Annotated in this window: 52 protein-coding genes (1 of these 52 only partly in view); 30 read left to right on the top strand and 22 right to left on the bottom strand. The window is 46.8% G+C overall.

What is annotated here, in order from left to right; genetic code table 11:
* Positions 1-84: 84 nt before the first annotated feature.
* From ACMA1I_RS16045 to ACMA1I_RS16030, 4 genes are all read left to right on the top strand, one after another.
* Positions 85-1,014 (top strand): ribose-phosphate pyrophosphokinase, encoded by a 930-nt coding sequence (locus tag ACMA1I_RS16045; RefSeq protein WP_337069423.1) that lies wholly within the window; start codon positions 85-87, stop codon positions 1,012-1,014.
* A gap of 123 nt (positions 1,015-1,137) precedes the next feature.
* On the top strand, positions 1,138-1,722 hold the full coding sequence (locus ACMA1I_RS16040; protein WP_337069422.1) for a 50S ribosomal protein L25/general stress protein Ctc: 585 nt from the start codon (positions 1,138-1,140) through the stop codon (positions 1,720-1,722).
* 263 nt (positions 1,723-1,985) lie between these two features.
* The gene (gene pth / locus ACMA1I_RS16035) at positions 1,986-2,549 is read left to right on the top strand and encodes an aminoacyl-tRNA hydrolase (protein ID WP_337069449.1); all 564 of its coding nucleotides are present in this window, start codon (positions 1,986-1,988) and stop codon (positions 2,547-2,549) included.
* A 180-nt stretch (positions 2,550-2,729) separates the two neighbouring features.
* Entirely contained in the window at positions 2,730-4,001 is a 1,272-nt protein-coding gene (locus tag ACMA1I_RS16030; protein WP_337069421.1) for an MFS transporter, read from the top strand.
* Between the two features lie 92 nt (positions 4,002-4,093).
* On the opposite strand, the gene metG is transcribed toward ACMA1I_RS16030, so the two are convergent.
* Positions 4,094-6,133: a methionine--tRNA ligase gene (gene metG / locus ACMA1I_RS16025; protein WP_337069420.1), complete on the bottom strand. Its 2,040-nt coding sequence runs from the start codon at positions 6,131-6,133 to the stop codon at positions 4,094-4,096.
* Positions 6,134-6,271: 138 nt separating this feature from the next.
* Here metG and ACMA1I_RS16020 point away from each other — a divergent pair, with 138 nt between their 5' ends.
* Positions 6,272-6,487 (top strand): hypothetical protein, encoded by a 216-nt coding sequence (locus tag ACMA1I_RS16020; protein ID WP_337069419.1) that lies wholly within the window; start codon positions 6,272-6,274, stop codon positions 6,485-6,487.
* 124 nt (positions 6,488-6,611) lie between these two features.
* Here the strand turns inward: ACMA1I_RS16020 and ACMA1I_RS16015 are convergent, their stop codons facing one another.
* Positions 6,612-6,956, bottom strand: a complete 345-nt coding sequence (locus ACMA1I_RS16015; protein WP_337069418.1) for a hypothetical protein — start codon at positions 6,954-6,956, stop codon at positions 6,612-6,614.
* A 681-nt stretch (positions 6,957-7,637) separates the two neighbouring features.
* Here ACMA1I_RS16015 and ACMA1I_RS16010 point away from each other — a divergent pair.
* The 3 genes from ACMA1I_RS16010 to ACMA1I_RS16000 all read left to right on the top strand — a co-directional run bounded on the left by ACMA1I_RS16010 (position 7,638) and on the right by ACMA1I_RS16000 (position 11,544).
* The gene (locus ACMA1I_RS16010; RefSeq protein ID WP_337069417.1) at positions 7,638-9,458 is read left to right on the top strand and encodes an ABC transporter ATP-binding protein; all 1,821 of its coding nucleotides are present in this window, start codon (positions 7,638-7,640) and stop codon (positions 9,456-9,458) included.
* A 163-nt stretch (positions 9,459-9,621) separates the two neighbouring features.
* Positions 9,622-10,488: a DUF2911 domain-containing protein gene (locus ACMA1I_RS16005; RefSeq protein ID WP_337069416.1), complete on the top strand. Its 867-nt coding sequence runs from the start codon at positions 9,622-9,624 to the stop codon at positions 10,486-10,488.
* A 120-nt stretch (positions 10,489-10,608) separates the two neighbouring features.
* The gene (locus ACMA1I_RS16000; protein ID WP_337069415.1) at positions 10,609-11,544 is read left to right on the top strand and encodes a class I SAM-dependent methyltransferase; all 936 of its coding nucleotides are present in this window, start codon (positions 10,609-10,611) and stop codon (positions 11,542-11,544) included.
* A 796-nt stretch (positions 11,545-12,340) separates the two neighbouring features.
* On the opposite strand, the gene ACMA1I_RS15995 is transcribed toward ACMA1I_RS16000, so the two are convergent.
* The 3 genes from ACMA1I_RS15995 to ACMA1I_RS15985 are packed head-to-tail and all read right to left on the bottom strand — an operon-like array spanning position 12,341 to position 16,643.
* A complete protein-coding gene (locus ACMA1I_RS15995; RefSeq protein WP_337069414.1) occupies positions 12,341-14,032 on the bottom strand; it encodes a sodium:solute symporter in 1,692 nt (563 codons plus the stop codon).
* Entirely contained in the window at positions 14,029-14,169 is a 141-nt protein-coding gene (locus ACMA1I_RS15990; RefSeq protein WP_337069413.1) for a hypothetical protein, read from the bottom strand. The genes ACMA1I_RS15995 and ACMA1I_RS15990 overlap by 4 nt, the downstream gene beginning before the upstream one ends.
* 26 nt (positions 14,170-14,195) lie before the next feature.
* Positions 14,196-16,643 carry a PIG-L family deacetylase gene (locus ACMA1I_RS15985; protein ID WP_337069412.1) on the bottom strand — a complete coding sequence of 816 codons (2,448 nt, stop codon included), beginning with the start codon at positions 16,641-16,643 and terminating at the stop codon, positions 14,196-14,198.
* Between the two features lie 548 nt (positions 16,644-17,191).
* Here ACMA1I_RS15985 and ACMA1I_RS15980 point away from each other — a divergent pair.
* The 5 genes from ACMA1I_RS15980 to ACMA1I_RS15960 all read left to right on the top strand — a co-directional run bounded on the left by ACMA1I_RS15980 (position 17,192) and on the right by ACMA1I_RS15960 (position 20,201).
* Positions 17,192-17,902 (top strand): hypothetical protein, encoded by a 711-nt coding sequence (locus tag ACMA1I_RS15980; RefSeq protein WP_337069411.1) that lies wholly within the window; start codon positions 17,192-17,194, stop codon positions 17,900-17,902.
* Between the two features lie 285 nt (positions 17,903-18,187).
* Entirely contained in the window at positions 18,188-18,562 is a 375-nt protein-coding gene (locus tag ACMA1I_RS15975; protein ID WP_337069410.1) for a DUF3221 domain-containing protein, read from the top strand.
* Between the two features lie 295 nt (positions 18,563-18,857).
* Positions 18,858-19,199: a Rieske (2Fe-2S) protein gene (locus ACMA1I_RS15970; protein WP_337069409.1), complete on the top strand. Its 342-nt coding sequence runs from the start codon at positions 18,858-18,860 to the stop codon at positions 19,197-19,199.
* Between the two features lie 73 nt (positions 19,200-19,272).
* Positions 19,273-19,953 carry an alpha/beta hydrolase gene (locus tag ACMA1I_RS15965; protein ID WP_337069408.1) on the top strand — a complete coding sequence of 227 codons (681 nt, stop codon included), beginning with the start codon at positions 19,273-19,275 and terminating at the stop codon, positions 19,951-19,953.
* Entirely contained in the window at positions 19,950-20,201 is a 252-nt protein-coding gene (locus tag ACMA1I_RS15960; RefSeq protein WP_337069407.1) for a hypothetical protein, read from the top strand. The genes ACMA1I_RS15965 and ACMA1I_RS15960 overlap by 4 nt, the downstream gene beginning before the upstream one ends.
* A gap of 308 nt (positions 20,202-20,509) precedes the next feature.
* Here the strand turns inward: ACMA1I_RS15960 and ACMA1I_RS15955 are convergent, their stop codons facing one another.
* From ACMA1I_RS15955 to ACMA1I_RS15940, 4 genes are all read right to left on the bottom strand, one after another.
* Positions 20,510-20,719 carry a hypothetical protein gene (locus ACMA1I_RS15955; RefSeq protein ID WP_337069406.1) on the bottom strand — a complete coding sequence of 70 codons (210 nt, stop codon included), beginning with the start codon at positions 20,717-20,719 and terminating at the stop codon, positions 20,510-20,512.
* A gap of 402 nt (positions 20,720-21,121) precedes the next feature.
* Positions 21,122-22,786 (bottom strand): dipeptidyl-peptidase 3 family protein, encoded by a 1,665-nt coding sequence (locus ACMA1I_RS15950; protein WP_337069405.1) that lies wholly within the window; start codon positions 22,784-22,786, stop codon positions 21,122-21,124.
* Between the two features lie 448 nt (positions 22,787-23,234).
* Entirely contained in the window at positions 23,235-23,570 is a 336-nt protein-coding gene (locus tag ACMA1I_RS15945) for an L-rhamnose mutarotase (RefSeq protein ID WP_337069404.1), read from the bottom strand.
* A gap of 163 nt (positions 23,571-23,733) precedes the next feature.
* Positions 23,734-25,119, bottom strand: a complete 1,386-nt coding sequence (locus ACMA1I_RS15940) for a hypothetical protein (protein ID WP_337069403.1) — start codon at positions 25,117-25,119, stop codon at positions 23,734-23,736.
* Positions 25,120-25,531: 412 nt separating this feature from the next.
* Here ACMA1I_RS15940 and ACMA1I_RS15935 point away from each other — a divergent pair, with 412 nt between their 5' ends.
* Positions 25,532-26,293, top strand: coding sequence for an SGNH/GDSL hydrolase family protein (locus ACMA1I_RS15935; protein ID WP_337069402.1), 762 nt, complete (start codon positions 25,532-25,534; stop codon positions 26,291-26,293).
* 32 nt (positions 26,294-26,325) lie between these two features.
* Here the strand turns inward: ACMA1I_RS15935 and ACMA1I_RS15930 are convergent, their stop codons facing one another.
* The 4 genes from ACMA1I_RS15930 to ACMA1I_RS15915 form a co-directional block, all read right to left on the bottom strand.
* Complete coding sequence (locus ACMA1I_RS15930; protein ID WP_337069401.1) at positions 26,326-27,795, bottom strand: sialate O-acetylesterase; 1,470 nt, start codon at positions 27,793-27,795, stop codon at positions 26,326-26,328.
* A 363-nt stretch (positions 27,796-28,158) separates the two neighbouring features.
* The gene (locus ACMA1I_RS15925) at positions 28,159-29,205 is read right to left on the bottom strand and encodes an arabinan endo-1,5-alpha-L-arabinosidase (RefSeq protein WP_337069400.1); all 1,047 of its coding nucleotides are present in this window, start codon (positions 29,203-29,205) and stop codon (positions 28,159-28,161) included.
* Positions 29,206-29,251: 46 nt separating this feature from the next.
* Positions 29,252-31,666: a glycoside hydrolase family 95 protein gene (locus ACMA1I_RS15920; protein WP_337069399.1), complete on the bottom strand. Its 2,415-nt coding sequence runs from the start codon at positions 31,664-31,666 to the stop codon at positions 29,252-29,254.
* A 702-nt stretch (positions 31,667-32,368) separates the two neighbouring features.
* Positions 32,369-32,983, bottom strand: a complete 615-nt coding sequence (locus tag ACMA1I_RS15915; protein WP_337069398.1) for a deoxynucleoside kinase — start codon at positions 32,981-32,983, stop codon at positions 32,369-32,371.
* A 180-nt stretch (positions 32,984-33,163) separates the two neighbouring features.
* Here ACMA1I_RS15915 and ACMA1I_RS15910 point away from each other — a divergent pair, with 180 nt between their 5' ends.
* Positions 33,164-33,343 carry a hypothetical protein gene (locus ACMA1I_RS15910; protein ID WP_337069397.1) on the top strand — a complete coding sequence of 60 codons (180 nt, stop codon included), beginning with the start codon at positions 33,164-33,166 and terminating at the stop codon, positions 33,341-33,343.
* A 169-nt stretch (positions 33,344-33,512) separates the two neighbouring features.
* Here the strand turns inward: ACMA1I_RS15910 and ACMA1I_RS15905 are convergent, their stop codons facing one another.
* Positions 33,513-34,148 (bottom strand): hypothetical protein, encoded by a 636-nt coding sequence (locus ACMA1I_RS15905; protein WP_337069396.1) that lies wholly within the window; start codon positions 34,146-34,148, stop codon positions 33,513-33,515.
* 268 nt (positions 34,149-34,416) lie between these two features.
* Here ACMA1I_RS15905 and ACMA1I_RS15900 point away from each other — a divergent pair, with 268 nt between their 5' ends.
* The 4 genes from ACMA1I_RS15900 to ACMA1I_RS15885 all read left to right on the top strand — a co-directional run bounded on the left by ACMA1I_RS15900 (position 34,417) and on the right by ACMA1I_RS15885 (position 38,843).
* Complete coding sequence (locus ACMA1I_RS15900) at positions 34,417-36,855, top strand: GAF domain-containing protein (protein WP_337069395.1); 2,439 nt, start codon at positions 34,417-34,419, stop codon at positions 36,853-36,855.
* Positions 36,856-37,137: 282 nt separating this feature from the next.
* Entirely contained in the window at positions 37,138-37,944 is an 807-nt protein-coding gene (locus ACMA1I_RS15895; protein ID WP_337069394.1) for a hypothetical protein, read from the top strand.
* Positions 37,945-38,126: 182 nt separating this feature from the next.
* Positions 38,127-38,348: a CDGSH iron-sulfur domain-containing protein gene (locus ACMA1I_RS15890; RefSeq protein WP_337069393.1), complete on the top strand. Its 222-nt coding sequence runs from the start codon at positions 38,127-38,129 to the stop codon at positions 38,346-38,348.
* Between the two features lie 48 nt (positions 38,349-38,396).
* Positions 38,397-38,843, top strand: coding sequence for a DUF2007 domain-containing protein (locus ACMA1I_RS15885; RefSeq protein WP_337069392.1), 447 nt, complete (start codon positions 38,397-38,399; stop codon positions 38,841-38,843).
* Between the two features lie 55 nt (positions 38,844-38,898).
* Here the strand turns inward: ACMA1I_RS15885 and ACMA1I_RS15880 are convergent, their stop codons facing one another.
* Positions 38,899-39,156 (bottom strand): acyl-CoA-binding protein, encoded by a 258-nt coding sequence (locus ACMA1I_RS15880; RefSeq protein WP_337069391.1) that lies wholly within the window; start codon positions 39,154-39,156, stop codon positions 38,899-38,901.
* 319 nt (positions 39,157-39,475) lie between these two features.
* Here ACMA1I_RS15880 and ACMA1I_RS15875 point away from each other — a divergent pair, with 319 nt between their 5' ends.
* Positions 39,476-40,003 carry a DUF4385 domain-containing protein gene (locus ACMA1I_RS15875; protein WP_337069390.1) on the top strand — a complete coding sequence of 176 codons (528 nt, stop codon included), beginning with the start codon at positions 39,476-39,478 and terminating at the stop codon, positions 40,001-40,003.
* A gap of 116 nt (positions 40,004-40,119) precedes the next feature.
* Here ACMA1I_RS15875 and ACMA1I_RS15870 read toward each other — a convergent pair whose 3' ends face one another.
* The gene (locus ACMA1I_RS15870; protein ID WP_337069389.1) at positions 40,120-41,121 is read right to left on the bottom strand and encodes a zinc-binding dehydrogenase; all 1,002 of its coding nucleotides are present in this window, start codon (positions 41,119-41,121) and stop codon (positions 40,120-40,122) included.
* A 126-nt stretch (positions 41,122-41,247) separates the two neighbouring features.
* On the opposite strand from ACMA1I_RS15870, the gene ACMA1I_RS15865 reads away from it, so the two are divergent.
* Positions 41,248-41,751, top strand: coding sequence for a GNAT family N-acetyltransferase (locus ACMA1I_RS15865; RefSeq protein WP_337069388.1), 504 nt, complete (start codon positions 41,248-41,250; stop codon positions 41,749-41,751).
* 703 nt (positions 41,752-42,454) lie between these two features.
* Here ACMA1I_RS15865 and ACMA1I_RS15860 read toward each other — a convergent pair.
* A complete protein-coding gene (locus tag ACMA1I_RS15860; RefSeq protein ID WP_337069387.1) occupies positions 42,455-43,675 on the bottom strand; it encodes a S8 family serine peptidase in 1,221 nt (406 codons plus the stop codon).
* Positions 43,676-44,039: 364 nt separating this feature from the next.
* Between ACMA1I_RS15860 and ACMA1I_RS15855 the strand changes: the two genes are divergently transcribed.
* Together ACMA1I_RS15855 and ACMA1I_RS15850 are read left to right on the top strand one after the other, a co-directional pair.
* A complete protein-coding gene (locus ACMA1I_RS15855; RefSeq protein ID WP_337069386.1) occupies positions 44,040-44,801 on the top strand; it encodes a peptidylprolyl isomerase in 762 nt (253 codons plus the stop codon).
* Between the two features lie 147 nt (positions 44,802-44,948).
* A complete protein-coding gene (locus ACMA1I_RS15850) occupies positions 44,949-45,230 on the top strand; it encodes a (2Fe-2S) ferredoxin domain-containing protein (protein WP_414703929.1) in 282 nt (93 codons plus the stop codon).
* A 53-nt stretch (positions 45,231-45,283) separates the two neighbouring features.
* Here ACMA1I_RS15850 and ACMA1I_RS15845 read toward each other — a convergent pair whose 3' ends face one another.
* The 3 genes from ACMA1I_RS15845 to ACMA1I_RS15835 all read right to left on the bottom strand — a co-directional run bounded on the left by ACMA1I_RS15845 (position 45,284) and on the right by ACMA1I_RS15835 (position 47,729).
* Positions 45,284-45,820, bottom strand: a complete 537-nt coding sequence (locus tag ACMA1I_RS15845; RefSeq protein ID WP_337069384.1) for a ferritin — start codon at positions 45,818-45,820, stop codon at positions 45,284-45,286.
* A 192-nt stretch (positions 45,821-46,012) separates the two neighbouring features.
* Positions 46,013-46,366, bottom strand: coding sequence for a hypothetical protein (locus ACMA1I_RS15840; protein WP_337069383.1), 354 nt, complete (start codon positions 46,364-46,366; stop codon positions 46,013-46,015).
* A gap of 301 nt (positions 46,367-46,667) precedes the next feature.
* Positions 46,668-47,729, bottom strand: a complete 1,062-nt coding sequence (locus ACMA1I_RS15835) for a hypothetical protein (protein ID WP_337069382.1) — start codon at positions 47,727-47,729, stop codon at positions 46,668-46,670.
* Positions 47,730-48,170: 441 nt separating this feature from the next.
* Between ACMA1I_RS15835 and ACMA1I_RS15830 the strand changes: the two genes are divergently transcribed.
* Positions 48,171-48,755 carry a DUF1579 family protein gene (locus ACMA1I_RS15830; RefSeq protein ID WP_337069381.1) on the top strand — a complete coding sequence of 195 codons (585 nt, stop codon included), beginning with the start codon at positions 48,171-48,173 and terminating at the stop codon, positions 48,753-48,755.
* Between the two features lie 284 nt (positions 48,756-49,039).
* Here ACMA1I_RS15830 and ACMA1I_RS15825 read toward each other — a convergent pair whose 3' ends face one another.
* Positions 49,040-49,249, bottom strand: coding sequence for a hypothetical protein (locus ACMA1I_RS15825; RefSeq protein WP_337069380.1), 210 nt, complete (start codon positions 49,247-49,249; stop codon positions 49,040-49,042).
* A 29-nt stretch (positions 49,250-49,278) separates the two neighbouring features.
* Here ACMA1I_RS15825 and ACMA1I_RS15820 point away from each other — a divergent pair, with 29 nt between their 5' ends.
* The 3 genes from ACMA1I_RS15820 (at position 49,279) to ACMA1I_RS15810 (ending at position 50,878) form a co-directional block, all read left to right on the top strand.
* Positions 49,279-49,860 (top strand): hypothetical protein, encoded by a 582-nt coding sequence (locus tag ACMA1I_RS15820; protein WP_337069379.1) that lies wholly within the window; start codon positions 49,279-49,281, stop codon positions 49,858-49,860.
* A gap of 153 nt (positions 49,861-50,013) precedes the next feature.
* Positions 50,014-50,598, top strand: a complete 585-nt coding sequence (locus ACMA1I_RS15815; RefSeq protein ID WP_337069378.1) for a hypothetical protein — start codon at positions 50,014-50,016, stop codon at positions 50,596-50,598.
* A gap of 139 nt (positions 50,599-50,737) precedes the next feature.
* The gene (locus ACMA1I_RS15810) at positions 50,738-50,878 is read left to right on the top strand and encodes a hypothetical protein (RefSeq protein ID WP_337069377.1); all 141 of its coding nucleotides are present in this window, start codon (positions 50,738-50,740) and stop codon (positions 50,876-50,878) included.
* A 98-nt stretch (positions 50,879-50,976) separates the two neighbouring features.
* Here the strand turns inward: ACMA1I_RS15810 and ACMA1I_RS15805 are convergent, their stop codons facing one another.
* The gene (locus tag ACMA1I_RS15805; RefSeq protein WP_337069376.1) at positions 50,977-51,312 is read right to left on the bottom strand and encodes an MGMT family protein; all 336 of its coding nucleotides are present in this window, start codon (positions 51,310-51,312) and stop codon (positions 50,977-50,979) included.
* A gap of 279 nt (positions 51,313-51,591) precedes the next feature.
* On the opposite strand from ACMA1I_RS15805, the gene ACMA1I_RS15800 reads away from it, so the two are divergent.
* From ACMA1I_RS15800 to ACMA1I_RS15790, 3 genes are all read left to right on the top strand, one after another.
* Positions 51,592-52,677 (top strand): efflux RND transporter periplasmic adaptor subunit, encoded by a 1,086-nt coding sequence (locus ACMA1I_RS15800; protein WP_337069375.1) that lies wholly within the window; start codon positions 51,592-51,594, stop codon positions 52,675-52,677.
* Positions 52,678-52,912: 235 nt separating this feature from the next.
* Positions 52,913-56,014 carry an efflux RND transporter permease subunit gene (locus ACMA1I_RS15795; protein ID WP_337069374.1) on the top strand — a complete coding sequence of 1,034 codons (3,102 nt, stop codon included), beginning with the start codon at positions 52,913-52,915 and terminating at the stop codon, positions 56,012-56,014.
* A gap of 173 nt (positions 56,015-56,187) precedes the next feature.
* On the top strand, positions 56,188-56,570 hold the start of the coding sequence (locus tag ACMA1I_RS15790) for a TolC family protein (RefSeq protein WP_337069373.1). Its footprint extends 961 nt past the window's final position; the window shows 383 of its 1,344 coding nt (coding positions 1-383); it begins with the start codon at positions 56,188-56,190; the stop codon falls past the right edge of the window.

Raw genomic sequence — 56,570 nt, 5'->3', positions numbered from 1 at the left:
TTTAAAGAACGGGTGCCAGTTATTAACTATATTTGCAGGCATATCCACCTAAAACTTACTTACACCTCAGCGTTTAGTAGTATTATGCCACAAGTCAAAATATTCTCAGCAACTGCCACCACTTATCTGGCTGAAAAAATAGCCACAGCATATGGCCTACCCCTCGGAGACCTTTCTGTCTCACGTTTCAGCGACGGAGAAATAGGAGTTCACTTTAATGAATCTGTGCGTGGCGCAGAGGTTTTTATTGTGCAATCTACCATCCCTCCTGCCGATAACCTGATGGAGCTGATGTTGATGATCGATGCAGCCAAAAGAGCATCGGCGCATAAAGTGATTGTGGTAATGCCTTATTTTGGCTATGCCCGCCAAGACCGTAAAGACCGGCCACGTGTATCTATCGGTGCCAAAGTGGTGGCCAATGCCATACAATCTGTTGGAGCCGACCGCCTCATGACCTGCGACCTGCATGCCGGCCAGATTCAGGGCTTTTTTGATATTCCGGTTGATCACCTCGATGGTTCGGCCATATTTGTGCCTTACCTGCGAAGCCTTAACCTGGGCAACGACCTTATTTTTGCATCGCCGGATGTAGGTGGCGTGGTGCGTACCCGCTCGTTTGCCAAGAACTTTGGAGCAGAAATGGTAGTGTGCGACAAGCACCGCAAACGTGCTAACGAAATTGCCTCTATGCAGGTAATTGGCGATGTGGAAGGCATGGATGTAGTATTGGTAGACGACATGGTAGACACAGCCGGCACCATGACTAAGGCCGCTGAGCTACTGAAAGAAAAAGGTGCTAAAACAGTGCGTGCCGTGGCAACTCACCCGCTGCTGTCTGGCCCAGCCTATGAGCGTATAGAAAACTCTGTTCTTGAAGAACTGGTTGTGTCGGACACCATTAAACTAAAGCAGCCTTGCTCTAAAATAAAGGTACTTTCGTTTGCCGAGCTGTTCGCAAGAGCTATCAACAATGTGGTAACGCACGAGTCTATCAGCTCACTGTTTATTTAATTGATGGTTGTCGTATTGTTAAGTTACTGATCTTCAGAAATAAAAAACAATTTAACAATTCATCAATTTATCAATTAAATTAATACCTTTGCACCCACAAAACATTTACCTAAAAATATTATCATGCAAAAGTTAGAGATTATAGGGTTTAAAAGAGCAAATCTCGGCAAGCAGACTACGAAAGAGCTGCGAAACGAGTCTTATGTGCCAGGTGTATTATATGGCGGTGGCGAGCAAGTGCACTTCTATGCCCCAGCTATCCTGTTCAGAGACTTGGTTTACGCTCCAGAAGTATATGAAGTAGACCTTAACATTGAAGGAACGCATTACAGAGCTATCCTTCAGGATTTACAGTTCCACCCGGTAAACGAAATGCTCCTGCACGTAGATTTCCTGGAACTGCAAGACGACAAGCCAGTTAAAATAGACGTTCCGGTAAGGTTCGTTGGAAACTCTCCAGGTGTTCTTCTTGGTGGTAAACTGGTTACTAAACTGCGTAAGCTCAGAATCAAAGCGCTTCCGGCTAACCTGCCAGATGCAATTGATGTTGATATCTCCGATTTGGAGCTTGGTAAGTCTATCAAAGTAAGCAAAGTGGTTGCTAACAACTTTGAAATACTTTCTAACCCTAGCGCCCCAATCGCAACTGTTACCATTCCGCGTGCTCTTAAGAGTGCACAGATGGAAGAAGCTCGTGGCAAAAAATAAGCTTCCTCTTTCTGACGGAAAAAAAATCCTGTCCTGCCACTTCGCAGGGCAGGATTTTTTTTTGAGTCAAACTTTTGTTCCGTAAACCCTAGCTCACCAAATCGCTTTTTGCCTCTGGAAGGGCTTTTTGATTAGAATAATTTAAAAATAGAAGTGCCAGCGCATGGGTTGCCACTTTAAAAGAAGCAGCCACTATGTTTAAATCAATAAAAGAAATGCTTAGGTTTGGGGCTCTCACCCCACCCCCGGCAGAAGACACAACCATGAAATACCTGATTGTAGGATTGGGCAACATTGGCCCCGAATATGCTGAAACGCGCCACAACATTGGCTTTATGGTACTCGACTACCTTGCCAAAAAGCACGAAGCCAGTTTTGAGCTGAGCCGGCACTCTTTCGTAACCGAGATAAAGACCAAAGGCCGGCCCTTTGTGCTCGTAAAGCCCACCACCTACATGAACCTGAGCGGAAAAGCGGTTAGCCATTACCTGAACACCTTAAAACTCCCGGTGGAGCAGATGCTGGTGATTACCGACGACATTGCCATTCCGTTTGGCAAGATCAGGATGCGGCTGAAAGGCAGTGCTGGCGGGCACAACGGTCTGAAGCATATTGAGCAGACACTGGGGCACAACAACTACCCGCGTCTCCGCTTTGGAGTGGGCGATGCTTTTTCCAAGGGCAAACAGGTAGATTATGTGCTTAGCAATTTCAGCTCCGACGAGCAGCCAGAACTGCAAACCTTAATCGAGAAAGCGGCAGAAGCGGTTATTTCTTTCGGCACCATTGGCCTGGAGCGTACCATGAACGTGTATAATACAAAGTAGACACAGATAACTGAGCTATATCAAAACCTCACTTGTCTGGCTGGCAGGTGAGGTTTTTTTATGCCAGCAGGTCAAGCCGCTTTTCGCCTGAAAAGACCTCCGGAAGGCTGTTTTTATTTGAATAATTGAGGGATTCGGGTATCCCACCACTAATCCAAATTCCTATATATACCTACTACTATGAAAAGAATTATTCTCCTTTACCGCAATGCATTCGGAGGCCTCTCCCGCCCTGCCTGGATGATGTCGCTAGTGATGTTTATTAACCGGAGCGGCGCTATGGTTACGCCTTTTCTGGGAGTTTACCTGATCGGAGAGCTGGACTACAGCCTGCAAGAAGCAGGTGCCATACTTAGTTTTTATGGACTGGGCTCTGTTTGCGGCTCTTTTCTGGGTGGTTGGCTCACCGACAGAATAGGTCATTTTAAGGTGCAGTTCGTGAGCCTGACGCTGGGAGGCAGCCTGTATTTTATACTCCTGCACCTGCACCAGTTTGAATACTTGGCGGCCGGGGTGTTTATACTGAGCCTGGTAAATGACTGCCTGCGCCCGGCTAACTCTGCTTCCATTGCGCATTATGCCAAACCCGAAAACATGACACGTGCCTTTTCACTAAACCGTATGGCCATTAATCTGGGCTTTTCCATTGGTCCGGCGCTGGGAGGTTTGCTGGCAGCCCTGTCGTACCGGTGGTTATTTATTGCGGACGGCATTACCTGTATGGTCGCGGGGCTTTTTTTTTACCTGTACTTCCGACAAAAGAAAGGTAACCAGCCACTACAGGCACAGCAGGAAACTATAGTTGAGGCAGCTCCTGTAACCAACAAGTCGCCTTACACCGATCTGTTGTTTTTGCTGTTTGTGTTGCTCTGCTGCACCTTTGCCACTGTTTTTTTCCAGCTTATTTCTACACTGCCTATCTATTACAAACAGGTGTACAAGCTTTCCGAAGGAAACATAGGCATGCTTATGGGCATGAATGGCCTTATGGTATTTATGCTGGAAATGATTTTGGTGTACCTGCTTGGGGAGCGCTTTCCCAGAAAAATGGTGGTGGCAGGAGGTGTGCTGCTGCTCGGCCTGTCGTTCATCAGCCTCAACCTGATGGCGCATGTGAGTATACTTTTTGTAGCCATGCTGCTTTTGAGTATAGCCGAAATTCTGGCCATGCCTTATATGACTACCATTACCGTAGAACGCTCCAACGCATCTAACCGGGGCGCTTACATGGGCTTATACACTATTTCTTATTCGGCTGCTCACGTAGTTGCTCCCTTGCTCGGCACCAGTATTATAAGTGCTTTTGGTTTTGGAACCTTGTGGTGGTCTATGGGAGGCATGGCAGTTATAGCGGCTATTGGCTTGTACCTGGTAGTACAGGCCATCGAAAAGCAAAAAGCTAATAACCGGAATCTTACAATAGCCAGTAGCAAAGAGTTACTCGCAGGTTAGTTTCAGCAGCAACCTTTGCAGCGTAACAGCTGCGGGCATAAAAAAAGCTGCACCATTTCTGGTGCAGCTTTTTTTATAGAATATTCCTGAGCTTACGAAACCGTTCCGCCGTTTTTAACAGCTTTACCAGGCTGTACAAAGGCTAGAGATCCATCGGCATTTTCAGCCATAAGGATCATACCCTGGCTTGTAATGCCTTTAATATCGCGTGGAGCCAGGTTCACCAGTATGCTTACCTGCTGCCCAATGATCTCCTCTGGGTTGAAGAACTCGGCAATACCGCTTACTACAGTGCGCTGATCCAGCCCCGTGTCGATCTTCAGTTTCAAAAGTTTTTTGGTTTTTGCTACTTTTTTGGCTTCTATAATGGTGCCAATCCTGATGTCCATTTTACTGAACTCATCGAAGGTTACGTCGTCTTTGGCTGGTGCCACTACGGCATTTTCGGCTTGGTTTGCCTTTTTAGTGTCGAGCAGCTTTTGCACCTGGGCTTCTACGGCCGCATCCTCAATTTTTTCGAACAGCAATTCGGGTTTGCCTATAACGTGCCCAACTTCCAGTAAATCAGCAGCACCGGCCTCCGCCCACTTACCCACTGGCTTGTTGAGCATATCCGATAGCTTCTGAGCAGAGGTTGGCAGGAAAGGCTCCATCAGAATGTTCAGGCTGGCAGAAATTTGCAGCGCAATGTTCATAATGGTTTTTACGCGCTCCGCATCTGTTTTAATCAGTTTCCAGGGCTCTGTATCGGCAAGGTACTTGTTGCCGAGGCGCGCCAGGTTCATGAGTTCGCTCAGCGCCTCTCTGAAACGGTAACGCTCTACCAGGTCGGCTATAGTAGCCGGGAATGCCTGCAGCTGTGCCAGCACCTCGGTATCGTGGTCGGTGAGTTCGCCAGGTTCCGGTACTGCTCCATCGTAGTATTTCTGCGTAAGCACCACCGCTCGGTTTATAAAGTTGCCGAGTATGGCTAGCAGCTCGTTGTTGTTGCGGGCCTGAAAATCTTTCCAGGTAAAGTCGTTGTCTTTGGTTTCGGGGGCGTTGGCGCAGAGCACGTAACGTAGCACATCGCTTTTGCCCTCAAAATCCTGCAGGTACTCGTGCAGCCACACCGCCCAGTTACGGGAAGTGGATATTTTGTCGCCCTCCAGGTTCAGGAACTCGTTGGCCGGTACATTGGCTGGCAGCACATAATCGCCGTGCGCTTTGAGCATAGCCGGGAAAATAATGCAGTGGAACACAATATTGTCTTTGCCAATAAAGTGCACCAGCTTCGTTTCCTGGTCTTTCCAGTAAAGTTCCCAGTCAGGAGTCAGGTCTTTGGTAGCCGAAATGTAACCAATCGGTGCATCAAACCACACGTACAGCACCTTACCTTCTGCACCGGGAGCTGGCACAGGAACTCCCCAATCGAGGTCGCGGGTAACGGCGCGGGGCTGCAGGCCCTGGTCTATCCAGCTTTTACACTGGCCGTACACGTTTGGTTTCCAGTCTTGCTTGTGGCCCTCTACTATCCATTCTCGTAGCCAGGGCTCGTACTCGTTGAGCGGCAGGTACCAGTGCTTTGTTTCGCGCAGCACCGGCTTTAACCCGCTCAAGGTACTTTTAGGATTTATCAGGTCGGTGGCGTTGAGGGAAGTGCCGCAGCTTTCGCACTGGTCGCCGTAAGCGTTCTCGTTGCCGCACTTAGGGCAGGTGCCCACAATATAACGATCGGCCAGGAATTGCTGCGCCTTCTCATCAAAGTATTGCTGCGTGGTCTGCTCTATAAACTTACCTTCTTCATACAGTTTCTTAAAAAAGCCAGAGGCAGTTTCGGCATGCGTTTTAGAAGAGGTGCGGCTATAAATATCAAAGGAAATGTTAAAGTTCCGGAACGAGTCGCGGATAATTTCGTGGTACTTATCTACAGCCTGTTGTGGGGTAATACCTTCTTTTTTTGCCCTGATGGTAATGGGCACACCGTGCTCATCGGAGCCGCAAACAAATTTAACGTCGCGCTCCTGCGACCGCAGGTAGCGCGCATAAATATCGGCAGGAATATAAACCCCCGCCAAGTGACCAATATGTACCGGCCCGTTGGCATAAGGCAACGCCGCCGTAATCGTGTATCGTTTATAATTTTCAGCCATATCTCTCTTAAAAAAGCAAATATACAAATACAGTCCGAAAGCACGGCGTCTGAGGCAACGGAGTATAAAAACAAGCTTACGGCGCTGCCATGTCTATGCTTTTTCCGTAAAGTATACCTCAAACACAAAATGTACGTCATGAAGAATACCGAAAACAGTAACACAAGAAAAGGCGACGGAGACACTTTGGGCAAGAAGGACCACCAGCAGGAAATTAAGAAGAACCCGGCTCCCAAAGAGGCAGACAGAGAATCGGAAACCACGCCACCCGAAAATGAAGTGTATGTGGATATGGAGCCGGAAGAGCTACATCCCGACGACGAGCCGCTTGATGTAAATGAGGAAGAAAAATAAACAGCAGGACCTGCTATACCCAAAAGGCCTTTTTGATTAGAAAAACTGCTGCACCACGACGCACCAATTATTCTAATCAAAAAGGCCTTCAATTGTAAAAATAACTCAGTGGAGCGTTAGCCTCTTATTGCCCGGCATTTACGCGTGGCCGTACGGGCCAGGAGGTCCGGTGGCTTGTAGAATCAACAGGCGCTCCTACTACCCGCTGCGACCGCTCTGTGGTTGGAGTGGTCGCAGGACCAGTATGTGTCGCTTCTTCTATATTGATTTTTTTGTTCGTTACGCTCGACTGCTGGTTCATTTGCCGACGCACCTGGTCCAGGTTGCTGCCTGTGCTGTGCTGCACCCGCCTGTTGTGGTCCGGGTTCGGCAAAGGGTCTGGAGTTCCGGCTTCCGATAACGACGTGCAGGACATGGTGGTGCCTACTAAAATCGCCATCAGCATAGTGTTAAAAACCAACTTCATCATCTTTATATTTTTACAATACTTATTCCGATTTATTACCCTTAATAAGGTATACGATCAAAAAAGTATAATAACCATGTTTAATGTGCTGATGTAGTAATTAGTGAGTATTGAGTAAATGAGAGGATGCGTAATTAAATATGGGTTCTAACCCCTGCCCGAAAAACATCTAAATTCTGTTTGAAGGCCATTTTCATTAGAATAATTTGACATGTGTTGCGCGGTAGATGAAAACAACCAGCAAGGGCAGGCAGGGCAGGTGTGTTTGAAATCAACCAATATCCTTAGCCTTACAGCTGTGGTATTAAGACAAAAGAACAAAGACTCCAGCCTTACAAAGGCTTCATGTTGCTGTAACAGCTATAGAAGCCGCTACGCGAACTGAAGCTCTGAAATCTCTCGCCCTCAAGATTCCTCCAGGATCACAAACGTTATTTCTGCCATCCCTCAGATACTGAGACACTCAGACACTGTGAGCTCAGTCGGCACTGAGAAGCTCATAAGCACTACTAAAACATATCCTTTTGATATCCGACTAATTCCAGCCAGTTTTCTTACCTTTGAAATATTTTGAAAGAATGTGGCATTTTATATAAGTTTTGACTGTTATAGAATTCGCATGCTTCTGCTGCCACAGTTTAGCCGAACTGGTGCAGCCATAACAAGTACTAATTATTTTAATTAATGGCAAAACGCGGATTTGGTCCAAAAGGGACACCAGAGGGAGAGAAAGGGAAACCTATTACCAAAGAAAGTTTCAAAAAAAGTCTCCGGGTGTTTCGCTACGTACTTCCCTACAAGTATAAGTTTATCATCGGCCTTATTTTTCTCACCTTCTCCAGCCTTACCTTTATGGGTTTCCCTTACCTGGTGGGGCAGTTATTCGACACGACTACGCTTGGCAGTACCAATGTTGCTCTGGAGCGAATTAACTTTATTGCCGTTGCGCTCTTTGCGCTAATGGTTTTTCAGGGTATCTTCTCCTTTTTCAGAGTCTACTTTTTTGCACAGGTCAGCGAGAACGCCGTTGCCGATATCCGGCGTGACCTGTACAGCAAGTTTATGCTGCTCCCCATTTCTTTTTTCGAGAAACGTAGAGTTGGCGAAATAACCAGCCGCATTACCACCGATGTAGCCCAGGTACAGGATGCCATGTCTATTACGCTGGCAGAACTTTTCAGGCAGGTGATGACGCTGGTAGTAGGAGTTGCCTTTATTATGTGGACTTCTATTAAACTCTCGCTTTTTATGCTGGCCACTTTTCCGGTGCTAGTAGGGCTGGCGTTTGTATTCGGCAAAAGAATAAAGGGACTCTCGAAGAAAACCCAGGACGAACTGGCGCAGACCAACATTATTGTAGAAGAAACGCTTCAGGCCATTAATACGGTTAAAGCCTTTACCAATGAGTTATTTGAAGTAGCCCGCTACAAAACAACACTGGGCAAGGCAGTAAAAACAGCGCTAACGACGGCCTATTATCGGGGTGCGTTTATATCCTTTATTATTGTAGGCTTAATGGGCGGAATTATACTGGTGATTTGGTATGGAGCCACACTGGTAGCATCTGGTGAAATACAGCCCGGCGACCTGATCTCCTTTGTGCTGTACACAGTGTTTATAGGCGCCTCTGTGGGTGGTCTTGGTGAATTGTACGGCAAAGTGCAGGCTTCTTTGGGAGCGACAGAACGTATCCTCGAAATTCTGGTAGAAGCAGAAGAACCAACTAACCGCAACCGTAACCTGATGGCTCCTGTACCCAAACTACATGGCGACATCAACTACCACAATGTAGCTTTCTCCTACCCTACCCGCCCCGACCTGCAAGTGCTACGCGATATTAACCTCCACATAAGAGCAGGCGAGAAAATAGCGCTCGTAGGGCCAAGTGGTGCCGGTAAGTCTACTATTGTGCAGCTACTGATGCGCTTTTACGACGTGAGCAACGGTGGTATAACCATAGATGGCCACAACATAAAGAACCTGGACTTGAGTACCTTGCGTGGTAATATTGGCATTGTGCCGCAAGAGGTGTTGCTGTTTGGTGGCAGCATCCGCGAGAACATTGCCTACGGCAAACCAGATGCAACAGAAGCGGAAGTAATTATGGCTGCCAAAAAAGCCAATGCCTGGCAGTTTATTCAGTCGTTCCCCGAGGGGTTGGAGACCTTAGTAGGTGAGCGAGGCATTAAACTTTCTGGTGGTCAGCGCCAGCGCATTGCTATTGCCCGCGCTATTCTTAAAAACCCGGCTATTCTCATCCTGGACGAAGCCACCAGTTCCCTCGACTCAGAGTCGGAGCACCTGGTGCAGCAGGCCATGGACGAACTGATGCAAAACCGCACCACCATTGTAATTGCCCACCGCCTGGCCACTATTCGCAAAGTAGATAAGATATTGGTGATAGACGGAGGCGAAATAGTAGAAGAGGGCCCACACGAAGTACTCTCTATGAACGACAATGGTATTTATGCCAATTTGCTGCGCCTTCAGTTTGAGTTGAGTTAAATCTTTCGGACAGCCCAGTTATATTGTTTTACAGCACCTTTGCGGGCAAATCATTTGCAAAGGCATGATTTATGCTTGTTGTAAGGGTATGGCAACACTGGTTTTAGCCCGATCTTTTTCGTAATATTACTGCCGGAAAAATACATCCATCAACTTAATAAATATGAAAAGAACATTAATAGGCTTTGCGTTATCAGCAGCTCTTCTATTAGGTGCTGGTGCAGCACAGGCGCAAATTGCTATGCCTGCTGCAAGCCCTGCCTCTACTGTTACCCAAAAAGTAGGTTTAACAGATGTTACAGTAAATTATTCGCGTCCATCGCTCAAAGGACGTTCTCTTGGTGCCGAAATAGCTCCCTTTGGCAACATCTGGCGCACAGGAGCTAACGCTTCCACCAAACTCACTTTCAGCGACGAAGTTACCATACAAGGCAACAAAGTACCTGCCGGCGAATACGCACTTTACACTATTCCCGGCCAGAATGTATGGACCATCATCATCCATAAAAACACCAAGCACTGGGGCGATGGCGGCAAAGAATACAAGCAGGAAGAAGACCAGGTTCGCTTTACAGTAAAGGCAGAGAAAAACGGACGTAAGGTAGAAAGCTTTACCATCAACTTTGCCAACCTGAAAAACAATGCAGCCGATCTGGAACTGCTCTGGGACAACACAGTCGCTTCTTTCACCATAGAAACAGACGTGGATAGCAAAGTAATGGCCGAGATTCAGGAGAAAGTAGTAAACGGCACCAACGTTGCGCCAGGTGCTTATGCCGCTGCTGCCACCTATTACCTAGACACAAACAAAGACCTGAAGCAGGCTACCGAGTGGATGCAAAAAGCCACTAACCAGGATCCTCGCTTTTACTGGCTCTACACGCTGGCCAGAATGCAGGCTCAGCAAAAAGATTATAAAAATGCGGTTAAAACTGCCGAAAAATCTCTGGCTGGTGCTAAAGCTGCCAACGAGCAGGCTTACATCCGCATGAATGAAAAATCGATAGCGGAGTGGAAAAAAATGAAGTAAGACTTAAAGTGTATAGGTAGCTGCGGCCTTCAGTGCTGCTCCAAAGTTGCCCTTCACTTACCTTACCCGAAGCCCCTGCTATGCCAGGGGCTTTCTTTTTACTTAAAAAACAACTTATAATTGGATAATCAAGAAGACAAACAACATTCAGAAGAACACCTGGGTCCCGCACGGGAGTACTGGTGGAACGAAGACTACCTGGAACTGCTGGCCAACCGCCTGCACCTGCCTTACACCCAAACCCTGGTAGATATTGGCTGTGGCAAAGGCATGATGGGCTTTAAATTCGCGCGCTACCTGCCGGATGGTGCCACCGTTTATGGCGTAGATTATGAACCTGGCTACATAGAAGAAGCGCGACAGCGAGCCAAAAGCATTTACCAGCAGAACCGCATCGACTATAAATTTACGGTAGGTAATGCCACCGATATCCCGCTCCCCGATGCTATTTCAGATCTCACCCTGTGCCAGACCCTCCTGATCCATGTGAAAAACCCGCAGCGGGTTATTCAGGAAATGATTCGGATTACCAAACCAGGCGGCTGGATTCTGGCGCTGGAGCCAAATAACCTGGTGCCCAACCTCATGTTCGACCGGTATGGAGAGACCGACTTCGATGTGGAAAGCACCCTGGATGTGCTGGAGGTAAAACTGCGGATCGAAAAAGGGAAAAAGCAGCTAGGCGAAGGCTTTAACTCGCTGGGCGACGTAATTCCGGACTTGTACCTGAAAGCTGGCCTCCTCGACACCAAAGTATGGATATCAGACAAAGCTCTCTCTCTTATTCCGCCCTACGACACGCAGGAAAAGATGCTGCGCGTGGAGCAAATGCTGCAGTGGATAGAGACAGACGCCATGGGTTACGATTACCAGGACAACCTGAATTACTACATGGCCGGAGGAGGCGAAAAGGACAAATTTGATGCTTACTGGCAGAAGCTGCTTTACAACAAAATTACCCTGAAGCAGAAGCTCATGAAAGGCGAGTATATTTCGGCGGGCGGCAGCCTGGTTTATATTGTTGCAGGGCGCAAACCAAGGCCATCGGAGGTTTAAACAGGTTTTTGTGTGTAAATACATATCAATCCTTTTGTCATCCTGAAAGGATCTTATGGGCGAAATCCATCAGCAATGGCTACAGGCTTTTATGTCTAAGTTCCCTCGCTAGTGCGAGCTTGTAGCTCGTACTTTCATGCCAACGGTTTAACTTTCTAGCGTGGGCGAGAGGCTTTAGCAACGGCTACTGGGGTTGTAGGTCTAAGTTCGCATAGCTGCTTTTCTGGCAGTGACAGTAGGTTGAAGCTGTTGCATTGTTGGCTTTCCTGTTCTTTTTGTCTTGATACAAAAAGAACCAAAAAAATCAAGACGATTTTGAACTCGCTGAACGCTCAAACAAAAAATTGTCAATAAGTGCACCTGGCTCACGTGTTCGCCCTGTAGCCTGCTACCGCAATACATTAGTTTAGGTTAGCCTTCTGCTAAATTATTCTAATGAAATTGGCCTTCCAGAGGCAGAAAGGTCATTTAGGACAGTAGAGTTAGCTATGGTCTGCTTTGCACAGTCGCTCGCAGGAGCTGTGCACGCTGCGAGGTCTTCCGGTCTANGAAATTGGCCTTCCAGAGGCAGAAAGGTCATTTAGGACAGTAGAGTTAGCTATGGTCTGCTTTGCACAGTCGCTCGCAGGAGCTGTGCACGCTGCGAGGTCTTCCGGTCTACCTTTCACTAACTATATAACCATTGATCCATTTAACAATCAGCATATTACCCAAGTTCTTCTAATGAAAATGGCCTCCCGGAGTGAAAAAAAAAAAAATGGGCTTTTGGTGCAGGGCTTAAGGTTACTGGTCTGCTTTAAGTTGTTTTTCTGTTGAGGAAGAACTGGAATATAAAGCCAAATAAAATTACAAAGGCGCAGCCAATTACATTGAACCACAGAAAGGCAATATCGGTGTAAAAATGGCAATAAAGCACTATAGCCTCAGCCACCAGGGCACCCATAAACACAGCGTTCCCTTTGATGTACCGAAAATAGAAAGCGACCAGAAAGACACCCAGAATAGTGCCGTAGAAAATGGAGCCGATAATATTTACTGCCTGAATCAGGTTATCGAGCAGTGAGGCGTAGGTGGCAAACATGATAGCAATTACTCCCCAAGCCACTGTAAAGGCGCGGGAGGCAAAAAGGTAATGCGAGCTGCTTGCCTCCTGCTTCACAGATCGCCTGTAAATATCTACCACCGTAGTAGAAGCCAGCGCATTCAGCTCCGAAGCCGTAGACGACATGGCAGCCGAAAGAATTACGGCCAGCAATAAGCCCACCAGCCCCACCGGCAGAAAATTTGTTACGAACGACAGAAAAACATAATCGGTATCCTTGGTTTCAGCCATGGGCAGAGCCTTTTGAATAACTTCTTTTACGTTGGCCCTAACTGCCCGCTCCTGTTTCACCAAACTCCTGGCTTTGACCGATGTTATATCTGCCTGCGCCTCGTCTCCCGCCTGTATGTTGGCAACCAGTTCTCTTACCGCCGCCTGTTTCTGCACAGAAATTGTTCTGTGCTGCTCCTCTAACTGCTGCAACTCACTGGCGTATTTCGTGGCTTCTGCCCGCTCTTTGGTAGCCTGGTTAAAAAATACAGGAGCCTGGTTAAACTGGTAAAACACGAAAACCATTACCCCGATAAACAAGATAAAAAACTGCATCGGAATTTTGAGCAAGCCGTTAAAAAGCAGGCCTAACCTGCTCTCGGCCAGTGATCTGCCGCCAATGTACCGCGACACCTGCGACTGATCGGTACCGAAATAAGAGAGCGACAAGAACAAGCCACCCGTTATGCCAGACCAAAAATTATAGCGATCATCCCAATCAAAGGAGAAATCTACAATGTTCATTTTCCCCATTTTACCGGCCACCGCCACGGCATCGCCAAAAGATACATCGGCTGGGAGAAAACGAACTACCATAACCCCTGCCACCACCATGCCGCCCATCATTACGGCCATCTGCTGCTTTTGCGTTACGCTCACCGCCTTGGTGCCCCCCGAAACTGTGTAAATAATAACTACTACCCCAATTACTACATTGGTTATGGTAAGGCTCCAACTCAGAATGGAAGATAAGATAATGGCAGGTGCATAGATAGTAATACCTGCCGCCAGCCCCCGCTGAATCAGAAACAGCAAAGCAGCAAGGGTCCTGGTTTTAAGGTCGAAGCGGCTCTCCAGGTACTCGTAAGCTGTAAAAACCTTGAGCCTGTAAAAAATGGGGATAATGGTTACCGAGATGATAACCATGGCAATAGGCAACCCAAAATAGAACTGTACAAAGCGCATGCCGTCTTCATAGGCTTGCCCGGGTGTGGAAAGAAAGGTAATGGCGCTGGCCTGAGTTGCCATTACAGACAAACCGATGGTCCACCATTTCATGCTGTTGTCGCCTTTCAGGTAGCCTTCAATATCTTTGCTGCCACGCGTTTTCCAGACGCCATAAATAACAATAAAGCCTAGCGTACCTGCTAATACCAGCCAATCGGGTAAACTCATGCGTACAGCCTGGTTATCAGGTAAAACACCAGTATCATAAAGGCCAGATTACCCAGTACTAACATATAAATCCGCTTCCAGCTACCCAAAATAGGTGGTCTGTCGGCCTCATGTTGCATTTTTTCGTCTTCTGTCATAGTTTCCTCAGGTGGAGGGCAAACGGTTAGTGCGCCTTGCCTCTTACTTCTGTCGCCGTAGATGCCTTGCCAGATGTAGTATCGGCTTTACCCAGCGATATCAGGTTGGTAAATAACCGGTAGGCACCTGGCACCCCAGCTGGTAGTTGCCGGAACCAGGAATAGCCGGTATAAATGTAGTTTCCTTTGCCATAGGGCGCTACCAATAAACCGCCATCGCGCGCAGGCTCTCCCGGATCGTTAGAAGAAAGGATCGCCTCAAACTCTTTGCTCCACTCGTTCGGGAAATACAGTCCCCGCTCCTGCACCCAGCCTTCAAAATCTTTAGAGGTTATTTTGTTGGGCACGTTCAGTACCGGGTGTTCCGGCTTCAGCATGCGCACCTCGGCCTGTTCAACTGTTACGCGATCGCTGGATATTCTAAGCGGGAAAGGCGCAATGTCTGGTGTTACCAACCTGGCAGACGTGTTGTACTGCACAATCAGGTTGCCACCTTCTCTTACATACCCCATAAGCTGTGGCTGGTGGAACCGTAATCTTTCGAGGGTGTTGTAGGCGCGTACTCCTAGTACAATGGCATCGTAGTGTCGGAGTGTTTCGGGTTTCATGTCTTCGTCTTTCAGAACAGTTACCTCGTAGCCGATTTGTTGCAGGTTAGCCGGCAGTTCGTCTCCGGCACCCATTACATAGCCTATCTTCTCCCCACGCTTCTGCAGATCTAGTTTCACAGCCTTTGCAGTTGCTTCCGGATAAGTAGTTTGTGCCGGTATGTGGCTATACTGAATCACATTGAGACCTTTCGTGTACTTTTTACCCTCTACCGTGGCCACAGCTTTGAGCGTAACCTCCTGCTGATCCCGGGGTGGCGTAATGGTAAAGATGGCAGTTTGTTCTGCTCCTTTAGCACCCAGTTCTACAGGAACCGAGGCTGGTTCCACTTGCCAGCCTTTTGGCAACGAGAGTGCTACTGTGCCACTTACATTCGCCTTACCACTTTTTACCAGTACCCGCACCTGCTTGGGTACCTCGTCGGCAAACATAAATACCTTCTCCAAAATATTTACAAACACAGGTGGCGAAATTTCAAAAGGCCTGTAAGTTTCACCATCTACAGGGTCGGTGCGCTTGTGTACAACCGGCACGGTGTAAGAGATAGTTTGCCCCGACACCAGCACCGAAAAAACGACGGGAGCCACCGGATTATTTTCTGGCAGCCCTACCTCCTGCTGTCCTTCTATGGCAAACATGCCCAGCGAACCTTCTTTCCGGAGCCAATAGGGTTGTGTGTAAGCTACCTGGGCAGGTACTTTTGCAGCGAGCGACAAAGTAAAAGGGCTATTAGGCTGTAGCGGCACGGCCAGTGTCGTGTCTGTTCCCGCTAGGTCTATCTGCATCCGCTGCAGGCTTACCGGCACAGCCGACCGGTTAATGGCCTCCACATGCAACCTTACGCCTTCGCCTGGTGCCACTGCATAATCGGTAGCTGTCACTTCCAAATACAAGCCCAAGGCGTGTTTTATCACCTGCTCAAGCTCCTGCAGTTTTACCTGCTTCCAGTAGTTATCAGATAACTTTTGCATTTCGGTTCTGGCAGCGAGCAGTGCAGGCACCGCCGCAGCAGGATTCTCGGGTTTAAACTCGTCAGCAACTTTTTGCAGGAGCTTTGCCACTTTGTCTCCTCCCTTTACTCTGCTCCAGTTGGTATTAATGCCTTCAAACAGTTCTTTCTGCGCTTTATCGCCCTTTGTATGCTCCAGATACTCTATGGCAGTTCCGCGAGAACCGGTTGCTCCAAAGCCCTGGCTTTTGTGCATGCTGCGACTCTCAGCAGCTATTTCAGGGTAAGACTTGCCAAGCAGGGGGTTAAACTTTCCTACATCCAGCTTCAGAAGTTTTGAACCGTAGGCATCAAATTCCTGCTCGCTCCGGAACGACCAGACGCCCGTGTTCCAAAGCAATCGTTTAGGCTGCCATACTTCCACGTACTTTAGCTGCTCCGGAAACCGCTTCTTGTCGCCGGCTGCCTCAAAAGCTTCTCCGGCAAGTATGGCCGATGCCGTGTGGTGGCCGTGTGTGCCAGATGGCAGTGGCGAAAATCGGGTAATGAGCACATCGGGTTTGAATTTACGAATCACCCACACCATGTCAGCCAACACCTGCTCCTTCTCCCAGATAGTAAAAGTCTCCTGCGGATTTTTAGAAAATCCGAAATCGTTGGCCCTTGTAAAGAATTGCTGACCGCCGTCAGTACGGCGCGCCTGCAGCAACTCCTGCGTCCGGATGATGCCTAACTCCTCCCGTATCTGCGGCCCGATCAGGTTCTGGCCACCGTCGCCCCTGGTAACAGAAAGGTAACCGGTATTATAGAGGCCTTCGTTGGCCAGGTATGCAATCAGTCTGGTATTTTCATCGTCTGGGTGAGCCGCAATATAAAGGGCGCTACCCAAAACATTTAGCTTTTTTATGTCTTGCAAGATTTTGGCTGAGTTAGGTTTAGCCGGCATCTGCGCCTGCACGCGCCCCTGAAAAAGTAAGCTGCATGTAACTAGACAGCAAGCTTGAAAAAGGAATAGCAATAATCTCATAAAATAGTATTAGGAAAAACTTATGAGCAGCCTTGGCTGTTACTGTAAAGCTACTTAAAATATCAGTGAAAGAACAAGATACTATGATTTCAGGCTGCTAAACAGTTAGAATCCTCTATCCTAAACGCATTTTTTTGAGGGTTTGTATAGCAGCATACTATTAACATTTGAGAAACATAATGGTTAATAAGCAAGTAAAGCGTTTACAGCGAAAATAGGCACAACTGCACTTAACCCATATTTAGCAACAAAACAAAAATATTTATTGGTTATTTTAAATATGATATTTATTTTTGAAACTGATATTGGTTTGCTCCTGCTTCACCAGACATGTTTGAAAAGTGTAGAAGGACTTCTCTTTGAGTAAATTGTACCGTAAAGATCTCGCTACAAAACCGAAAGATCTGTTCCATTACTAAACCTACCCTCAGCCAAGGATGTCCAAACAAAGAAGCCCTAAAATTGAAGATTTTGCCTACGACTTCCTTCAATCTCACTACAGAGCAGCCTATACTGCAACCTCCATTAAAGTTAAGCAAAATGTTCAAACCAGAGCAGACAAACAGGTAGACGCTTTGTTTTTGTTTGATACCGTTGACAACTCACCCTTCTGCGCTGCTTTGGTAACAGCCTCTTCTTCTGGTTTGGCCAACCTCCTTACACGATATAAGAAAAATGGCCTAAGCAAATGGCGTTTTCTTACAGCTTTTCTTGCATTGATAGGTATAGGTTTTCTGCTTAAAGCCATAGTGCATTGGGCTATAGCAGCTGGTATTGCGGTAGCGGCAGCGCTGGCTTTGTTTATACTTCATTCAGTACTCGAGAAAAAGCAGCTGAAAGGTAAAATAAGTGATCTGGTAGACAACGTGGACAGTTTTCCGGCTAACGAGAAATGGCTGGGAATTTCTATCAGCAGCCTTACTTTCAGAAACAATGATCTGGCCCGTCACCTGCTTCAGCTTTGCCAACAAAAAGGTATCGGCATTTTAACGGTAGGCCAGCGAGCTAAAGTTGTGCTGATGCAGGAGCCAAAGGCATTGCACAGCAGAGGCGAAAACTTTATAGCAAATTACATTTTACCCGAAGAGCCTGAAGCTAAACCCCAAAATGGCAAAAAAGGTCCTGACTCTAATCTTAAAGTCGCTTAAAGCAAGCTCCGGGAGTAATAAATAAACAAAGCCGCATGTTGCTGACGTATTCTGCAACATGCGGCTTTGTTATGCAGTAGAATAGCAAACAAATGAACCCAACCCATAAAATTGCTATGACACTGTTTGTGCATCTGCCGCGCCAGAGAGCCAGAGTGACCGCACTTACCCAGATCCCACAGCACTGGCTTCAGTTTAGGAACCAGTATACCCACAGCCACAAACCTGTATTTCCAGGTTTTTACCTTTAATGTTTCAATCGCGCCCTTTTATCTAAATCTAATCATGAGATTATATACACCCGTTTTTTTTATTCTGACGTTGCTGCTAGCCTCCTGCTCCGGCGACACCGGAAAACAAATACCAGACACTGTGCCTGATATACAAGGAAACATCACGACTCTAAAGAAAGCCGCATCCAAGAAAAAAGATAACTCTTTATCGGTTATTCTGGTGGAGGCACAAGAAAAAACGACCAGCACCTACTCCAAAGCCAGCATCAAGATAGACAGCAATACACATATCGAAGACCAGGATGGCGGCATTCTAAAACCGGAACAATTACGTGAGGGACAACAGGTTGAAGCCTGGCTGCAAGGTCCTATCATGGAATCGGAACCGGTACAAGCCTATGCCACAGCCGTTAGAGTCACATTGTAAGGTCTATCAACCCTTAAAGGCATAGAGCCTAAAACGCCTCCGGAAGGCCATTTTCATTAGAAGAATTCGGGTTGTTTGCTGTGTGTTAATTGTTAAATGATATAATGGTTAAATTGTTATAAAAGCAGCCATATATCGCAGCGTGTGCAGTTCCTGCGAGCATACGGGTAAAGCAGAGGGCTGAGCAGCAGTTTCAAGAAGATCTAACATCTATAAGCTAGCATCTAAAATCTTATAAGAGCCTCCGGAAGGCTGTTTTTATTAGTAGAATTTGAAAAGGAGCCTTGTAAGGAACATGGAAAAAACCTGGCATAAAATCTTCGAGAATGAAACTGAGGCAAAAGCGCAGGTACCACTACGGCAAACCAAACTATTGGCAGTTGCCGGAAAGGAGATCTGCCTGGCTCATACTGCTGCCGGTTTTGTAGCTATACAGGATGCGTGCCCTCATTTAGGCTCTTCGCTCAGCCGCGGAAAAATAAATTACCTGAACGAAGTGGTTTGCCCCTGGCACAGCTACCGCTACGACCTAAGAAGCGGCAAAGAGTGTGACTACCGAACCCGAAATGCCAAAACTTATCCCCTTGAAATCCGGGAAGACGGCCTATACATTGGTCTTCTGGAGAAACAGGAGTAATAGCATGTTCCGGAAATAGGTTTTAGCTTTGTGCCTTTGGAACACGACACATCTATTAGTTAACGTACAAACCTTGAACACAGGAGCAGAAAACCATCAGCGGAAAATCTATTTTATAAGTGGACTTGGTGCTGACTGGCGTATGTTCCAGTTCCTGGAGTTGCCGCAGGATTTGCCTTATGAGCATGTGGAGTGGATTGCACCCTTGTCTGTTCAAGAGTCGCTACAGCAATACGCTCAACGACTAAAGGCTCAGATTACAGCTTCTCAGCCTATTTTGATCGGATTGTCGTTTGGTGGCCTGATGGCGATAGAATTAGCCAAGCTGTTACAGCCATACAAGCTGATTATTATCTCCAGCCTTGCCACGAGCGCGGCACTGCCCTGGTACTACCGCCTTTTGGGTAATCTGAAACTGCAACGGTACGTCCCGCTTAAGCTTCTACAAAGCTTTTTGCCACTGGCACCGTTCTTTTTTGGTGCTCATAGCCCCGCTGAGAAAAAGCTGCTCCGCGAAGTCATTCTGGATATAAACGAGCTTTACCTTCGCTGGTCCCTGGAGAAATTACTCACCTGGCGACATGAAAAGCCTTTGCCCAACCTCTACCAAATACATGGCACAGCCGACAAAGTGTTGCCGCTTCGGCGACGCCCCGGCATGTATATTGTTGAAGGAGGTGAACACTTGATGGTGATGCGCCGAGCATCCGAGATCAGTAAGATTCTACATCAAATTTTAATAGAAAACGCATGAACAAAAACCGTTATCTGGTAAAAACAACTACAGGAGAAGAGGCAGATCTAACCCAGGCCACCATCTTAAAAAGCAATAACCTCTACCCTTTTGGCCAGCACAACTACGCTATTTACGAAACTCCTGAAGGTGTTTTTGTTAAAGCTCTGAATACTGGCGAGAGAGAAATAATGCTTACAAGCTACGAGCTGATAGACGAGACAAGCGCCCGCCAGTACAGCCACCCCTACTTCCGGCAAGATTCCTGATTACCCTTAGAACTTAGCACTTTGGGGAAAAAGCCAGTTTCGGTACCATGACTATGTTGATAATCGGGAGCGGCAATGTGTATAGGAGCACTAATGAAGCGCAGGTGGGAAACTAGTAGTATGTGCTGTGTGCTTTGCTGGTATGGAAGTGGGCTGAAAGGCGACTAGCCTTGTACTACAGCAATTGTAGGGAAATAAAACTAGCGTTTAAAAAGCGGAATAAACTGCACATGTATTTGCATAACCTTTTGGGACAAAAAAAAGGCAAACCGTTTGAGGTTTACCTTTTCAGTATTGCAATAAGGCAATTAGGCATGTCTCCATGTTTGGTTGAATGATTGGTTAGGAATCATGAAAGGTTTAAAACTTTCCTTTTCGGCACTGTAAAAAGAAAAGTACTCTTCCTCACTTAGCTCTTCGCGGAGCGCAATGTGAAATTTGGACAATTCTGGATACATTTTTTCTCTTTCCTGCCGCTCTTCGGGGCTGTCGGGATTGAACTCATAAAAGCTTTTCATTACTTGCAGTTTATTTAAAAATCTGATTTATAAATACTTCGAAAGATAAATTACTCTTTTTTTACATATAAGGTTACTACTAATCTAGCTCTACATAATATAACATTAGATACACCAACTTCTATACTAAAAAAGAGAAGGGCTATACCAAAAAGATATACCCCTTCTCTTTTTTAATTGAAAGTTTATTAAAATAATCTATTAATCTGACAGTTTAGATAATTTGCTGGCACAGTGCCCAATATACTTTTTCTACAAATTCGATTATTATAATTAACAAATAATTTTTATAATAAATCAAATAATATATTTTTTTTGTGTAAAGTTAATTAAATACTTGCCAATTAATTAAGCCATAGCCTTACCTGCTATTTTTTTAACTTCTAAAGGAGCTCTTGCATATTATTTGAGCCCCAGAACTTCCACTCCCTGCTCAAACACAATATCAACCGGAATGCTTTTTTGGCTCAGGCGATCAAGGTCAGCTTGCAATTGCGCACTAATCTGCCCCTGCTCGTTAAGTAGCTTGCTCACACCAGCATAGTCGCCATTGCCCTGCAGCGTCAGAATCAGCTCCGAAAGCTTATTCATGGCTTCCCGCATTTTAACGTAATCTACACGGTATTTACCTGTTTGCTCATCTCTGGAGAAGGCGCCCTGATCTCTGAAAAAGTTGAAGCGCACCATATTGGCTTTACCATGTGCACTTGCCGCTCCGAACCGTACCGACCGGAATATTCCTGCCAGAAAAGTAGTATAGTAATCGTTAAGGTTACCGTCTACTTCGCCTTTTTCGTGGAGCTGCGAGATCATGTAGAGACCCAGAATGTCTGCTTTTCCTTCTTCCAAAGCTGAAGCTTGCTCTTTTAGCGCCTCCCGCACCGTACCTTTCCCGTTTATGGTGTTCTTAATGCCTAAACCATGTGCTACTTCATGAAACATGGTATTGGCAAAAAAGGCATCGAAGGTAACATGCTGCTGCTGATCTGGCACAATAAGCTCGTTGGCAATGGGCACCATAATTTGATCGAACTTAGCCTGCATGGCATTTTTGAGCTGCAAACGGCGCGTACCCTTCTGTAGCTGAACCTCCTCGTCGTTAGGCAGGTTAATGGCAATGGTTTTGCTCCCGGCGTTGCAGTCTCCGGCATAGTACACCACATCGTAGGCATTTAGATCTGCATCGGAGCCTGGCATTTCTTTTTTATAATTGGCTCCTACGGGCAGGCCTTGCTGTAACTCTGGCAGGAAAGCGGCATATTTCGCCAGCTTTTTGCTCCACTCCATGTCTTTTATTAGCACATAGGCTTCGTGGGCCGCTTTGTAGCCAAATAGTTTATCTTCATAAGTCTCGATCGGGCCAATCACCACATCAATGGTATTGTTTTTCATATCCATCCAGGCAAGGTCGCTGGTTTGGTAATTGTCTGTTAGCAATGCCTGGGCGCGCATGTTCAGGTACTTTTTCAGGCCTTGGTCGTCGGCCAGGTTCGCTGCTTTCCGTAGCAAGTCGGATGCTTTCTCTACCTGCTCCCGGAAAAGCACATGGTAGGGCACCGTTATCAGTTTGCCAGCTGGCGTACGACGCAAAAACGTATACTGACTTGTTTTTTCAGGTAGATCGGCTTTTTCGAATTCTTCCTTCGTCATGTCGTGCGGGTAGAAATTAGCTGCATCTGGCTTAGGTCCTACTCCTGCAATAAAAGACTCGTTGTTATTCAGGCGATCCCAAGGGCCGTAATTGATTTTTATAAACTGCCGGGCCGCCTCGTCTGAAACGGCGCTTAACAGAGAGTCTCTTTTGCCATAAGCTTCGTACCAGAACATCTCATCCATTATTTTACCGGCTTCAATCAAAAGCGGAATCATCTGGCGTTCTCGGTCGCTGAGGTTGCTTAGGTCGGCCGTAAGACGAACAGTAGTATACATGCCAAGTTTTTCCTGCAAGTCCGCTGTTGTCTCTGTCTGTACTGTTTCTCCCTCCTGGGCCTCGCCTGTTCTCTGGCTGCTACACCCAAATGTGATAGCCGCCAGCGCAGTGGCTACTAAAATGTGCTTAGATTTCATGCGTGGTAGATAATTGTTTTTTCCAGGAAGGAAGATAGGAAAAATTGCAAGACGGGAAAAATGGTGGCAAGAATAGCCTTAGCTGCTTACTTGATCTCAGTTTGAGCAGAAGAAGACCTTTATAGGTAAGAATAGTAGATCAGTATGCAAGTGACCTTGAGTTCGTTTTACTCAAAATGCCTCTGAAAGGGTAATTTCATTAGCAGAATTTAATATGGCAGTAGATTGCTTGTTGATTGCTAGCTGTTGATTGTTAAATAGCGTAATGGTTAGCAAAGAGCGGCAAGATCTCACAGCATGCGCAGTTACTGCGAGCGTCTGGACGCAGGAGGAGGCGGAGTAACTGCTATAAAAACTTTAAACTCTAGCTTCTAAACTCCTTAAACAACCTCCGGAAGGGCTTTTCCATTAGAAGAATTGGCAATGTGATGCTAAAAAGTAGAATTACCTAAATCTTAAATATCTGCTCCATGAGCACCCACTTTTCGCCTTGTTTGGCCCAGGGCAATGGCTGCTGAAACTTCCACATCAGGGTTTCCCACTCCTGCACCTTTGCATTGGCTGCATCCATAGCTCCTTTTCGCTCAAAGCTAAAGCTATCGTCTGTTTCCATGATCATGAATAAGCGATTGCCGGTACGGTAAATCTCCATGCCGGTAATGCCGCTGCCCAGGATGCTCTCTTTTATTTCAGGCCATGTGTTTTCGCTCTTGTGCCAGTTTTCGTACTCGGCAATAAGGGCTGGATCATCTATAAGGTCGAGGGCTAAACAGTATTTTTTCATGTGTGGCGTTTAGGAAAATTGCTGAGCGCTAATTTAACAAGATTTAGCTAGTGTGTCTCCTCTATTTGGCCACCGTAGCATATTAACCTTTTATTTTTCAGCCTGTATTTTCCAAGATTTTACTTCTTTTTACTCACTGAATTATTCTAAGTACAGCATAAAGCTATTTTGTCGCTGGTTTTACCTTTCGCTTGAGCCAGGCTTCTGGCACCGGCACAATACAAATGTTCATAGAGCGGTTATCTTCTGACAGCATAGCCGATTGAATCTGGATTTTGGTTCCATCGGGGCTGAAGGTTGGGTGCGGGTGATCTGCTGCTGTAGTTTTGTGACCGGCTGTAAGTGTTATCATTTCACTTGTGTTCCTATCGATCAGGTACACACTACGTGAAAAGTCGTCTCCTACTGCCCATCTTCCGTCTGGTGAGCCATGCACGTGCCACAGGCCGCTGCCGCTGGGTGTTTGCCCGGCAATGGTCATTTCTCTGGTTCGAAGGTTTACAATACCCAGGCCGGTAGGTTTTTCGCGTGTGCCGGATGGTCCCCAGCCAACCTCCTGCCCCGGGTTGATCGGGTCGCTGGCGGTGCTGGCGGTTGCTGTTGTACTGCCTGTGCCTACTTTCCGGTGCCCCATAATGGCAAAAGCCACCTCATCTCTGGAGATCACCGCCTCGTGCGTTACCCACTCATAATCCGCCTCTGGGTACAGGGGGCGCAGGCCGGTTCCATCGGCAAGCACCGTCCAGGTGCGTTGCGGAGACTTTCCGCCGGTTTCCCAACAGAACACAATCTCGCCCGGCACCCAAAGGTTAGCTTGTATATGCCCCACCTGAAAAGGCACTGACACCACGTGTTTTAGTTCGCCTGTTTTTACGTTCATGCGGGCCAGGCCAGAAGGACCTGCACCCATATTCCGAGGTCCGAAATTTTCTTCCACTTTTGTATCTTTGGGCAGGTGCCGTCCCGCCTCTTCTCGTCCTACTCTAAAATACACCCATTCTTCATCGGCATCGAGCGCCATGTCGCCCCCTGCTCCCATTTCGGGTGGGGTGGTGCCGCAGATGCGCTGGTAAGTAGAGGCTGCCTTAAGCTTACCTGCTTTACTGTCGGCAAAGAGTTTGGCCAGATCTACTTCCACTATTTCCAGCGGCCGGTTTTCGCGGGGTTGTTCTTCGCTGCCAGCTATGTTGCGCATGTAGTAGAGTTTCATAGACTTTTGTGCAATGTTTAGCATGCCGGAGTAGCCACCTTCAGTTACCTGCACCATTTCGCCGGTTTTTTCGTGCACTGCCAACGCCTCGCCTTTCACCCTGCCAGACCTGAAAATAACCCACTGCCCATCAGAAGTCCACTGCGGGTGCGTGGGGTAGATCTTGGAATCTCCGTTGGGTGTGCTCGTCAGGAAAGTAAGCATGGTGCCGGTTACGGGGTCTTTTACAACCTTTCGCTCCGATGGAAACCGGGTGCCGATCTGGGCTTGTGTGGAGCCAGCCAAAAGTAAGGCAGCGCCCAAAGCAGCTGCATAAGGTAAACGGAATTTCAACTTCATTTCAACATCTTAAGTGCTCCTAAACCAATTAAGCTAGCCAGGAGCAGCGATTCATCATTTTATTAAATTATTCCAATCAAAAAGCCCTTCCAGAGCCAAAATTTTAAAAACTAACGATTGGTTGTTAGATACTTGTCACTAAAGGCTGCTTAATAGCCCATTACAGCACAACAATTAAACTTAGTAAGTTATCGGCAACAAACTATCCTGCAGTATCTTGGTGCTGCCTCAGTCACAGAATCTTATTCAAATTTTACAAGTTAGGCTGCAGCAGGATAGGCTAAATAGAATAAAATATTATCTTAGGTCGCATGCAAGGCTGCTGCTTACCTGATAGCTTGGTTAGTAGCGCCCCCTACACATTTAGGCGGAGAATAACAGACTCAGCATTTTTAATCCATTATCGTATTTTATGAAAGATTCCAGAAGGTTTTTCCTTAGGCAACTGGCAATGGCAGGAGCTACTTCTTTGGTGTCTCCGCTCCTTATGGCGGCTGACGCACCAGCTACCACAGACAAGCGAGGGAACGGATCGGTTATTCTTTTTCAGGGAGATTCTATTACAGACGGAAACCGGGGCCGCAACCAGGACCCCAACCACATTATGGGCCATGGCTATGCCTTCTCCATTGCCAGCCGCGTTGGAGCCGACCATCCAGAAAAGAACCTTCAGTTTATAAACCGCGGCATCAGTGGAAATAAAATAACAGACTTAGAAAAACGCTGGCAAGCTGATACGCTGAACCTGAAACCAAATGTGCTCAGCATACTGGTTGGTGTAAACGATGCAGCCTCTGTAATTGAGCAGAAAAATGCCGTACCCATAGCGCAATACGAATCGGTTTACAGAGCGCTGCTTGACCAAACTAAGCAACAGAATCCTGATATCCTGCTGGTGCTCTGCGAGCCATTTATACTGCCCGTAGGTTCTATTCAGCAGCACTGGCAGGCCTGGCACTCCGATGTTGTGCAGCGACAAGAAGTTGTAAAACGCTTGGCTACCGAATACAAGGCTGTTTTTGTCCCGTTTCAGCAGGTATTTGATAAAGCACTTACAAAGGCACCGGCTTCCTATTGGATCTGGGACGGCATACACCCTACCGTGTCCGGGCACGAACTCATGGCTAGAGAATGGTTGAAACAGGTGAAACGCAAACTACGGTTTATCAGCTAAGGCTCGCTTCAAGTTGTTCATAAGATGGTTTTCTACTCCGCTCCTATGAAATTATTTGCAGTATACTTCCATTCCAAGGCATCGGTGCGGAAAGGAACTGCCGGGAGACCTGCTTTATTGATGAGGTTGGGCATCGCTGCTTCGTTCCAGGCAAAACGGACAAAAGCCGGTTTTTTAACTCCTGCAGCGTATACTACTACTTTATCGCCTTTAATTTCAGCAGTTGCAGGTTTAAACTGGCCATCTGCCCCGGCAATGGTAAACCAGCTCAAAGTTTTGCCATCTCTGCTCTTTAAGCCATCGGCATGATCGAAAGATAAAATAGCTTGCCGCTTTTTTACTTTCATTTCTTTGAAAACAGGTCCCTGGCTTACAACATTCTTTTGGTAATCATTAGCCAAGGCAATCAGAGCCATTCTTCGGCCAATTTCCCATTTGTAAGACGGGTGAATATCGCCCAGGTCATCGACTAAATCTGTTACCACAGCCATAGCGGTATTTGGAATTTTTAAGGATTGTGTTTGCGCTTCCCAGAATTCCGGAAGTGTTTCGGGTGTATGTGGTAAGCGGTCTTTGCGCTTGGTGTACAGGTAAGGAGCAATTAAAACAGAGTAGAAAGGCAGTTGGTCGCCTCCCCACTCCTTGCGCCAGCCTTCAATCAGGGCTTGCATTTTATCAGCGTAGCGCATTCCATCATGGTTAATACAATTGGATTCGCCCTGGTACCACAACACGCCTCGTAAGGCAAAAGGAGCCAGTGGCTTAATCATGCTCCTGTAATTCTTGCCTGGTTCCACCTCGTCTACCTTAAAAGGCTCACTCTGAAGCTCAGCAGAGAAGGCAGGTAGCGTCTTATAGGCCTCGGCGGAGGTCCAGGGCTCTATCCGGCTTCCACCCCACGACGAAGAAATAATGCCTATGGGTACGTTCAGCTCTCTCTGAATATCTTTTGCAAAGTAAAAGCCAATCGCAGAAAACGCCTCCAGGGCCTCACCGCTGCACTCATTCCAACCTGTGGAGGTAACATCGGGCTTGCTCAAGACTTTTTCCACATTAAAAATCCGGATGCCAGGATGCAATTTCGTCATGTCTACAGCGGCACTGTCGATACCTTTGGCTGGCTTTGCATACTTGGGGTGGAGCTTCATGGTATACTCCATATTCGACTGTCCGGAGCATAACCAGACTTCACCAATCAGTAAATTGGTAAGCTGAATGGTATCGCTGCCTGCAATGGTCATAACCTGTGGTTTGTCGTTTGCCTGCATGGCAGGGAAAACAACTTTCCAGGATCCTGCAGCATCCGCTTGAGTGGTTTTTTGCTGCCCTGCAAAGGTTACAGTCACCTGCTCACCTGCCGAAGCCCATCCCCAGATTGGCAATGGCTTCTCCCGCTGCAACACCATGTTATCTCCCAGCACTTTCGGCAACCTAACGGCAGCAGATACAACAGTTTGTGATACAAGAAGTACTAAAAAAACGAGAAGCACTCTTAATTTCATGGCTTGGTATAACATGGTATAAATCGGGGCTATAGCGATAACAAAAACCGAATATAGGATATTTTTAAAGCCCGGGCCAAGATCCTGGTGCAGGTCCGGGTGATTTTTTTAACAGCTAAAAAATATTTTCTGCAAAACTACCTCCGGCAACTGTGGCCTCTGCTTACAATGCCGAGCTGCTGCTACAGCGCTTAAACAGAGCCAGACATGTTTTGCACGTGGCTATTGTGCTATTAGAGTTGCTTTTTCTGCTCTCGGCACGGTAATCGCGGGCCAACATCAAACCTTCCTTTTATTTCGGGCGCATTACTAACAGGAGCAGAAAAGACCGCTTAGTTTTTCCTTTTCTTATAAATGGCAGTGCTATTTGCCTATAAAAAGCTTTTTCCCGAAGGCATCCATTTTAAACAGCTTCTTGGTCGGGTCTAGGGTTGGCCAGCCGGCTTCGTCTAGGTACAGGGGCTTTATGTTCAGCAGCGAGGCCCCATTGGCGGAGCGGGTGTAAGCATGATAAACCATAAAAGTAGTGTCGCCTTCGGCAAAAATGCCATTGTGCCCTCTGCCAGGCTCCTCCTCATCTCCTGCCAACAGCACCGAGTAATAATTGTCGACCCAGCTTTTACCCTCCTTGTTCAGGTAAGGCCCGTGCAGCTTTTTAGAGCGGCCCACCACCATTTGGTAGTCACTTTCTATACCGGCACAGCATTTTCCTCTGGAGGCAAAAATATAGTAAAAAGCTGGTCCTTTTACGATATACACACCTTCTCCAAGGGACGTGGTAAGGGTGGTGAGTTCCGGTTTATCGCTTAGCAGCTTGCCGGTTTTAGGATTAAGCTCAGCTATTCGCAAACCTGCCTTGTAGGAGCCGTACACCAGATACTTCTTCCCGTCCTTGTCGATAAATATATTCGGGTCGATCACGTTCACGCCTTCGCCGCCGTTCTTATAGCTGATCACCTGCCCTTCGTCTACCCACTTATAGGCGGGGTCCTGGGGGTTTAAGGTGGTGTTGGTGGCATAACCTATGCTGGAATTAAAATTCATCCAGGCAGATACGGAGTAGTAAAGGTGGTACTTACCATCGGCGTAATGAATATCCGGAGCCCACAGGTGCCCGTTCTGGTCGGGGATGTCGTGCCGATGCCAAGCGGGTAAGCTGGTAGAGTCGAAAACCCGCCCCGCGTTGAGCCAGTTTATCCGATCTTTTGAAGTTTTTATGGAGATACCGTTTCCGGTGGCAAAAATGTAATAGGTATCGCCCTGCTTTATCATAACAGGGTCGTGCACGCGCAGATCGCCGGAGAGACCGTTGTTTTGCCGTGGCAGTTGCTCGGTCCGCTCCTGTGCGAACAAGTTTTCGTTTAAGATCACGAGTACAAGCAGGAGTAAAATTCTTTTGAGGATGTGCATGCTGGTTTAGCTTGATTTTTTAAATAAGAAACAAATTGCGCCTCCTTTACATGGCTAAGTTGCCGTTCAGCTTTTTCACCTGCCCTGGTTTTAGCTGCAGGTCTATGGTTTTATCGCCGTACCTTATTTTAGTCGCTGTTCCGGACACACTTTTAATACTTACCCAAACCAGTTTGCCGCCTTTCCACTCCATATCCACTTCAAACCCGCCTCTGGCCCTAAGACCTGTTATTTTTCCATCTTTCCAGACATCGGGGAGGGCAGGCAGCAGGTGTATAAAGCCTGCGTGACTTTGCAGCATCATTTCGCCCATACCGGCTATGCCACCAAAGTTGCCGTCTATCTGGAAGGGTGGGTGCGCGCAAAAAAGGTTGGTATACGAGCCTCCGCCGGTGGAGTATTCTGTTCCTTCCACTCCCGTAAGGTGCAGCAGGTTACGGATCAGTTTGTAAGCGTGGTTGCCATCGTGAAGCCGGGCCCAAAAGTTAATTTTCCAGGCAATACTCCATCCTGTTCCGGCATCGCCTCTTCTTTGCAGCGTTTTTTTGGCAGCATCGGCGAACTCAGGTGTGGTGATGGGTGAAATCTGACGCCCGGGGTGCAGCCCAAACAGGTGCGACACGTGCCGGTGCTCCGGGTCCTCGTCTTCCCAGTCTTTGTACCACTCCTGCAGGTTGCCTTTCTTGCCTATCTTCAGCGGGTAAAGTTTGCTTTGTTTCTGCTCTATCAGCTTTCTGAATTCGGCATCGGTGCCCAGTGTTTCAGAGGCCTCTATCAGGTTCGTGAACAAATCCCATATAATAGACATATCCATAGTAGAAGCTACTGAGATGCTGCCTTTCTCACCGTTTTCGGTAATAAAAACATTTTCAGGAGAAGAAGACGGAGCTGTTACGAGGTAACCGTTCTTGTCTTCTACCAGCCAGTCGAGGCAGAAAAGGGCGGCCTCTTTCATGAGGGGGTAAGCTGTTTTTTCCAGAAAGGCGCGGTCGCGGGTGTAGCTGTAATGCTCCCAAAGGTGCTGGCTTAGCCAAGGGCTACCCAACGACCAGTTCGCCCACATGGGATCTCCCTCGCCTAAGTTGCCTACCGGGTTGGAGGTAGCCCAAATATCAGAATTATGGTGCACGGCCCAGCCACCGGCATCATAAAAGTTCTTAGCTGTTTCGCGGCCAGTAACGGCCGTGTTTTGGATAAGTTCCAGAAAAGGCTGGTGCATTTCGGAAAGGTTTGCCATTTCGGCTGGCCAGTAATTCATCTGGGCATTGATGTTGGTGGTGAAGTTACTGCTCCAGGGCGCGCGCAGGTACGGGTTCCAGATGCCCTGCAGGTTGGCTGGAACACCACCAGGCCGTGAGCTGGAAATAAGCAGGTAGCGGCCATACTGAAAATACAGCGACTCCAGCGCTGGATCATCGCCTCCATCGGTGTAGCGCATCAGGCGCTCCAGGGTGTTCTTCTTCACTTCCGGATTGTTGTTGAGCGAGAAGCTGACGCGGTTGAAGTACTGCTGATAATCTTTGATGTGTGCTTTTTTAATCACATCGAAGCTCTTCGGGAAAGCCTTGTTTAAATACCCCTGCGCCAGCGCCGACTCATCCTTGCCATCCTTGTCAGGGCAGGTATCGAAGCCGTTGAAACTGGTCGCCATTGAAATATACAGCACTACTTCAGTAGCACCAGTCACGTGTATACCGGCTGCGTCTGTCGTTACCTTGCCGTCTTTATGCTTTGCTTTCAGGCGAAGCTCATAGCGCATGCCATTGCAGTTATCGGCCTCATCGTACAACACGGGTTCATCGGAGCTCACGTAGCTCGGATCTGCCTGCGAAGGCGCCTCCCCTTTCATGACCAGTTCCTGTTTCCCTGCCGCTGCCAGCTGGAAACGTAACTGGCTTTTTGTAGAGGCATCGAAATTGAGTTGGCCTTTTTTATTTGCTTTCAGGCGCATCACCAGCACCTGGTCTGGGGCGGACGCCAGTATTTCGCGGGTGTACTCGGTGCCATTTACGGTGAAGCGTGTAAGGGCAGTAGCCGTGGCAATGTCCAGCTCGCGGTAATAAGCAGTGGGCTCACCCTGGAAATGATGCTTGATCAGAAGATCGCCTAAAGGCATGTACGACTGCGTGTAGAGGCCCTGCAATTTTCTGCAAAGCTCTTGAGCCGTTTTGTAATCTTCTTTGAACAAGGCCTCGCGAATTTTTGGCAGGTACTGGGCTGCTTCCGGATTTGGGTTCAGGTTGGCAGGGCCTCCAGACCACAGCGTTTCCTCGTTCAGGTGAATGAGCTCTTCCTGCGCCCGGCCAAACACCATGGCACCTAAGCGGCCATTGCCAACAGGCAAGGCATCTGTCCAGATTTTGGCCGGTTGCTCATACCAAAGTTTCATGTCCGATGGCTGTGCGTTGGCAACAGCACATATGCTGACCATGAAAATTACCAGAAGTAAGTTTTTTATCATAAATAGCTGTTGCAGGAGGTCGGTCTCCTTATGAGTTTTAATTGAAATGGAATTGTATGCCGCAATGCTGGTGCTACCGAACTGGTTCTGCACCAAAACAAAACTCCCCTTGCCCGCATTTTACTTTCGCAGCCTATTGGTAAAACAAAAGCAGATGCGTTTGACTTAAATTAAGCGTCTGTGCACCTGATCACTATCCTGCCCTATCATGGTTTGCACAGGATTGTTAAACCAGGAGTGAAAATAACGAACGGTAGGTAACCAATTCCCTAAATTACCATTATGTTCTGAAAGTAAAAGCCTCATGCAAAAAAGAGCAACAGCAATTATTCTAATGAAATTTGCCTTCCGGAGGCTTTTATAAGATTTTAGATGCTAGACTTTACTTATCAGACTTTTTTCTCTGGAGTGGCTTTGCTTCAGCTGCTTTGCCCACAAGACGCTCGCAGGGGTTGCGCACGCAATGAGGTCTTGCTACTATTTACCCCGACAACCATTTAACCATTTAACAATTAAGCCTTTTAACAATCATCAACCTGCAACCAAATTACTCTAATGAAAACAGCCTTCTGGAGACTTCTTTAGTGCTTCAGGTTATAGGGTGTATGCGTCAGGAACCGGAGTTTAGGCAACAAAAAAGCCGCTGCTTCCTAAGAAAGGAGTCAGCGGCCGGAAATGAAATTCAGGGATGCGGGTGAAGAACTAAAACAACCCAAATAATTCGCTCTGAATACGCTCTATGATGGAGCCCAGGTCATCGGGATTGGCAACAAAGTCCATGTTATTTACATCTACTACCAGCAGCTTTCCTTGGTTATAGGTGCTCATCCAGCTGTTATAATGCTCGTTGAGGTTGCGCAGGTAGTCCAGCCGGATGTTGTTTTCGTACTCACGGTTGCGCTTTTCTATCTGTCCGATCAGTTTTGGCAGGTCTGCTTTCAGGTAAATCATCAGGTCAGGCGCTTTTACCATGCTGATCATCGACTGAAAAAGAGCAAAGTAGTTGTCGTAGTCGCGGGTGCTCATCAGGCCGGACTGGTGCAGGTTCTTGGCAAATATGAATGCATCTTCATATATAGTACGATCCTGGATAACATGGCCAGACTTAGCCTGTATTTGCTGCACCTGGTTAAACCGGCTGTTCAGGAAGTACACTTGCAAGTGAAACGCCCATCGCTCCATATCCTCATAGAAGTCTTTGAGGTAAGGGTTGTTCTCTACGGCCTCCAGGTACAGGTCCCACTTAAAATGATGCGCCAGCTTGGTCGCCAGTGTTGTTTTGCCGGCACCTATATTGCCAACGATTGCGATGTGCATACTTTAAACTTTTGAATATTACGGGCTGCAAATTTAAAACATTTTTAGCAGAACTTGCCGCTCACTTCTGCTTTAGCCAAAGAACCTTCAACAGCTCCCACAGCCCCCCCATTTGCCGTCAAAAACCAAAACTCCACTTTAAATCAGGCGTAAAAACTACTTTACCAAACATGTAAGGCTATGACAAAAGGACACAACCAAGGCAACGACAACAAGAGTCGGCCTCAGGCAGAAAACAAACAAGAGCAACACAAAGGGCAAAACCGTCACATGACCGACCAGCAGAAGAAAAAAGGTCCGCAAGGTCGCCATGAGGAAGAAGACCAGTCGGGAGGCACTAAAGGCCAGAACGCTATTTAGAAAATAACCGAACCAAAAAGCCCCGGCTGCGTTGTGCAGCCGGGGCTTTTTGGTTCTAATGACTTGTATAGCGAGCGAACAGGCCTTGGTCTCTAAACTCTAAAAGTAGCTCCGGAAGGCCATTTTCATTAGCAGAATGGCTTAGCGCGCCTGCTTAGGCTGGCAAAGGTTAATTGCTGTTCTGCTTGCGGTTTTCAAATTTGTCTTTTACATCGCGGCTCTTGCGCAGGGTATTAAACTCTACCTGCAAAGCGGCAATTTTCATTTTATCACCGTTTGGCAGGGCATCCAGCACAAGCTCTTTCCGGTCAGACAGTTGCAGGTACACATGCTCGGCATAGTCCCAATCGCGGAGGCTCCAGCGGGTACGGCGGGCTCTCACCTGCTCCATAAAATAGACATACCGGTCGCGCAGGTCTATCATACGGATGGCTTTGATGTTATTGGTTCCGGTTAGCTCCCTCTCCCATCGGGCAGCCTCTTCGCGGTTGAGGGGCTGGCCGTAAGCCTCCTCATTCTGCTGTTCCATGTCGTGGTACTGGCTTTTCAGCTCACCGTACTCCTGCTTGGAATTGTCGGAGAGTTTACTAGCATTCTTATCCAGCTTTTCGGTACGGGTAAAAAACTCTTGCTTTATGGCCGGCCATTCTGCACGTGTCACGCTGTCGGCCTGGTTTGCCTTTTTGATTAACCAAGCTCTTAAATCGGCCACATCTTTCTCTAGTTGCGCCTTGCCCTGCGCCTGCACGCCGGCTCGGGTAAGCACAAAAACCAGCACCAGGGTGAGTTTAAACAGTATTTTCATGTAGTTCTTTCGTTTTAGTCGTGTATGCTTTCGGCTTACATGCATAAATATTATGCCAGAATATATAGAACAACGCTAATAGAGCCTGCAAAGCCAATGAGGCAAGCTTTGCTTTTAACGATAACATAACGCCAGCTCCCTAAATTATTTTATACTTTTTAGCACAACTCACGTTTAAATCTCAAAAGACGAAAGCATACACCACCAGTGCAGCCGCTCGTTTTCGTCTCCTTCCACACCTATTTTTAATTACCTTCAAAACTTGTACATGAGAGATAAAAGAGGCAGCCAGCAAGAAACTGTTGTTTCGATTACGAATAACGACCAGGTAACTTTGAGCGTGGACAAGTTCCCGTTCAAGACTACGCTTAGCCTGTCTACGCTTATCTCCTACTGGGAGACGAAGGTTGACACCGACCCTAACTGCAATGTGGCCCGTGTGATAGAGTTAGCTACCCTCTTGCGCCAGACACCGGAGCTGCTGGAGCCGATAGAGGATGTATCGATCATCGACAAACATATTAACACCATCGACATTCTGATGGAAGACATTTTTCCGAGTGCGCTTTGGGAAAACGACCTGAAGGCGGTGGTGGTGCCTTTCCAGTTCGAAAGCTTTTATGCCACGCCGAAACTTGAGGAGATGAAGCTGCTGGGTGGTGGCAACTATACCGAAAAGCTGAGTATCGACCCCAAAACGTTGCTTTTCAGACAAACCATATCGGCGTATACCATCATTCTGGAGAAGTTTTACAATGCGAACTTCGAAGTTGACGAACCGTTTATTTTCACGGTAAAAGATAAAATAAGACGGCTGGAGCGGCACTACAAGCTAAGCATAGACCTTAAGTTTATGGAAGTAAATGTGCTGGGCGAGCTTAAACAGCTGAGCGATGCTGAAATAAATTTCCTGATAAACCGCTACAACGACCTGGACCTGTGGATGGAAAAGCTGCCGCCACAGAACTTTGAGTTTACCGGCTTTGCTATCTACGATTTTACGGATGTAACCACCGAAGAAACTATATCATCGCTCCGTTACGATCTGCTTGAGAAAGGATCTGTAAACTCTCCCGAAAGCTTTGAAAGCCTGCAGCAAAAGCTGCGCGTGCTTTTTAGTCTACCGGACCTGCAGCTGGGCCTGATCACCTGTCCCGCTATTAATGATTTCGACACAACCTATGCACGCAAACTCTGGAACGGTCTTGTGCTGAACAAATCGTGCTCAGAAAAAATGGATGACATTACCAACTCTATTTACGAGCCGGTAATGCGCCTGGGGCACACAGTTATAGTCGAGGACCTCAACCTGTTTCAGCACCCCACCGGAGTTGAACAGAAGCTGCAGCAAGCTAAAATAAGGAACCTGATTGTGGCACCGTTAAACTACAACGGCCACATTATAGGCATGCTGGAACTGGCTACGCCCATACCAGGCGAACTAAACGCCCTCACCACTATCCGTTTAAAAGAAATTCTGCCACTTTTCGCGCTTGCCATGAACCGTGGCCTGGATGAGCTTCGCAGCAGTATTCAGAACATTATAAAAGAGAAATATACTGCCATACATCCTATTGTAGAGTGGCGCTTTACAAAGGCGGCAATAAACCTGCTCGAGAAGCGGGAGCGAAATGTAAGTTCAGAGATCGAGCCCATCGTTTTTAAAGATATTTTCCCCCTCTACGGTGTTTCTGATGTAAGAAGCTCGGCCTCAGAGCGAAACAAGGCCATACAGGGCGATTTACTCGACCAACTTACGCTGGCTAAAGATGTAGTGCTGGCCGCCAAAGACAACCTGCAACTTTCTATTCTGGATGAGCTAATTTTTAAGATAGACAAATATTCGCAGAGCATTATGCACGAACTGGTAACAGGAGACGAAGGCCTGATAGTGGATTTTCTACGGTCCGAAATAGAGCCTTTATTCGACCACTTCCTGCAACGCAATCCTGCCACTACCGGTCCTGTTGCTGCATACCGCCAAGCCATCAACAATCCCTCAGGAGCGGTATATAAAAAGCGGAAAGCCTACGAAGAAAGCCTTTACCTGATCAACGAAACCATTTCCTCTTTTCTGGAAAGAGAAGAAGCCAAGGCGCAGGAGATATTTCCGCACTACTTCGAAAAAAATAAGACCGATGGCCTGGAGTACAACATCTACATTGGTTCTTCGCTGCTCAACACAGGCACATTTGAGCCGCTTTACCTCAAGAACATGCGCCTCTGGCAGCTCATGCTTTCCTGTGAAATAGCACGCCGTATACAGAACCTGCGCGCCAACCTCAAACTGCCCCTCGAAATTACACAGCTCATACTCGTGCACAGTACGCCTATTTCTATCCGGTTCAGGCTCGATGAGAAGAAGTTTGATGTAGACGGTGCAAATAACATTCGGTACGAAATTCTGAAAAAACGGATCGATAAAGCGACCTTGCTCGGATCTGAGGAAAGACTCACGCAGCCCGGCACTATTGCGATTGTGTACACCCTACAGCGCGAGGCGGAGGAATATATGCGCTACATAGAGTTCTTACAGTATGAAGGCTACATCAGTAAAGAGGTAGAGCACCTGGAGCTGGAAGAAATGCAAGGGGTGCAGGGGCTGAAGGCGCTCCGTGTAAGCATCAACTTTAAAGAGCAACTCCGCCACGACATAGATGCTGGTGACGAGTTGCTGGCTATTGCCAAAAATGCAACTTTAAATTAACTAAGACCAACTGTCTTATATTCAAAATATCCTATAGTGTAAATTTTTAAAAACTTTTACCTAAAATTTCCGTTGCTTACAAAATTTAAATAAACACCTGTTTTACAGTTATTTAAACACGCTAAACAACAATCTGAGTGTAAACAACAAAAACAAATCAGTTACTTTTTTAGCAGCAAGTGCAATTATTTTTAAAAAGAGAGCGTTCACCATAACAACGACCAGTAATACGTACCGGTCTATCTTTTTATATTCACCATTCAACTTTCAACTTTTAGCCAAATGAAATTGAAGAACAGTATTTTGCCAGCTATGCTACTATTTGGAGCTGCTGCGCTATCCTCGTGCGAAAAAAATGAGCGGGAATCAGTAGAACCAGCTTTCGAACAAGGAAAAATTTCGCACGTGCTGGCGGACTCTGCAGAGGTAACCACTTACAACTTTGCAGGAAGCCAGATTGCCCAGGTAAACCATTTTAACCCGAAATCCGGAGAACTGGAGACCTATGAGCAGTACACCCGCGACAACAAAGGCAAGCTTGTGAAGTTAAGCACCTACCTGGGAAACTCTAAAACCCTGCTTACAGAGCAGCAGTTTGTTTACAACCAGAAAGGCGACCTTGCCAAAACTAACACCGCCTATTATGCTGGCGGACAGTTAGAATACACCTCTTTTGCTACCTTTAGCTACTCCGACCATAAGCTTAAGTCTAAAACGGTTTATGAAGGAACCGACCAGGACAGCACTACCTCCAGAGTAAAATCTTATTATGAGTACGAAGTGCTTCCAAACGGTAACTACAGCCAGGAAAAGCAGTTTGTAATAGACGAAACAGGAGAGCCTAAGCTTTACTCTACCACCACCTACTCTTACGACTCACACGAGAACCCATTCCATGATTTTGCAGAGCCAGGCAGCATCAGCAGCCCCAACAATGTAATTAGCTATGCTACGCTGGTGCACAGCACCAACAAAACATATACGGTTAGCTACGCCTACAAATACAACGAACACGGCAAAGCCATTAGCATGACCACCAAAGGAGCCAAAGGTAAATCCGAAACACTTACGTTTGGCTACGGCAGCTAAGCCTTTATAAGTTGGCCATGCGCCAGCAAATACACAGTAACCGGCCCAGGCAGGTTGCTCCCAAACGTGGCTCTGCAGCAGCAGGGCCACGTTTTTTGTTTACTACCTAATCCATTATTGTGTACAACAGGAACTCTACCGGCCGAAAACAGTATATTTGTTCAGAATTAACTAAAACCAAGATGGCAAAAACTAAAATTACAGTTAACAACAACGGCTCGCTACGTGTAGAAGGCGAATTTGAAATAGTAGATAAAAACGGCAACGTGTATGATTTAGGAGGCCGCGAGCTTGTTTCGATTTGCCGCTGCGGCATGTCTCAGAACAAACCATTCTGCGATGGCTCCCACAAAGGCCATTTTGAGCATGAGGCAGTTGCTTTTAACCTGCCACCAAAAAAATAACATTATTCTGCGCGCAGCGGCTGCCGTTGTCTAGTTAACCCACTTGTTATGGCATTACGACTTGTTACCATCGCCACCTTTAGCCAACCCACCGAGGCCCATATCCTAAAAGGCCGCCTGGAGTCGGAAGGCATTCCCTGCTACCTGGGCGATGAGCATATTGTAGGAGCTCACCCGTTTTACTCTGTGGCAGTGGGCGGAGTAAAGCTGCAAGTGGAAGAGCAACACGCAGAAGAGGCGCGTGAGTTGGTAAATCGTATCCAATCTGGCAGAGGGCACCTCGATGCGGACGAAGACATAGAACTGGCGCCACCCATGCAACAGCATGAGCCAGCAATGCTTTGCCCCATCTGCGATTCTGATCATGTGCGGGAAGAAAACTATTCTAAAACTGTTTTCTCCTTTTCTTATTTACTGCTCGGCTTTCCGCTGCCCTTTTTTAACAGAAAGTTTAAGTGCTACGACTGTGGCTACACCTGGAAGCAAAAAAAATAGGCTGGCAAAAAATTGCCAGCCTATTTCGCTACCTGTTACTGCGCTAAGTACCCGGTTATTTTGAAGCCAGTTGCTCCATAATCCGAACATACTCTCCTCGGGCAACTTCAGGCGGTGTGCCTTTGAGTTTAAACCAGGCATCCCATTTCGCAATGCTCTTAAAGTCGAACCCGCCCGGACGTTCTGCACTTACGTCTCCCTCGGTGGCCTGCTTGTACAGGCCATACAACTGCAACAACACTTCATTAGAAGGACGCTCTGTCAATGTCTTCGATTTTGCTACGGCATTTTCAAATTCTTCTTGCGTAACCATATTGTATTATAATTTTTTCCGAGGTAAAGTTACAATTTTTTTATGCTTGGCGCGCATTTTTTAAAAATTTGATATGTGAAGCAAAAACATAACCTGCCCTTTAGATTATTCTTGGTTTAAACATTATTTAGAGCTTTTGCACGCGTCCGCATGCTTTGCCTCCTCTTTAAACTCCTAAAAAACAGTTGTTACTTTAAAGCTAAATCAGCGCTGGTTAAACAGAACAGACTTTAGTCGCGTTTAGTACATTGTCCTGTTGCAGCACCAGAAACGACATCTGGTGAAGGGTCTCAGGGAGCAGCACTTTAACATAGCCGACATGTCAAAAAACGCGTTCAATTATTCTTTAGATTTTGATAAGGTAGATTTCAGAGTGCACCCAGAACTGTACCGTGTGGGAGTAGGCGAGCAAGGCGTTCTGCTGGTGCAGCCCTACAAATCGGAGATCTTGCCGCACTGGAGGTTTAAAACAGAAGAAATAGCAAAAGAATCGGCAGAAAAGATTTATGCTTTATTCGAAGAGTACCTGCAGGCTAATGATTTTGTGGGGGCAGATATGGCTCGTAAGTACCTGCAGATGGGCTTTACAAGAGCCAGAAGGTATGCCAACCATAAGAGCGGTAAGAAATATGAAGATGACGGCAAAGAGAAGGATCCAGCCTTAGCGTACCCTTATTCTTCCGGAAGTAAAAACAAAGGTAACTCCATTCGTTCGCAGGAGCAGGATGCCCTTACCAACGAAAAGGCTAAGGCTGCAGCCATTTTTAAAACCTACTGGTTTAAAGCCAAAGACAATCCTACTTATCTGCAGCAAAAAGAGGCTTTCAAAAAACAGTATTACACCTGAGACATGGAGAACCCTAGCCCCGCCAGCGGCTAAAATGCCTCCGGAAGGCTATTTTCATTAGAATAATTTGGTTACGCTGTGGAATTGAAGTTTTTATTAAGGCTACATCCGAACCACTACTCCCCTACTTTCAGCACAATTTTACCGAACTGCTTACCGGCCTCCATATACCGCATAGCCTGCTCCGCTTGTTCCAGCGGAAAAATGCAATCGACTACAGGCCTCACCTGATGCTCCTGCACAAAGGCTGCCATTTGAGCAAAATCCTGGCTGGTGCCCATGGTGCTGCCAAAAATAGAGAGTTGTTTCCAGAAAATCTCGGCAGGGTTTAGCTGCCCCAGCATGCCGGTAGTGCCACCGTAAAGGCCAATGCGCCCACCTGGTTTTGCCAGCTTCACCAATTGCACAAAGCCTTCGCCTCCTGCTCCATCTATGCTCACATCAAAGCCTCCCACCTGCGCTTTCAGCTCTTTCCCCCAGTTTGGCTGTCGGTAATTAATGCCGCCAGCGGCACCCAATGCTTTGGCTCGTTCCAGTTTTTCTTCGGAACCAGACGTTACCCACACCTCTGCCCCGGCGGCCACAGCAAATTGCAAAGCCAACAGAGCCACACCACCTCCCACACCCGTAACCAATACCTTCTCACCGGCCTGCAGCCCACACTTGCTAAACAATGCCCGGTAAGCCGTAACGCCAGCTAAAGGCAATGCCGCAGCTTCCTCAAAACGCAGGTGCTCCGGCTTGGGGTGCAAGTTGGCAGCGTTAACTTTTACATAATCGGCAAAGGCTCCGTCTTGTGGCATGCCGAGCACCTTAAAATCTCTTGACTGCACCTGCGGGTTGTCGCCCCAGTCGGTAGTAGGATCTATTAGAACTTCTCGCCCCAACCAATCTGCTGCCACGCCTTCTCCTAATGCTTTTACCACGCCAGCGCCATCGGAGCCAAGCACTGCCGGATAATCTTTTGTAAAGTACTTGCCGTATTGTATCCATACATCCCGATGGTTCAGGGCGGCAGCCTTTACCTGTACCAGCACTTCTCCGGCAGCCAGAACAGGTTGTGGCTTCTCTACCAGCTCAAAAGGCTTGTTAATTCCTTCCAGATTAATAGCTCTCATATCAACAGATTTTGATTTCTCCTATTTTTATCCAAATATAGAAGTTTAAACCAGACCCGAAAGTCGGCCTGATGTTGGCTATTCGTTTTCAAGCACTTAACTTGCAATGTTAACTTAGTATATTCAATGACTACATTATACAGCATACGCTCCGCCTCCGAAGCCGACATTCCTGCCATACAACAACTGGCAGAAGCCACCTGGGAGCCCACCTACAGTAAGATACTGACGCAGGAACAGATTACCTACATGTTTGGGCTTATTTACACAGAGAAAGCGCTGCTGCAGCAAATGAAGGAGGGCCAGAAGTTCATGCTGCTGCAGGAACAGGAACGGCCCATAGGCTTTGCCTCTATATCGGAGAAAGATGTTGCGCAACAAGTTTACAAGCTAAACAAGATTTACCTGCACCCTCACTACCAGGGCAAAGGACTTGGCAAAGTGTTGCTCAGCAGTGCCGAAGCAGCTGCCCTTACACACGGCGCCCAGGTACTCGACCTAAACGTGAACCGGCACAACCGTGCCCTGCACTTTTACCAGGCCTGCGGCTACACATTATTGCAAGAAGTAGACATTCCTATCGGGCCATTCTGGATGAACGACTATATTTTGCGAAAGAAACTCTACTAAAAACTCTTGCAATTATGCCTGCAGCCGCCGCTGCCTGGCATTAAATTGATATGCATGGTAATTGAACTCATGCACCACGCATCACCAAAATGCCTCCGGAAGGGCATTTTCATTAGAATAATTTCATCAAAAGAAAGCTAATTTCAAATGATAAATTGCGAAAGGAGGCTACAGAGCGAACACCTTTGCCAGGTGCACCCCTTTACGATTTTTTGTTTGAGCGTTCAGCGAGTGGGGGTGCAGGGGCCCCCTTTAGACAAAATCGTCTTGCTTTTTTGGTTCTTTTTGTATCAAGACAAAAAGAACCAAAAAAGCCAGCAATACAATGACTACACTCCGCTGTCACAGCTTAACAAGTGGCTATGCGAACTTAGACTAAAAGCTAATAGCGACTGCTAAAAAGTTAAACCGTTGGCATGAAAGTACGAGCTACAAGCTCGCACTAGCGAGAAAACAAATAGCTATAGCTAACACCTTAGCAGCAGCTATGTGAGCTTAGACCAAATATTACTAGCAGCCATTGCTAATGCATCTCGCCCACAAGATCCTTTCAGGAGGACAAGTAAATAAGCGAAGCGAAAAATCAGATGAGAATAGAAGTCAGTGGGTAACAAAAGTAATTGCTCCTATTGGCATAAAATAAAAAAGGCAGCCTAACCAGCTGCCTTTTCCTTTGTCGTTTCCGCTGTATAAAAATAAAATGCTATCTGTGGGCAATCGGGTCAGGGTTATTGTCTTTGTCGCCGGTTACGTAGCCATCAGTCTGGATGCTGCCCAACAGCAGGAGGCCAGCTACGTGTGGAGAAGCCATAGACGTACCGCTGATGGTGCTATAGCCACCGCCTTTCCAGGTCGATTTAATGTTAACCCCAGGTGCGCAGTAATCTATTGGCGGATTGCCGTAGTTAGAGAAGCTGGCAAACACACCTGCGCTGTTCATAGCAGAAACTGTGTATACATTGGCATGGTTCACGCGGGCCGGAGACGAGTTATTGGCATCGGCGCTCTCGTTGCCAGCTGCCAACGCAAACTTAACGCCTTTGGCCGCAGCTGCCAGCACGGCATCGTCGAGGGCCTGCGACACCGGACCGCCCAGGCTCATGTTGGCAACGTCGCCTGCCTTGGCGTTTGCTGCCACATAATCTACGCCAGCAATTACGCCGGAATAGGCACCGCTGCCTTGTGAGTTAAGCACTTTTACGGCTACCACCGTAGCTCCATGAGCCACACCCACTACGCCAATAGTATTGTTAAGCGCAGCAATAGTACCAGCCACGTGTGACCCGTGCCCATTGCCATCGTCGGCATCGCGGGCATCTTTGCCAGATGTAATAAAGGTTCTGCTTCTGCTTACATCCACTTTCAGGTCTGGGTGGTCGAGGTCTATGCCGGAGTCTAATACCCAGGCCGTTTTACCTGTGCCATCGCCATAACCCACGCGGGTTACGCCCCAGGGTACTTCCTGCGAAGAAGAACTGCCACCTCCTCCTGTACCGGGCTTGGCCAGCGCAAACATTCTGTCTGGCTCTATATAGGCCACACGGTCGTCTTTGCGCAGCTGGTTTACCTCAGCTGCCGATAACTCTGCCGACACACCCAGAATAGCCTGCCCGAAAGCCTGCTCAATTTTTGATTCGCCGATGCTGTGCGAGGAGAGAATTGCCTGCCCCATGATGCGCACCATTTCCAGGCGCTTCTCGTAAGGAGCATGCTGGTCCAGCCTGAGTGTTCCATTGTTAAAGACCACAATATATTTCCCCTGAATTATGGCGCCGTTCTCACTTCCTGCCTGCAAGGTTTCTATAGGATCCTGTGCTTCCGCTGGTTCGTCGGTGCAGGATGTAAAGCTAAATGATGCTGTCGTAACTGCTGCACCCATTAGGGCTGCGCGCAAAATGTTACGCGATAGTAACGTTTGTTTCATACTTGGTTTTAAGATGTGAATTGTAGAAAAATTTAAATTTTTCAGAGGAAACGATTTTTCAAAATACCAAACATAAACCTAATTAACAAGCCAATTATCCTTATTATTTAAAAATTAAACTATTTACCCCCCTCCTGAAATATCAATTAAATCTAATATATTCAATCCTCTTTACCAGAAAACTTAAGTCATGTTCAGGCATTGTTATTATTCTCTGTTTTCCAGGCTGTTATAAGATCAATATAAACAAGGTTTAATGCGCTTTATTGCAACACATAACCTGCCGCTGCAACCACTTGGGGGTGTGCGTGCGAATATTATTTGAATTTTGTAGCTTAGAGCATCACTTATGCGTTGTACTGCTATGGCTACTATATCTGGTATTGGAAATTTTGCGGTAATCCTGTGTTTGTGTTTTGCCTCGGCCTGTAACAGCGGCCAAGACAAAGCCACTGAACAGGCAGAAGCACCGCCCACACCCGACGAACAACTACAGGCTACCACCTCCGACAATGTGGTGGAACTGCTGACTGCCTACGGAAAAGAACATCCCGATAGCATTGCGATTATCAGCACCCGTCATGGCGATATCAAAGTACGCCTCTACCACGACACGCCTTTGCACCGGGCTAACTTTGTGAGGCTCACAAAGCTTGGCTTTTACGACCAAGGCGAATTTTACCGGGTGCTGGAGGGCTTCGCGATTCAGGGCGGCGACTCCGATGATCGCACCATGAAGCAGGGCGTTTACAAAATTCCGCAGGAGTTCAACCCCAAGTACTTCCACAAGCGAGGCGCTCTGGCAATGGCTCGTTACGGAGACGAAAAGAACCCCGAAAAAGAATCCTCATCGCATAACTTTTATATTGTGCAGGGCAAGCCAAAAGCTAAATACGAACTGCAGGCCTTTGAGCAGCAAAAAAACATGAGCTACACACCCGAACAAACCGAGGTGTACTTAAAAGAAGGCGGTGCTCCCAGCCTCGATCAGGAATATACAGTGTTTGGCGAGGTAATAGAAGGAATCGAAGTAGTAGATAAGATAGCAGCCGAGCCTGTAAACAGCCAGAAGTGGCCTAAAGAGATTGTGCCGCACAAAATAAGTATGGCAAACGGCGCTATATAATATTGAAGCAATATTGCTAAGCCCAGCGCAATTCCGCTAATGAAAATGCCCTTCCGGAGGTAAAAACATATCTGGCGCTGCTACTCGTTTTTATTTCTGATATTTGTGCGGCTGAACTTAAACAGCCTGAAAAGAGTAGTTTATACCATGAGCAAAGGATTTGATATACCCGATAAAGTAATTTATGTGTGCACGGGCAGCAAGTGCAAAAAAAAGGGCGGCAAAGACATAGCCCGCATGTTCCGGTCTATGATTAAAGACATGGGCCTTAAAAACACAGTAGAAATTGTAAAAACTGATTGTACCGACCGCTGCGATTTCGCGCCGGTTATGAGCATGCAACCCGATAACGCCTGGCTGCACCACGTAAACGAACGGCAGGCGCAGCAGGCCTTTCAAGACCACATTATAAACTCCAGCAAGTCATAAAAAAAGCCTGTGGATTGCTCCACAGGCTTTTTTTATGACTAAGGTGTTAAACCCTAATCTTCGTATGTGTCTTCGTAAGTGATTTTAGGAACCCGCTTGTCAATTTCATACAAGCCTGTTCCTTCTTCCCCGATTACATCGAAAAGCTCGAGGGCGCGGCGCGCTACATATTCTTCTTCTATCTGCTCCTTCAGGAACCACTGAATGAAAGAGAACGTCACGTAATCCTTAGATTTCTGGCAACGGTCTGCAATGCGGTTAAACGACTGCGTAACGGCAATTTCTTGCTGCAGCGCCTGCTCAAACACACCTCTAAAGGTATCATACTCTATTTGGGTATTGGTAATGGACGGCGATATAGCTCTGCCACCCATGTCCGACACATATTTGAAAAGGCGCAGCATGTGCTCCCGCTCCTCGTCAGATTGCTTTTTAAAGTAACCGGCGCTAAAATCGAAGCCATTACGGTCGCACCAGGCCGACATAGCCAGGTACATGGCAGATGCCTCCGCCTCCATTTTGATCTGATCGTTCAGAACTTTTTCTATTTCTTCGGTCAGGGATGTTCTAAGCCTAAGTAAATCCTTCATAAGGTTGAGGTAATTTTAATTCATGAAAATATTAGGAGTGCCTTCCAAAAAGGTTTCTCCTCTTACTTGATACCCTGAAGATAGAAATTAGGTTGTAATTAAGTGTAACTCCGTCGAAATATGGAAAAAGTCTAAATAAAAAAAGTACAGCCTTGGCTGTACTTGCAACTGGTAAGTATGGTATAGCTCCTGTTAAACAAAGAGCGGGTTCAGGCACTCGTGCAACATGCTGTTCAGGTGCAGCGAGAATTTAGCGCCTTCCAATAACTCCCTGAAAGCGTGTAGTTCAGGCATGGTTAGTACAAAGCAACGGTCGCAGCCACACACCGAAATAATCTCCAGGTCAGATGCCCGGTCGGTCCGGACGGCCATACTTTCGAGGTCTATGGCATCTACAGCATGTACCAGTCGCAGAAAAGCATCTACTTTTAAAACAGAAAGTTCTCCGGCAAAATGCAGGATAAACCTGTTTTTACGGTTGCACTGGTAAACTGCTCCTTTTGTAGTGGCGTAAATTTCGGCGATTTCTGTGGCTGTATGTGTCATTTGTACTGTATTAGCTGCAGGTATACCCTGATGAACAATACAAATGTAAAGTCTATTTAGAACCAGTCCAAATAAAAATGCAGTTATTTAGAAATAAACTAAATAGCTGCATTTTTATTTGGACTGGTGTTATTACACTTCGGTGACTAATAGATAGTTGTTAGATCCGGTTTTCCGACAAACCGAAATTATTTAAATAAAAATGACCTTCCGGAGGTGTTTTGAATGAACACACGCTCAGGGCTCTAAGCAACTATACCTACCCAACCATAGATTCATCGCCACACAATTTGCTGCTGACTTAGATCTTAAACTTTCCGGAGGCGATACGGGCATCTCTGGTTAGGACTGTTTTAATATTGAGCCGCACCAGGTCTCCCATGCTTCTGCATTTCAGAAACTCATCTGTTTTATGGTGTTTGGCAAGCTCATTTTTCAGTTGCTCCACTTTATCAGGAGTAGAAATGGTGTCTACCCGCATGCAGTCCACGAGCTCCTTTAGCCGGTATCGAACCGTTTTCATGCGCAGCCTGCGGTATAAAAGTGTGCGTTCTTCGCTTCGGTATTGCTCTATAGCCTGTTTGTCGAGGAGATTTACCACCAGGTCCACCACCCGGTTGTTGTCTTTAAAGAACTGTGGCAGGTACATAGATTTTCGGCCTTCGTACGACTGCTGGTCAAAATCGATGGCCCGCACCCGGTACTGCTCCTCTTCAAAGTCAGGGGTAATGTCTATTACATAGTTGTAGGCACGCATATCGCCAAGCAGGCGCACAAAGCAGCGCTCATTAAATTTAACGAACTCTTTGGCAATACGCACTCTGTTGGTAACAGGTCTGTTAAGATAATCTTTCATAAACACATCGCCCGGAATACCGGCAATGTGTTCTTCTATAAGCGTATCGTCGTGCACCAGGTAGTTAATGCGGCTGGGCGAAAGCAAATGTTCCAGTTCCAGCCCATACACCCTGGAAGCATCGGCATGCTTTACATAAAAGTAGTCGTAGTTGTCGTTGATCTGGTTCATGATCTGGACACGGAAGGGATGCGAGTTGCCAAAGGTGCAATAGTCTATCCGCGACACCACCAAGTGCTCCATAACCGACATATCGCCGTCTGTTTTCAGAATGGCATAGATTACCTTAAGCCCCAGGTTCAACTCTTTTTGCTCCTGATGCCCGTACATCACGGTTTCCCAGAGCGTATCGTTTCCTTTTTTGTCGTAGTACGGAAACGATTCTGTAAAATGGAGCAGATCCTCGTAGCTTATGGGCAGCTTCAGTTGCCGATCATAGGCCTTCAGGTATTTGCGTAGCTGAGAAACAATAGGGTAAAACTGTTTCTTTTTCGAGATATCGTTCACAGTAGTAAAAATTAGCTTGTAATCTTTGAGAAGCGCTGGCAGCAGGCAAGTTCGCCGGGTTCGTCGGCAAATTCTGCCTGTAAGCAATTCTACATAAGATATAAGTTACCGGCTCTAATTCATAATAATTAAAGGCTTTTTACACACCTCCACAGCCCTGCACTTCCCCACACACTTCTTAAATACGGATTTTCAGATAAACCACTGCATCTCCTATGGCTGCTAATTAGCTTACCAGGCCAAAATCCTGCTTCTTTTTAGTAGATTTTATAGAAGAGAATAATGGATTTTGTCTAGAGAATATTCAGGTAGAGCTATTGCTTATGGGTGTTTGTATAAAACAAAATTCCAGTGTTGATTTTCGTCTTATACTTGTATCGTTATCTAACTGAAAAACAACAACATTAGATAACACCGCAACTAAAACCTAAAAATAAAACAATGAAAAAATCAGTAATCTTCTTGCTGGCAGTAGTGCTGCTGGCTTGGTCTTCCGCCTCTGTTCAAGCTCAATCTGCCGCTCATTTATCTTACTCCGATGCTTCTTTTCTGCTACAAAAGACTTTAGGAAAGTGGCAACTAACCAAATCTAGCTGGAATATTGAGAAAAAAGAAATGAGCAAAATAACTGGCAGCGCTACTTTTAGCCCTTCCGTAAAAGATGTATCGGTGCACGAGCAGTCTGAAATAATGTTGGCCGATAATACTTTGCAAACAGAGGAAGGCCACCTGCGCTACTCAAAGTCGCGACATCGGTTCGAGTTTGTTAAACAAGATGCCAATACAGGCAAAGATGTAATTTTGTTCACCGGAAACTGGTATCCCAACTACAGAACTATACTGCTAACCGCAACACCAGCAACAAAAAACAAGAATGCAAAACCTGACCAGTGGCGCTATGTGTTCCAGGAAAATGGTTCCTTCACCAAGATGGTGCATAAAGCCGACAAAGCAGGTAACATGATTTTAACTGATCAGTACAACTTTACCCCCGCAAGCGCTGCTGCCACTGCCGAGCTAAAATAAACTTAATAAAATTCCTGGCTCGCGGGTCGTGAGCCAGGCTTTTTTAACCTCCAACTGGTTTAAAAGCAGGCAACTCAGCTTCTAAATCAACTTTATCAGGGTTGTTTCGGCAGCCACACCCATAAATAAAAACTTTCTCCTACTGGTCGACAGGACCAGGATCTACCTGCACCAGGCCCTGCTTTTTAGCAGCTGTTTTAACTTGGCAACTCTACTGCCATCTTCCCACATGCGCCTATTAATGGGCTGCAAAGCCTTACCACCTGCTATAGTCTGTGTTACTGTTAAACCAGAATAGTCAGAGCAAGCTTACCGATCCTTCCTTCTGCAAACACGCCGATCTTCCCGGTATCCACCGTTTGCCAGCCATGCTGCCCATACATATACGAAAGTAGCTGCAAGCTTATCATAAGCGCCACCAACGCAGATGCAGCAAAAGTCGCTCTTTTCTGCTTATAGGCCCAAATGCTAGCCAGAGCGCAGCATGCTTTCATTCCGGACACACTACCACCATAATAACATCATGAAAAGATTCCTGCTTATCCTGCTGACAGCCGTGCTGCCAGTAGGTTACTCCTCCGCTGCTCAGCCTGACCCTAACTCTACACCTCTTTCCTATTCCGATGTTACCTACCTTATTCAGAGAATTGCAGGCAATTGGTATGTTGATAAATCAACCTGGCACCCTGAAATTAAGAAAATGACCGGAATGGCAGGTACTGCCATTCACCAGCCAGCCTCGGATATTATTATGCACGAGCAGCTAGAAATATCTGAAGACGACGGAACTTCCTACATAGAAGAAGGTACCCTACGCTATTCTATGGATCGAAACCAGTTTGAGTTTGTAAAGCTAGACCCTGCCACAGGCAAAGAATTAACTTTGTACACAGGCCACTATTACCCCGAGTTCAAAACCATTCTACTTACCGGCGAGGTGCTACTAAAAAAACGAAAAGCTAAAATTGGCCAGCATCGCTACATTTTTCTCGACAACGGTTCATTTATCAAGATCATACACTACACCGACAAAAAAGGTGATCTCCACATGGGGCACCGTTACCACTATACTCCCGCCGGGAGTGTTGCTTCTGAGTTACAATAAAAGCCCACAGCCATACTTCGATCTTTTAAACAGCTGGTTTCACACTTATTTATATCTCAAGAATAAGAGATAAAACTATTCTCCCTCCTAAATAAAAATTCACAAAAAGCTATTAGACACCTAGTTAAAATCTTTACGCTTAAATAAATTACCATGAAAAATTTAAAAACAATCCTGATGGCAGTTGCGATGCTAGCTTTTAATGGCTACGCCGCTATGGCGCAGTCACAGGTAAGGCTCACGAGTTGTGATGCCACTTCTTTACTTGAGAAAACAATAGGAAAATGGCAGGTAAACCAATCAGCATGGCAATCAGAAAAAAAAGATCTAGCCACTTGGGCAGGTAGAGCCACCTATAACTCCTCAGGTAAGGGAAATAACGTGCATGAGTTGTGCGAAATAGAAATGGCTGATGGGTATACTAAAACATTTGATGGTTACTTGCGCTTTGTAGAAAACCAGAACCAGTTCGAATATGTGGTGGCAGACCCTGCTACTGGCAAAGAAGAGAAACTTTTTGTAGGAGAATGGTTTCCTGAGTTTAATACGCTTCTCCTATTCTCTGTAAGACCTAAAAACACCAAGCTATTTAAAAAGTATATTCCCGAGCAATGGCGCTACGTATTTTTCGACAATGGCACATTCAGTAAAATGGTGCATCAACCAGACGAAAACGGCAAGCTAATCCTGACTCACAAATACAACTACACAGCACCTGTTCTTGCAGATTCTAAGTAATAGCTTTAAAAATTAAGCAATTCTTTGTTAACACATCACAATTTCCCTTCAGATGTCAAATTAGTTAATTCTAATCCTTCAGGAAGCTTGATCCTGCTGGCACTCTCCCAAATTACTGCCGTAACACCACGTACAAACAATGATCCATCCGGAGCAGTGGCCTTATGTCTTTCACTATGATGGCACCTTTACCAAGCTAGTACACAAAGCCGATAAAAAAGGCAATATGCTCTTATCTACCCAGTTCCAACACACACCATACAGAACTGCCACACTTTAAATTAAAAAGCCTTCAGCAATTATGATTCCTGAAGGCTTTTTAATTTTCATTTCCTTTTTTTCCAAATCGCCAAACAGATGCCCCTGGGCTTTTGCTGCTTATAGGAGTTCTTTAGCTGGGTCCCAGAAAAGGCTTTTAAACTCTACCACCTGGTCGTTCTCCACTTTAACCCCCTCCTGCTCGAGGCGCTCCTGCATAGCATCAGGATATTCAAAATGTTGCTTGCCGGTAAGTTGTCCGTTTCTGTTTACTACCCGGTGCGCCGGTATAGCTGCAAACGGCTGTGAACTTATCAAGGCCCAACCCACCATCCGGGCCGAACCCTTTGCCCCCAGGTAGGCCGCAATGGCCCCATAAGATGTAACCCTCCCTTCCGGAATCAGCTTTACCACCTCATATACATTCTGAAAAAAGTTTTCCTTCTCTGTTTTCATCTTTTTTGAAAAAAAATAAAAATGAATTAAACCTGGGGGCATGATCTTTGTCTAAGGAGAAATCGGAAATCCATGCCAGGTGTTTTACTATTTCTAAGTTTAGCCAGCCCAAAAGAACTTTACAACGTGGGTTGGGGTTCTACAAAAGAAAACACCTTATTAATGTTTAAACGCTAAGACAGATTATTTCATCTGTTTTTTTGCTTTAGCCACCCATGTATATTTAATAACTTTGAGAAACCAATACTCCTAATAGCACACTACGTGCAAAAACATTACATGAACAAACCTGTTAAAACCATACTGGTGCTAGTAGCCGTCGCGGCAATTGCTTACTTGCTTGTGAGCAAGGTATTCTCTGACAATGGAACAGCAAAAAAAGATGCTCCCAAAGGTGGCCCCATGGCGCAGCGAGTAGCAGTAGATGTATTTGTAGTATCCCCGTTGGCTTTCCAAAACAAGATAACTTCTACAGGCACCGTACTGCCTAACGAAGAAGTGGAGCTAATTAGTGAGATTGCCGGCAGAGTAACAGGAATAAATTTTGAAGAGGGAACCCGTGTTCGGAAAGGCCAGCTCCTCCTGACTGTGAATGCGCAGGAATTGCAGGCGCAGCTTCAAAAGCTACGGTCTAACCAGAAACTGTTCAAAGATATGGAAGAGCGCCAGCGTACGCTTCTGGAGAAAGAGTATATAAGCCGCCAGGAATACGACCAGGTAAGCAACCAATTGGCCACCGCCAACGCCGATATACAGGCACTGCAAGCTAGCCTCGACAAAGCTTATCTTCGCGCTCCTTTTGATGGAATAATTGGAATGCGAAGCATTAGCGAGGGCAGTTATGTATCGGCCAACACACCTATTGCACGAGTGGTAGATGTTAGTCCGGTAAAAATAGAATTTGCCATACCTGGCCGCTATAGCCATCAACTAAAGGAGGGAGACAAAATTACGTTTACTTCGGAAGGAAACCCCGAGCGTTATGAGGCTAAAATTTATGCCCTGGCACCGAACATAGACCCTGCTACCCGCACCCTGGTAGTACGCGCTCTGTACGATAACAAGAAAGAGGAAGTAAAGCCTGGGGCATTTGTAAAAGTAGAAATTTCTTTAAAAGATGTAGATGAAGCTATTCTGCTTCCTACCGAGGCCATTATACCAGAGGCCACCGGCCATAAGGTATTTTTAGCAAAGGGAGGAAAGGCGGTTCCTAAAATGGTAAAAATAGGTCAGCGTTCCGAAACACTAATCCAGATTACTGAAGGAATAGAACCCGGAGACACCATTATCCGGTCCGGCATTTTGCAGGTCCGCCCTGGTTCGAACCTGAAGGTGCGCAACATAAACTCATCTACCGACGAGTAAACGTAAAATTCAACTTTGTGCTGCCAAAAATTTTCTTGTGGCAAAACAAAGAAAACCACCCAACCAACAGCCAGAAGAAAATAGCTCTCTGGCTGTTTTAGGCACTATGGTTCTGGCCAGTTACACCCAAAACTGACCCGGTAGCTAAACAACCTAAACCTGCGTGAATACACCCTCACGCAATTGCTATCAGAAAAAACTGCCGGAGCCAATCTCCGGAATTAACTCTACATTCATGGCAAGTTTATCGAACATTAGTATCAAACGCCCTGTGCTGGCTATCGTAATGAGCATTACGATTATGGTCTTTGGGTTTATTGGAATTACGTATTTGGGTGTGCGGGAATATCCAAGCGTAGACCCTCCTATCGTGAACGTTAGCACTACCTACACCGGAGCCAACGCCGAAACAATTGAATCAGAAATTACAGAACCACTCGAAGAGTCTATTAACGGTATCGCCGGTATCAGAACACTCACTTCTACGAGTAGCGATGGTAGCAGCAACATTACAGTAGAATTTAACCTGAGCGTAGACATGGAGGCGGCCGCCAACGACGTACGCGACCGGGTAGCCAGAGCTCAGCGCCGTTTGCCTGAAGACGCAGAACCTCCTACCATTGCCAAAGCCGATGCCGATGCCAACCCTATTTTGTTCTTGGGCATCAGGAGCGAGTCGCGTACTTTGCTCGACTTATCAGATATTGGTGCCAATGTATTTAAAGAGCAACTCCAAACTATACCGGGTGTCAGCGAAATTATGATCTGGGGCGATAAACGCTACTCCATGCGCCTCTGGATGGACCCCGACAAACTATCTGCCTTACAAGTTACTCCCATAGAAGTTCAAAGTGCCCTTACACGCCAAAACGTGGAGCTTCCTTCGGGTAGCATAGAAGGCGCTACAACAGAGCTTTCGGTAAGAACGATGGGGCGTATTTCTACACCAGAACAGTTTAACAACCTGGTAATAAGACAGGATGCAGATCGTCTGATTCGTTTCCGCGACATAGGCTATGCCCAGCTTGCGCCTGAAAACGAAAAAACAGTATTGCGTTACAACGGCATTCCGATGATTGGTGTTGTGCTGGTGCCGCAGCCTGGCTCCAACCAAGTAGAGATTGCCGATGAGTTTTATAGACGCCTGGAATATATTAAAAAAGATTTGCCGGAAGACCTGCAGCTTACAATAGGCTTCGATAACTCACAATATATTAAAGCCTCTATAGCCGAAGTAAAAGAAACCATTTTCATTGCTTTTGGCCTGGTGGTGGTTATCATCTTCCTTTTCCTGCGCGACTGGCGATCTACGCTCATACCTGTTGTTGCCATTCCGGTGTCGCTTATCGGGTCGTTCTTTATCATGTACCTGATGGATTTCTCTATCAACGTGCTTACCTTATTAGGTGTAGTACTGGCCATCGGACTTGTGGTAGACGATGCCATTGTAATGCTGGAGAATATTTATACCCGTATTGAAAACGGGGAACAACCCATGAAAGCCGCCAAAAAGGGATCTGCGGAAATTTACTTTGCCATTATTTCTACTACTGTGGCGCTGGCAGCTGTATTTATGCCTGTTGCCTTCCTCGAAGATACCACAGGCCGGCTTTTTAGAGAATTTGGTATTGTGGTAGCAGGTTCGGTTATTATTTCCTCTTTTGTGTCGTTAACCCTGACGCCGATGATGTCTTCGCGCATTCTGAAGCACCGGGATAAACCAAACTGGTTCTACCGCAAAACAGAGCCATTTTTCGCCTCGCTTACCGATGGCTACCGCAGCAGCCTCGAGAGCTTTATGAAAGTGCGCTGGGTTGCCTTTATCCTGATAGTGGTATCGGCAGGTGCTATCTGGTGGCAAATGTCTACGCTGCAGTCTGAGCTGACTCCGGACGAAGACCGAAACGGCCTCCGAATAAACGCTACAGGCCCGGAAGGTGCTTCGTTTGAGTTTATGGACCAGTACATGAACGAACTTACCTCGCTCGTGAACGACTCTGTAGAAGGCATCGCCAGCATCACCTCCATGACACGTAACTCTAACTCAGGCTTTATCCGGTTACGGTTAGTAGAGCCCCAGGATCGGGACAAATCGCAGCAGGAGATTGTAAACGACCTTCCTTCACTTATAAACCAGATACCAGGTGCCCGTGCTTTTGCCTCCGGCGACAAAGGATTAGGTGGCGGACGTGGGTCAGGTCAGCCAGTGCAGTTTGTGGTGCAGTCTCAGAACATAGATAAACTGCGTGAAATAATACCTCCATTCCTGGAAGCGGCACAACAAGACCCTACCTTTAACTTTGTGGACGTTAACCTGAAGTTTAACAAACCGGAATTGCGTGTAGAGATAGATCGCGAAAAGGCCACCTCCTTGGGAGTTAGCGTGCGCGATGTTGCACAAACTATGCAACTGGGTCTTAGTGGCCAGCGGTTCGGTTACTTTGTAAGGGGAGGCAAACAGTACCAGATTCTGGGGCAGGTCGCGCGCGAAAACCGTAGTGAGCCTTTGGACCTGCGCAGCCTATATGTAAAAAACACAAATGGTGAACTTATTCAGCTTGATAACCTGATTGAGCTAAAAGAAGAAAGTGCCTCGCCTCAGGTGTATCGCTTTAACCGTTTTGCGGCTGCAACTTTTAGTGCCTCCCTGGCTAAGGGCAAAACGATTGGCGATGGCATAACAGCCATGGAAAACATAGCCAATGAGGTGCTGGACGAAACCTTCCAGACTACTCTGGCTGGTCAGTCGAGAGATTTTTCGGAGAGCTCCGGCAGTTTAATGTTTGCCTTTTTACTCGCACTTGGCCTTATTTACCTGGCGCTCTCTGCGCAGTTCGAGAGCTTCCGCGACCCTGTTATTATTATGTTTACTGTACCACTTGCCCTGGCAGGTGCATTGTTGAGCCTATGGTATTTTAACGAAACCATGAACATCTTCAGCCAGATTGGTATGATTATGCTGGTGGGCCTGGTAACGAAAAATGGTATCCTACTGGTGGAATTTGCAAACCAACGAAAACAGGAAGGCCTGTCGAAGCTTGATGCAGCTGTAGACTCAGCCGTATCGCGCTTCCGACCAATTCTGATGACGAGCCTTTCGACCATTTTGGGTACACTACCAATAGCTCTGGCTTTAGGTGCTGGCTCTGAAAGTCGTGCCTCTATGGGTATTGCAGTGGTTGGCGGACTTATTTTCTCCACCGGTCTTACACTGTATATCATTCCGGCCATATACTCCTACTTCTCTAATTCCAACATTAAACCGATAGAAGAAGACGAGGAAGAAGTAAAGATTAAAAAATCAAATACAGCAACACCAACTCCTGTTGCTCATTAAGTAAAATAAGGAGAGATACTGGCGGGGCAAGCGGAGCCAAGGTTTACGCCTGCCTTGCCAGCACTACTTGGTTTCAGTGCCATCAGCATAAACCAGACTCAGCATTTTGCTCCTTTGGCCATTATAGTTAGTTTAGGAAATTGTTTATACTTCTGTTAGAGAAAAGAGATTTAATGTCACTGCTAAAATCTACTGCGCTGCTGCTTTTCGGGATAGCGCTCCATTTACCAGGCTCCGCCCAGGCGCAGGATAAATTAACATTAGAGCAAGCCATTCAGTTTGGCCTTCAGCACAACTACGACATCCGGATTGTTACGAAAGAGCAGAAAATCAATGAAAATAATGTGACGCTCGGGAATGCAGGTTTTCTGCCTTCGGTAGATGCACGTTATACCCGCGATTTCGCCAAAAACGACATCCGCAACCAATTCGAAAATAATGAACCCCGTATTGTTGATAACTCTACCACACGAGGCTCTAATGGAAGCGTGCTCCTGAGCTGGACACTCTTTGACGGAGGCCGCATGTTCATTAACCACAACCGACTGCAGGCACT

This window comes from Pontibacter sp. 13R65, from assembly GCF_047525655.1.
In the GTDB taxonomy this organism is placed as follows: Bacteria; Bacteroidota; Bacteroidia; order Cytophagales; family Hymenobacteraceae; genus Pontibacter.
Note: the sequence above shows the minus strand (reverse complement) of the source record. Positions and strands in the feature narration are given on the sequence as shown.

What these genes read in the sequence shown, in the direction of transcription:
- ACMA1I_RS16045 (WP_337069423.1), top strand. Translation starts at nt 85, where the DNA reads ATGCCACAAGTCAAAATATTCTCAGCAACTGCCACCACTTATCTGGCT.
- ACMA1I_RS16040 (WP_337069422.1), top strand. Translation starts at nt 1,138, where the DNA reads ATGCAAAAGTTAGAGATTATAGGGTTTAAAAGAGCAAATCTCGGCAAG.
- pth (WP_337069449.1), top strand. Translation starts at nt 1,986, where the DNA reads ATGAAATACCTGATTGTAGGATTGGGCAACATTGGCCCCGAATATGCT.
- ACMA1I_RS16030 (WP_337069421.1), top strand. Translation starts at nt 2,730, where the DNA reads ATGAAAAGAATTATTCTCCTTTACCGCAATGCATTCGGAGGCCTCTCC.
- metG (WP_337069420.1), bottom strand. Translation starts at nt 6,133, where the DNA reads ATGGCTGAAAATTATAAACGATACACGATTACGGCGGCGTTGCCTTAT.
- ACMA1I_RS16020 (WP_337069419.1), top strand. Translation starts at nt 6,272, where the DNA reads ATGAAGAATACCGAAAACAGTAACACAAGAAAAGGCGACGGAGACACT.
- ACMA1I_RS16015 (WP_337069418.1), bottom strand. Translation starts at nt 6,956, where the DNA reads ATGATGAAGTTGGTTTTTAACACTATGCTGATGGCGATTTTAGTAGGC.
- ACMA1I_RS16010 (WP_337069417.1), top strand. Translation starts at nt 7,638, where the DNA reads ATGGCAAAACGCGGATTTGGTCCAAAAGGGACACCAGAGGGAGAGAAA.
- ACMA1I_RS16005 (WP_337069416.1), top strand. Translation starts at nt 9,622, where the DNA reads ATGAAAAGAACATTAATAGGCTTTGCGTTATCAGCAGCTCTTCTATTA.
- ACMA1I_RS15995 (WP_337069414.1), bottom strand. Translation starts at nt 14,032, where the DNA reads ATGAGTTTACCCGATTGGCTGGTATTAGCAGGTACGCTAGGCTTTATT.
- ACMA1I_RS15990 (WP_337069413.1), bottom strand. Translation starts at nt 14,169, where the DNA reads ATGACAGAAGACGAAAAAATGCAACATGAGGCCGACAGACCACCTATT.
- ACMA1I_RS15980 (WP_337069411.1), top strand. Translation starts at nt 17,192, where the DNA reads ATGTCCAAACAAAGAAGCCCTAAAATTGAAGATTTTGCCTACGACTTC.
- ACMA1I_RS15975 (WP_337069410.1), top strand. Translation starts at nt 18,188, where the DNA reads ATGAGATTATATACACCCGTTTTTTTTATTCTGACGTTGCTGCTAGCC.
- ACMA1I_RS15970 (WP_337069409.1), top strand. Translation starts at nt 18,858, where the DNA reads ATGGAAAAAACCTGGCATAAAATCTTCGAGAATGAAACTGAGGCAAAA.
- ACMA1I_RS15960 (WP_337069407.1), top strand. Translation starts at nt 19,950, where the DNA reads ATGAACAAAAACCGTTATCTGGTAAAAACAACTACAGGAGAAGAGGCA.
- ACMA1I_RS15955 (WP_337069406.1), bottom strand. Translation starts at nt 20,719, where the DNA reads ATGAAAAGCTTTTATGAGTTCAATCCCGACAGCCCCGAAGAGCGGCAG.
- ACMA1I_RS15950 (WP_337069405.1), bottom strand. Translation starts at nt 22,786, where the DNA reads ATGAAATCTAAGCACATTTTAGTAGCCACTGCGCTGGCGGCTATCACA.
- ACMA1I_RS15945 (WP_337069404.1), bottom strand. Translation starts at nt 23,570, where the DNA reads ATGAAAAAATACTGTTTAGCCCTCGACCTTATAGATGATCCAGCCCTT.
- ACMA1I_RS15940 (WP_337069403.1), bottom strand. Translation starts at nt 25,119, where the DNA reads ATGAAGTTGAAATTCCGTTTACCTTATGCAGCTGCTTTGGGCGCTGCC.
- ACMA1I_RS15935 (WP_337069402.1), top strand. Translation starts at nt 25,532, where the DNA reads ATGAAAGATTCCAGAAGGTTTTTCCTTAGGCAACTGGCAATGGCAGGA.
- ACMA1I_RS15930 (WP_337069401.1), bottom strand. Translation starts at nt 27,795, where the DNA reads ATGAAATTAAGAGTGCTTCTCGTTTTTTTAGTACTTCTTGTATCACAA.
- ACMA1I_RS15925 (WP_337069400.1), bottom strand. Translation starts at nt 29,205, where the DNA reads ATGCACATCCTCAAAAGAATTTTACTCCTGCTTGTACTCGTGATCTTA.
- ACMA1I_RS15920 (WP_337069399.1), bottom strand. Translation starts at nt 31,666, where the DNA reads ATGATAAAAAACTTACTTCTGGTAATTTTCATGGTCAGCATATGTGCT.
- ACMA1I_RS15915 (WP_337069398.1), bottom strand. Translation starts at nt 32,983, where the DNA reads ATGCACATCGCAATCGTTGGCAATATAGGTGCCGGCAAAACAACACTG.
- ACMA1I_RS15910 (WP_337069397.1), top strand. Translation starts at nt 33,164, where the DNA reads ATGACAAAAGGACACAACCAAGGCAACGACAACAAGAGTCGGCCTCAG.
- ACMA1I_RS15905 (WP_337069396.1), bottom strand. Translation starts at nt 34,148, where the DNA reads ATGAAAATACTGTTTAAACTCACCCTGGTGCTGGTTTTTGTGCTTACC.
- ACMA1I_RS15900 (WP_337069395.1), top strand. Translation starts at nt 34,417, where the DNA reads ATGAGAGATAAAAGAGGCAGCCAGCAAGAAACTGTTGTTTCGATTACG.
- ACMA1I_RS15895 (WP_337069394.1), top strand. Translation starts at nt 37,138, where the DNA reads ATGAAATTGAAGAACAGTATTTTGCCAGCTATGCTACTATTTGGAGCT.
- ACMA1I_RS15890 (WP_337069393.1), top strand. Translation starts at nt 38,127, where the DNA reads ATGGCAAAAACTAAAATTACAGTTAACAACAACGGCTCGCTACGTGTA.
- ACMA1I_RS15885 (WP_337069392.1), top strand. Translation starts at nt 38,397, where the DNA reads ATGGCATTACGACTTGTTACCATCGCCACCTTTAGCCAACCCACCGAG.
- ACMA1I_RS15880 (WP_337069391.1), bottom strand. Translation starts at nt 39,156, where the DNA reads ATGGTTACGCAAGAAGAATTTGAAAATGCCGTAGCAAAATCGAAGACA.
- ACMA1I_RS15875 (WP_337069390.1), top strand. Translation starts at nt 39,476, where the DNA reads ATGTCAAAAAACGCGTTCAATTATTCTTTAGATTTTGATAAGGTAGAT.
- ACMA1I_RS15870 (WP_337069389.1), bottom strand. Translation starts at nt 41,121, where the DNA reads ATGAGAGCTATTAATCTGGAAGGAATTAACAAGCCTTTTGAGCTGGTA.
- ACMA1I_RS15865 (WP_337069388.1), top strand. Translation starts at nt 41,248, where the DNA reads ATGACTACATTATACAGCATACGCTCCGCCTCCGAAGCCGACATTCCT.
- ACMA1I_RS15860 (WP_337069387.1), bottom strand. Translation starts at nt 43,675, where the DNA reads ATGAAACAAACGTTACTATCGCGTAACATTTTGCGCGCAGCCCTAATG.
- ACMA1I_RS15855 (WP_337069386.1), top strand. Translation starts at nt 44,040, where the DNA reads ATGGCTACTATATCTGGTATTGGAAATTTTGCGGTAATCCTGTGTTTG.
- ACMA1I_RS15850 (WP_414703929.1), top strand. Translation starts at nt 44,949, where the DNA reads ATGAGCAAAGGATTTGATATACCCGATAAAGTAATTTATGTGTGCACG.
- ACMA1I_RS15845 (WP_337069384.1), bottom strand. Translation starts at nt 45,820, where the DNA reads ATGAAGGATTTACTTAGGCTTAGAACATCCCTGACCGAAGAAATAGAA.
- ACMA1I_RS15840 (WP_337069383.1), bottom strand. Translation starts at nt 46,366, where the DNA reads ATGACACATACAGCCACAGAAATCGCCGAAATTTACGCCACTACAAAA.
- ACMA1I_RS15830 (WP_337069381.1), top strand. Translation starts at nt 48,171, where the DNA reads ATGAAAAAATCAGTAATCTTCTTGCTGGCAGTAGTGCTGCTGGCTTGG.
- ACMA1I_RS15825 (WP_337069380.1), bottom strand. Translation starts at nt 49,249, where the DNA reads ATGAAAGCATGCTGCGCTCTGGCTAGCATTTGGGCCTATAAGCAGAAA.
- ACMA1I_RS15820 (WP_337069379.1), top strand. Translation starts at nt 49,279, where the DNA reads ATGAAAAGATTCCTGCTTATCCTGCTGACAGCCGTGCTGCCAGTAGGT.
- ACMA1I_RS15815 (WP_337069378.1), top strand. Translation starts at nt 50,014, where the DNA reads ATGAAAAATTTAAAAACAATCCTGATGGCAGTTGCGATGCTAGCTTTT.
- ACMA1I_RS15810 (WP_337069377.1), top strand. Translation starts at nt 50,738, where the DNA reads ATGATCCATCCGGAGCAGTGGCCTTATGTCTTTCACTATGATGGCACC.
- ACMA1I_RS15805 (WP_337069376.1), bottom strand. Translation starts at nt 51,312, where the DNA reads ATGAAAACAGAGAAGGAAAACTTTTTTCAGAATGTATATGAGGTGGTA.
- ACMA1I_RS15800 (WP_337069375.1), top strand. Translation starts at nt 51,592, where the DNA reads ATGAACAAACCTGTTAAAACCATACTGGTGCTAGTAGCCGTCGCGGCA.
- ACMA1I_RS15795 (WP_337069374.1), top strand. Translation starts at nt 52,913, where the DNA reads ATGGCAAGTTTATCGAACATTAGTATCAAACGCCCTGTGCTGGCTATC.